54 protein-coding genes and 1 riboswitch (2 of these 55 only partly in view) are annotated in these 57,671 nt (G+C 58.9%); of the genes, 13 read left to right on the plus strand and 41 right to left on the minus strand.

The features are described from left to right. The 4 genes from tgt to DWX58_RS08810 all read right to left on the minus strand — a co-directional run. On the minus strand, positions 1-894 hold the 5' portion of the coding sequence (gene tgt, locus DWX58_RS08795; protein ID WP_118642985.1) for a tRNA guanosine(34) transglycosylase Tgt. 252 nt of this gene lie to the left of the window's left edge; only the first 894 of its 1,146 coding nucleotides appear in the window; it begins with the start codon at positions 892-894; its stop codon lies off the left edge, out of view. Positions 895-951: 57 nt separating this feature from the next. Further along, positions 952-1,692 (minus strand): tRNA threonylcarbamoyladenosine dehydratase, encoded by a 741-nt coding sequence (locus DWX58_RS08800; RefSeq protein ID WP_118642987.1) that lies wholly within the window; start codon positions 1,690-1,692, stop codon positions 952-954. 300 nt (positions 1,693-1,992) lie between these two features. Then, positions 1,993-3,366, minus strand: coding sequence for a DNA repair protein RadA (gene radA, locus DWX58_RS08805; RefSeq protein WP_118642989.1), 1,374 nt, complete (start codon positions 3,364-3,366; stop codon positions 1,993-1,995). 72 nt (positions 3,367-3,438) lie between these two features. Continuing rightward, positions 3,439-4,089 (minus strand): N-acetylmuramoyl-L-alanine amidase, encoded by a 651-nt coding sequence (locus DWX58_RS08810; RefSeq protein WP_243093377.1) that lies wholly within the window; start codon positions 4,087-4,089, stop codon positions 3,439-3,441. 280 nt (positions 4,090-4,369) lie between these two features. Between DWX58_RS08810 and DWX58_RS08815 the strand changes: the two genes are divergently transcribed. Both DWX58_RS08815 and DWX58_RS08820 read left to right on the plus strand, forming a co-directional pair. Further along, positions 4,370-4,834 (plus strand): spore coat protein CotJB, encoded by a 465-nt coding sequence (locus DWX58_RS08815; protein WP_243093378.1) that lies wholly within the window; start codon positions 4,370-4,372, stop codon positions 4,832-4,834. Further along, entirely contained in the window at positions 4,835-5,461 is a 627-nt protein-coding gene (locus DWX58_RS08820; RefSeq protein WP_118642993.1) for a manganese catalase family protein, read from the plus strand. 51 nt (positions 5,462-5,512) lie between these two features. Here the strand turns inward: DWX58_RS08820 and DWX58_RS08825 are convergent, their stop codons facing one another. From DWX58_RS08825 to asd, 4 genes are all read right to left on the minus strand, one after another. Further along, entirely contained in the window at positions 5,513-6,118 is a 606-nt protein-coding gene (locus DWX58_RS08825; protein ID WP_118642995.1) for an amidase domain-containing protein, read from the minus strand. 105 nt (positions 6,119-6,223) lie between these two features. Beyond that, the gene (dapB, locus tag DWX58_RS08830; RefSeq protein WP_118642997.1) at positions 6,224-6,979 is read right to left on the minus strand and encodes a 4-hydroxy-tetrahydrodipicolinate reductase; all 756 of its coding nucleotides are present in this window, start codon (positions 6,977-6,979) and stop codon (positions 6,224-6,226) included. Between the two features lie 11 nt (positions 6,980-6,990). Next, complete coding sequence (gene dapA / locus DWX58_RS08835) at positions 6,991-7,881, minus strand: 4-hydroxy-tetrahydrodipicolinate synthase (protein ID WP_118642999.1); 891 nt, start codon at positions 7,879-7,881, stop codon at positions 6,991-6,993. A 32-nt stretch (positions 7,882-7,913) separates the two neighbouring features. Next, positions 7,914-9,002: an aspartate-semialdehyde dehydrogenase gene (gene asd / locus DWX58_RS08840; protein ID WP_118643001.1), complete on the minus strand. Its 1,089-nt coding sequence runs from the start codon at positions 9,000-9,002 to the stop codon at positions 7,914-7,916. Positions 9,003-9,178: 176 nt separating this feature from the next. After that, a riboswitch (Lysine riboswitch) is annotated at positions 9,179-9,357 on the minus strand. A gap of 78 nt (positions 9,358-9,435) precedes the next feature. Between asd and DWX58_RS08845 the strand changes: the two genes are divergently transcribed. Both DWX58_RS08845 and queA read left to right on the plus strand, forming a co-directional pair. After that, complete coding sequence (locus tag DWX58_RS08845; protein ID WP_118643232.1) at positions 9,436-11,217, plus strand: SpoIID/LytB domain-containing protein; 1,782 nt, start codon at positions 9,436-9,438, stop codon at positions 11,215-11,217. Positions 11,218-11,235: 18 nt separating this feature from the next. Next, complete coding sequence (queA, locus tag DWX58_RS08850; protein ID WP_118643003.1) at positions 11,236-12,258, plus strand: tRNA preQ1(34) S-adenosylmethionine ribosyltransferase-isomerase QueA; 1,023 nt, start codon at positions 11,236-11,238, stop codon at positions 12,256-12,258. A 77-nt stretch (positions 12,259-12,335) separates the two neighbouring features. Here the strand turns inward: queA and recN are convergent, their stop codons facing one another. From recN to DWX58_RS08920, 14 genes are all read right to left on the minus strand, one after another. Next, positions 12,336-14,024, minus strand: a complete 1,689-nt coding sequence (recN, locus tag DWX58_RS08855) for a DNA repair protein RecN (protein ID WP_118643005.1) — start codon at positions 14,022-14,024, stop codon at positions 12,336-12,338. Positions 14,025-14,041: 17 nt separating this feature from the next. Further along, positions 14,042-14,494: an arginine repressor gene (locus DWX58_RS08860; protein ID WP_118643007.1), complete on the minus strand. Its 453-nt coding sequence runs from the start codon at positions 14,492-14,494 to the stop codon at positions 14,042-14,044. After that, positions 14,491-15,363: an NAD(+)/NADH kinase gene (locus DWX58_RS08865; protein ID WP_118643009.1), complete on the minus strand. Its 873-nt coding sequence runs from the start codon at positions 15,361-15,363 to the stop codon at positions 14,491-14,493. The genes DWX58_RS08860 and DWX58_RS08865 overlap by 4 nt, the downstream gene beginning before the upstream one ends. Continuing rightward, positions 15,360-16,169 (minus strand): TlyA family RNA methyltransferase, encoded by an 810-nt coding sequence (locus DWX58_RS08870; protein WP_279229861.1) that lies wholly within the window; start codon positions 16,167-16,169, stop codon positions 15,360-15,362. The genes DWX58_RS08865 and DWX58_RS08870 overlap by 4 nt, the downstream gene beginning before the upstream one ends. Then, entirely contained in the window at positions 16,162-18,018 is a 1,857-nt protein-coding gene (dxs, locus tag DWX58_RS08875; protein ID WP_118643011.1) for a 1-deoxy-D-xylulose-5-phosphate synthase, read from the minus strand. The genes DWX58_RS08870 and dxs overlap by 8 nt, the downstream gene beginning before the upstream one ends. Positions 18,019-18,053: 35 nt before the next feature. Continuing rightward, positions 18,054-18,512 (minus strand): divergent PAP2 family protein, encoded by a 459-nt coding sequence (locus DWX58_RS08880; protein ID WP_118643013.1) that lies wholly within the window; start codon positions 18,510-18,512, stop codon positions 18,054-18,056. A gap of 18 nt (positions 18,513-18,530) precedes the next feature. Next, the gene (locus DWX58_RS08885; RefSeq protein WP_243093379.1) at positions 18,531-19,409 is read right to left on the minus strand and encodes a polyprenyl synthetase family protein; all 879 of its coding nucleotides are present in this window, start codon (positions 19,407-19,409) and stop codon (positions 18,531-18,533) included. Position 19,410: 1 nt separating this feature from the next. Further along, positions 19,411-19,647, minus strand: coding sequence for an exodeoxyribonuclease VII small subunit (locus tag DWX58_RS08890; RefSeq protein WP_118643015.1), 237 nt, complete (start codon positions 19,645-19,647; stop codon positions 19,411-19,413). Positions 19,648-19,665: 18 nt separating this feature from the next. Beyond that, positions 19,666-20,901 (minus strand): exodeoxyribonuclease VII large subunit, encoded by a 1,236-nt coding sequence (xseA, locus tag DWX58_RS08895; RefSeq protein ID WP_118643017.1) that lies wholly within the window; start codon positions 20,899-20,901, stop codon positions 19,666-19,668. Further along, entirely contained in the window at positions 20,898-21,839 is a 942-nt protein-coding gene (locus DWX58_RS08900) for a DNA-binding protein (protein WP_118643019.1), read from the minus strand. The genes xseA and DWX58_RS08900 overlap by 4 nt, the downstream gene beginning before the upstream one ends. Further along, positions 21,839-22,339: a transcription antitermination factor NusB gene (nusB, locus tag DWX58_RS08905; RefSeq protein WP_118643021.1), complete on the minus strand. Its 501-nt coding sequence runs from the start codon at positions 22,337-22,339 to the stop codon at positions 21,839-21,841. The genes DWX58_RS08900 and nusB overlap by 1 nt, the downstream gene beginning before the upstream one ends. A gap of 172 nt (positions 22,340-22,511) precedes the next feature. Further along, positions 22,512-23,927 (minus strand): alanine/glycine:cation symporter family protein, encoded by a 1,416-nt coding sequence (locus tag DWX58_RS08910; protein ID WP_347559167.1) that lies wholly within the window; start codon positions 23,925-23,927, stop codon positions 22,512-22,514. A 147-nt stretch (positions 23,928-24,074) separates the two neighbouring features. Beyond that, positions 24,075-24,776 carry an RNA polymerase sporulation sigma factor SigE gene (gene sigE / locus DWX58_RS08915; RefSeq protein WP_118643023.1) on the minus strand — a complete coding sequence of 234 codons (702 nt, stop codon included), beginning with the start codon at positions 24,774-24,776 and terminating at the stop codon, positions 24,075-24,077. After that, complete coding sequence (locus DWX58_RS08920; RefSeq protein WP_118643025.1) at positions 24,658-25,674, minus strand: sigma-E processing peptidase SpoIIGA; 1,017 nt, start codon at positions 25,672-25,674, stop codon at positions 24,658-24,660. The genes sigE and DWX58_RS08920 overlap by 119 nt, the downstream gene beginning before the upstream one ends. Positions 25,675-25,885: 211 nt before the next feature. On the opposite strand from DWX58_RS08920, the gene DWX58_RS08925 reads away from it, so the two are divergent. The 4 genes from DWX58_RS08925 to DWX58_RS08940 are packed head-to-tail and all read left to right on the plus strand — an operon-like array spanning position 25,886 to position 29,932. Continuing rightward, the gene (locus tag DWX58_RS08925; RefSeq protein ID WP_118643027.1) at positions 25,886-26,197 is read left to right on the plus strand and encodes a PadR family transcriptional regulator; all 312 of its coding nucleotides are present in this window, start codon (positions 25,886-25,888) and stop codon (positions 26,195-26,197) included. Next, complete coding sequence (locus tag DWX58_RS08930; protein WP_118643029.1) at positions 26,194-27,396, plus strand: DUF2812 domain-containing protein; 1,203 nt, start codon at positions 26,194-26,196, stop codon at positions 27,394-27,396. Before DWX58_RS08925 ends, DWX58_RS08930 begins: the two co-directional genes overlap by 4 nt. Before the next feature lie 16 nt (positions 27,397-27,412). After that, positions 27,413-28,708 (plus strand): DUF2812 domain-containing protein, encoded by a 1,296-nt coding sequence (locus tag DWX58_RS08935; RefSeq protein ID WP_118643031.1) that lies wholly within the window; start codon positions 27,413-27,415, stop codon positions 28,706-28,708. Between the two features lie 15 nt (positions 28,709-28,723). Then, the gene (locus DWX58_RS08940; protein ID WP_118643033.1) at positions 28,724-29,932 is read left to right on the plus strand and encodes a DUF2812 domain-containing protein; all 1,209 of its coding nucleotides are present in this window, start codon (positions 28,724-28,726) and stop codon (positions 29,930-29,932) included. A 45-nt stretch (positions 29,933-29,977) separates the two neighbouring features. On the opposite strand, the gene DWX58_RS08945 is transcribed toward DWX58_RS08940, so the two are convergent. Genes DWX58_RS08945 through DWX58_RS08955 form a run of 3 tightly spaced genes read right to left on the minus strand, consistent with a single transcriptional unit; the run spans position 29,978 to position 33,978 of the window. Next, entirely contained in the window at positions 29,978-30,571 is a 594-nt protein-coding gene (locus DWX58_RS08945; protein WP_118643035.1) for a DUF4093 domain-containing protein, read from the minus strand. 19 nt (positions 30,572-30,590) lie between these two features. Further along, positions 30,591-31,631 (minus strand): DNA polymerase III subunit delta, encoded by a 1,041-nt coding sequence (gene holA, locus DWX58_RS08950; protein WP_118643037.1) that lies wholly within the window; start codon positions 31,629-31,631, stop codon positions 30,591-30,593. 28 nt (positions 31,632-31,659) lie between these two features. Further along, complete coding sequence (locus DWX58_RS08955; RefSeq protein WP_118643039.1) at positions 31,660-33,978, minus strand: DNA internalization-related competence protein ComEC/Rec2; 2,319 nt, start codon at positions 33,976-33,978, stop codon at positions 31,660-31,662. A 234-nt stretch (positions 33,979-34,212) separates the two neighbouring features. Here DWX58_RS08955 and DWX58_RS08960 point away from each other — a divergent pair, with 234 nt between their 5' ends. After that, positions 34,213-34,479 (plus strand): DUF6514 family protein, encoded by a 267-nt coding sequence (locus tag DWX58_RS08960; RefSeq protein ID WP_118643041.1) that lies wholly within the window; start codon positions 34,213-34,215, stop codon positions 34,477-34,479. A 93-nt stretch (positions 34,480-34,572) separates the two neighbouring features. On the opposite strand, the gene DWX58_RS15385 is transcribed toward DWX58_RS08960, so the two are convergent. The 5 genes from DWX58_RS15385 to trmD form a co-directional block, all read right to left on the minus strand. Continuing rightward, positions 34,573-34,704, minus strand: a complete 132-nt coding sequence (locus DWX58_RS15385; protein WP_118643043.1) for an OadG-related small transporter subunit — start codon at positions 34,702-34,704, stop codon at positions 34,573-34,575. A gap of 16 nt (positions 34,705-34,720) precedes the next feature. Beyond that, positions 34,721-35,869: a sodium ion-translocating decarboxylase subunit beta gene (locus tag DWX58_RS08970; RefSeq protein WP_118643045.1), complete on the minus strand. Its 1,149-nt coding sequence runs from the start codon at positions 35,867-35,869 to the stop codon at positions 34,721-34,723. Positions 35,870-36,130: 261 nt separating this feature from the next. Next, positions 36,131-36,709 (minus strand): hydrolase, encoded by a 579-nt coding sequence (locus DWX58_RS08975; protein WP_118643047.1) that lies wholly within the window; start codon positions 36,707-36,709, stop codon positions 36,131-36,133. Between the two features lie 27 nt (positions 36,710-36,736). Beyond that, positions 36,737-37,579 carry a DegV family protein gene (locus DWX58_RS08980; RefSeq protein ID WP_118643049.1) on the minus strand — a complete coding sequence of 281 codons (843 nt, stop codon included), beginning with the start codon at positions 37,577-37,579 and terminating at the stop codon, positions 36,737-36,739. 81 nt (positions 37,580-37,660) lie between these two features. Then, positions 37,661-38,425: a tRNA (guanosine(37)-N1)-methyltransferase TrmD gene (gene trmD, locus DWX58_RS08985; protein ID WP_118643051.1), complete on the minus strand. Its 765-nt coding sequence runs from the start codon at positions 38,423-38,425 to the stop codon at positions 37,661-37,663. A gap of 212 nt (positions 38,426-38,637) precedes the next feature. On the opposite strand from trmD, the gene DWX58_RS08990 reads away from it, so the two are divergent. Continuing rightward, positions 38,638-39,987, plus strand: coding sequence for an MBL fold metallo-hydrolase (locus tag DWX58_RS08990; RefSeq protein ID WP_118643053.1), 1,350 nt, complete (start codon positions 38,638-38,640; stop codon positions 39,985-39,987). Between the two features lie 203 nt (positions 39,988-40,190). Here the strand turns inward: DWX58_RS08990 and DWX58_RS09000 are convergent, their stop codons facing one another. Then, positions 40,191-41,438 (minus strand): glycosyltransferase family 2 protein, encoded by a 1,248-nt coding sequence (locus DWX58_RS09000; protein WP_118643057.1) that lies wholly within the window; start codon positions 41,436-41,438, stop codon positions 40,191-40,193. Between the two features lie 348 nt (positions 41,439-41,786). On the opposite strand from DWX58_RS09000, the gene DWX58_RS09005 reads away from it, so the two are divergent. After that, a complete protein-coding gene (locus tag DWX58_RS09005; RefSeq protein WP_118643059.1) occupies positions 41,787-42,056 on the plus strand; it encodes a YlmC/YmxH family sporulation protein in 270 nt (89 codons plus the stop codon). Between the two features lie 5 nt (positions 42,057-42,061). On the opposite strand, the gene addA is transcribed toward DWX58_RS09005, so the two are convergent. The 4 genes from addA to DWX58_RS09025 are packed head-to-tail and all read right to left on the minus strand — an operon-like array spanning position 42,062 to position 50,362. After that, complete coding sequence (addA, locus tag DWX58_RS09010; RefSeq protein WP_118643061.1) at positions 42,062-45,661, minus strand: helicase-exonuclease AddAB subunit AddA; 3,600 nt, start codon at positions 45,659-45,661, stop codon at positions 42,062-42,064. Positions 45,662-45,691: 30 nt separating this feature from the next. Next, positions 45,692-46,105, minus strand: coding sequence for an EamA family transporter (locus tag DWX58_RS09015; protein ID WP_118643239.1), 414 nt, complete (start codon positions 46,103-46,105; stop codon positions 45,692-45,694). Between the two features lie 24 nt (positions 46,106-46,129). Continuing rightward, positions 46,130-46,963 (minus strand): pyridoxamine kinase, encoded by an 834-nt coding sequence (locus DWX58_RS09020; RefSeq protein WP_118643063.1) that lies wholly within the window; start codon positions 46,961-46,963, stop codon positions 46,130-46,132. A gap of 39 nt (positions 46,964-47,002) precedes the next feature. After that, positions 47,003-50,362 (minus strand): PD-(D/E)XK nuclease family protein, encoded by a 3,360-nt coding sequence (locus tag DWX58_RS09025; RefSeq protein WP_118643065.1) that lies wholly within the window; start codon positions 50,360-50,362, stop codon positions 47,003-47,005. A 143-nt stretch (positions 50,363-50,505) separates the two neighbouring features. On the opposite strand from DWX58_RS09025, the gene DWX58_RS09030 reads away from it, so the two are divergent. Together DWX58_RS09030 and DWX58_RS09035 are read left to right on the plus strand one after the other, a co-directional pair. Then, positions 50,506-51,174, plus strand: a complete 669-nt coding sequence (locus DWX58_RS09030; RefSeq protein WP_118643067.1) for a response regulator transcription factor — start codon at positions 50,506-50,508, stop codon at positions 51,172-51,174. Between the two features lie 15 nt (positions 51,175-51,189). Further along, on the plus strand, positions 51,190-52,983 hold the full coding sequence (locus DWX58_RS09035) for a HAMP domain-containing sensor histidine kinase (protein WP_118643069.1): 1,794 nt from the start codon (positions 51,190-51,192) through the stop codon (positions 52,981-52,983). Between the two features lie 107 nt (positions 52,984-53,090). On the opposite strand, the gene guaB is transcribed toward DWX58_RS09035, so the two are convergent. From guaB to DWX58_RS09065, 6 genes are all read right to left on the minus strand, one after another. Continuing rightward, positions 53,091-54,566, minus strand: a complete 1,476-nt coding sequence (guaB, locus tag DWX58_RS09040; protein ID WP_118643072.1) for an IMP dehydrogenase — start codon at positions 54,564-54,566, stop codon at positions 53,091-53,093. Between the two features lie 101 nt (positions 54,567-54,667). Then, entirely contained in the window at positions 54,668-55,411 is a 744-nt protein-coding gene (locus DWX58_RS09045; protein ID WP_118643074.1) for an acyl-ACP thioesterase domain-containing protein, read from the minus strand. 3 nt (positions 55,412-55,414) lie between these two features. Next, a complete protein-coding gene (locus DWX58_RS09050; RefSeq protein ID WP_118643076.1) occupies positions 55,415-56,023 on the minus strand; it encodes a hypothetical protein in 609 nt (202 codons plus the stop codon). A 16-nt stretch (positions 56,024-56,039) separates the two neighbouring features. Further along, positions 56,040-56,522, minus strand: coding sequence for a hypothetical protein (locus DWX58_RS09055; protein WP_118643078.1), 483 nt, complete (start codon positions 56,520-56,522; stop codon positions 56,040-56,042). After that, positions 56,519-57,502: a PhoH family protein gene (locus DWX58_RS09060; protein ID WP_118643080.1), complete on the minus strand. Its 984-nt coding sequence runs from the start codon at positions 57,500-57,502 to the stop codon at positions 56,519-56,521. The genes DWX58_RS09055 and DWX58_RS09060 overlap by 4 nt, the downstream gene beginning before the upstream one ends. A gap of 33 nt (positions 57,503-57,535) precedes the next feature. Beyond that, positions 57,536-57,671, minus strand: partial view of a sporulation protein YqfD gene (locus tag DWX58_RS09065; protein WP_118643082.1) — the final stretch only. The gene runs 1,097 nt beyond the window's last position; only the last 136 of its 1,233 coding nucleotides appear in the window; its start codon lies beyond the right edge, outside the window — the gene reads right to left on this strand; its stop codon occupies positions 57,536-57,538.

Below are 57,671 nucleotides of genomic sequence, written 5' to 3' on the forward strand. Positions count from 1 at the left end.
ATACTTTTCATTTTTGATATTGATGGTCCCGGACCAGGTGTACAACTTGCCGTGTCGGGCATTGCGCGCCGGCATCACGCAGTCAAAAAAGTCCACGCCCCGGGCTACGCCCTCGATAATATTGCTGGGTGTACCCACCCCCATCAGATATCTGGGCTTGTCCTTGGGCATGTAGGGCTCCACCACATCAATGATGTCATACATCACCTGGGTGGGCTCCCCCACCGCCAGTCCGCCGATGGCGTATCCATCACAGTCCAGCTTGGCAATTTCCTGCATGTGCCAAATCCGCACCTCAGGATAGGTACCGCCCTGGTTGATGCCAAAGAGCATCTGCCCAGGATTGACACAGTCGGGCTGCTCCATCAGGCGGCGGTGCTCCGTCACACAGCGCTCCAGCCAGCGGACCGTGCGCTCACAGGACTGCTGCACATAGGGCAGCGGAGCCGGGTTCTCAATGCACTCGTCAAAGGCCATAGCTACATCGCTGCCCAAATTGGCCTGGATACGCATGGACTCCTCCGGTCCCATAAAAATCCGCCGTCCATCAATGTGTGAGGCGAAGGTGACGCCTTCCTCCTTGATCTTCCGCAGGCCGGACAAGGAAAAGACCTGAAACCCACCGCTGTCGGTGAGAATAGGGCCGTCCCAGTCCATAAAGCGGTGCAGCCCGCCCAGTTCCCGCACCGTCTCATCTCCGGGCCGGAGGTGCAGGTGGTAGGTGTTAGACAGTTCAATCTGACAGCCAATCTCCTTCAGGTCGTGGGCAGACACCGCCCCCTTAATGACTCCCTGGGTCCCTACATTCATAAAGACCGGAGTCTGTGCCGTTCCATGAGGGCAGGTAAAAACGCCTCTTCTTGCTTTTCCCTCTTGCTTGATCACTTCAAACACAGGCAGATTCCTCTTCTTTCTTTGTTCTTCTGTTCATTTAAAAACGTGTATTCTTAATCAAAAGCCTCCCAGCTCCCGGATCACCGCCGAGGCCAATACCAGCCCCGCCGCGGCGGGCACAAAGGATACAGAGCCCGGAGTGGAGCGTCGACCGGGCTCGCCCGGCCTCGTCCCCTCTCCCGCCGGTGCCTCTGCCGGAATCTCTCCCAGAAGGGGCATAGGTTCCTCCGTGGAGTATACCACCTTCAAATGGTTGATCCCACGGCGGCGCAGTTCCTTGCGCATCACGCGCGCCAAAGGACATCCCTGGGTTTTACTGATATCCGTCACCACAAAGGCGGTTGGATCAATCTTGTTTCCGGAGCCCATGGCACTGATCAACTTCACCTGCAAGTCCGTACACCGCTGGGCCAAGTCCAGCTTGGCCGCCACCGTGTCGATGGCATCCACCACATAATCATACTGGGTCAGATCCACGGTTCCGCCATTTTCCGGAAGATAGAACATCCGAATGGCTTGCACCTCACATTGGGGGTTAATATCCCGAACTCTCTGGGCCATCACTTCTGCTTTGGGCTGTCCCAAGGTGGAATGAAGCGCGGCAATCTGACGGTTCAGGTTGCTTTCCGATACGGTGTCATCGTCATATAGGTGTAAAGTGCCAACGCCTGCGCGTGCAAGCGCCTCAACGCAAAATCCGCCTACACCCCCCACACCGAACACCGCCACTTTGGCTCTGGCCAGTCGTTCTAGGGGCTCGTCCCCAACCAGAAGTCTGGTCCGTGAAAATTGGTCCATTCCTCGCTCCTTCTCTTACAAATAATTCCAATTCCTTATTGTAAAGTGTTTTTACTTTTCATCAAAATTCCAGGTGCAGCCGCATGCCTCTCTCTGGTATCCGTCACATAGAATTCTATATTCCTGGAAATGCTAACCGGCAAGCAAAACAGAAAGGATACTATCATGAGCTTAATTGCCTGCACAGACCCCTGTGTCTACCAAAAGGATGGCTACTGCTCCCTCTCCCGTGCCGCCTCCGCAGGCTGCCCGGGTAAGAGCGGCTGCGTCCATTTCGTACCTGCCCAGCATTCCCCCGCCTCAAAGCAGAGCAGCCAGAGCCTCCCGAATGTTGGCCACGCGGATTAACTCCAACCCCTCAGGTGCCGCCAGCTTGCCCTGGATCCGTTTGGGGATGAGACATTTGGTAAAGCCCAGGCGCTGCACTTCAGCCAGGCGCTGTCCCAGCGCGTTGACGGTACGCAGTTCCCCGGTGAGGCCCACCTCACCGATGGCGGCCAGGTCATGGGGCACCGGCTTGTCCCGAAAGCTGGAGGCCAGAGCCAGAACCGCCGCCAAGTCGGCAGCCGGCTCGTCCAGATAGAGTCCTCCGATGACATTGAGGTAGGCGTCGCAGTTCCCCACCAAGAGCCCCCCTCGCTTTTCCAGCACAGCCAGCAGCAGCATGGAGCGGCTGTAATCAAAGCCGTTGCTCACTCGTCTGGGGTTGCCCAGACTGCTGGGGACCACCAGGGCCTGAATTTCCGCCAGGACCGGTCGTACCCCCTCCATGACGCAGGTGACACAGGTACCCGGGGCGTCCTGCGGCCGCCCAGCCAAAAGGGCCTCCGAGGGGTTTGGCACCTCAGCCAGCCCCTCGTCCGCCATCTCAAACACACCAATTTCATTGGTGGCACCAAACCGGTTTTTGGCCGCCCGAAGAATCCGGTAGGCCATGTGCCGTTCTCCCTCGAAGTACAGCACACAGTCCACCATGTGCTCCAGCACCTTAGGGCCAGCAATGGAGCCCTCCTTATTCACGTGTCCAATGACGAAGACAGTCACGCCCTCCCCTTTGGCCAGCTGCATCAGGGCCATAGTGCACTCCTTCACCTGGCTGATGCTCCCCGGCGGAGAGGTACTGTCGGGATGATACAGCGTCTGGATAGAGTCCACAATCAGTACATCCGGCTGCTGCTCGTGTACCGCGTCCACCAGGTTCTCCAGGTTGGTCTCCGCCAGAAGATAAAGCCCCTGGCCGCTCACCTTCAGCCGCTCGGCACGCAACTTGATCTGTCGTTCCGACTCCTCGCCGGATACATATAAGACCTTGGCAAACCGGCACAGATTGTCACAGATCTGGAGCATCAAAGTGGATTTTCCGATGCCGGGAGCACCGCCCACCAGCACCAGGGAACCCTTGACCGCGCCGCCGCCCAACACCAGGTCCAGCTCCCCCATACCGGTGGAAAAGCGCAGTTCATCCGTCGTCTCAATTTCCTTCATGGCCTTGGGGCGATTGACCGCCACCCCAAGGGCAGAGCCCCGCCCCGCCGGAGAGGCGCTTTTCTTCACGCTCCTCTCCTGAGGCTGCTCCACAATGGTATTCCAGGCTCCGCACGCCGGGCATTTTCCCTGCCATTTGGGCAGTTCGTTGCCGCACTGCGTACAATAAAACAACGTTTTCGCCTTCATGTTTCCTTCCTCATTGGCAAAAAAGATTGCTGTTATTGTACCAGAGTCCGACGGAAAAGTAAATATCCGCCGTCACGCCTCATAGTTTAGCCATGCAGCCACCAGGACTGCGGCCAGTTTCTTCTGGTAACTGCTGTCCAGCAGCTTTGCCTCCTCCTCTGGATTGGTGAGAAAGCCACACTCCACCAGAACAGCAGGACAGGAGATATGATTCATCAAATAGACACTGTCCGGAATTTGTTTCTCCTTCCGCGTGTTGTCCGGCTGAATAGTCATTTGTATGGCGTTCTGAATGCTGGCCGCCAGCTGCCGTGAGCCCTCTTCCAGGCCATAAAAGGCTTGGGCCCCGTGGTACCGCCCGTCAGAAAAGGTATTCTGGTGGATGCTAAGCAGCACAGCCCGATCCACCGCCTCAATAGCCTTCACCCGATTTTTTAAATCGGACACCTTTTTTTCCCGCAGTGTCACCGCATCGTCATCGTGAAGGGACACATCCTCATCCCGCAGAAGGACCGGCGCAATCCCATATAGGCCAAACAGGTCATCCATCTCTTGCACAATCGCCAAATTGATCTGACTCTCCGGAACTCCGGACAGAGAGACGGCTCCTCCATCCTCTCCGCCATGCCCCGCATCCAGAACCAGCGTCTCCGCCCGACCGACGATTACCGGCTCCACCGCCGGTGTGCTCTGACTGGCGTACCATCTCAGGGTTTGGGCCATTAAAACCACCAATAACACAAACATTGCCAACAATCCAATCCCACGACGCACCTTCCACACCTCCCCCCCATTCTATGGGAGCGGACGGGCCGGCTATGCCCGGAAAAGTTTTTTCTGGATCGCGCTCCACCTTTCCAACTGGATTCTTTCTCTTTTTCTGCTCCAATTCCATTTTTACCACTTTTCCAGCCTCTCCCCTCCGGGTCCCCGCCATGCTCCGTCACATAGTATGGCGTGTGGGACGCTTCGTCCCAAATTTCCGTCAAGGAGGGAATCCCCTTTGAATCAAGAAAACGGCAACAGCTGTCCTCTGCCAAGCTGCCCGGATCACTATGGAACCATGCCGTCCTGCGCGGGACTTTCGGTTCCTTACGTTCCCTTTCAGCAGAATGCACCTAAAAAGTACGATCAGGGCGAAGCACTGAGCAATGGCACCCTGTTTCCCGGTCTGAACCTGCCCTTCCACCTGAAAGCGGAAAGCAGTTCAGTCCCGTCCACGCCTCTTTCCGAGCTCCAGGCCCTGGAATTTGTGGTTCTGGAGCTGGGCATGTATCTGGACACTCACCCCGATGATACCGAAGCCTTCACCCTGTTCAAGCAGTATGCTGCGATGGAAAAGGCCGCCAAGGCTGCCTACGAGAGCAAATTTGGCCCCTTGACCAAGCCCGCAGCCGCCACCGCTGAACGGTACAACTGGCTCCAGGAGCCCTGGCCCTGGAACTATGAGCAGAACGAGGTGAAGTAAATGTTCTTCTATGAAAAAAAGCTGCAGTTCCCGGTTAAAATCGCCACTCCCAATCCCAAACTGGCCGCCTTTATCATCAGCCAGTACGGTGGGCCGGACGGTGAGGTGGGTGCCGCCATGCGTTATCTGTCCCAGCGGTACGCTATGCCCTATGCGGAAGCAAAGGGCGTGCTCACCGATATCGGCACCGAAGAGCTGGGCCACATGGAGATGGTGGCTGCCATCGTCCATCAGCTGACCCGGAACCTGAAGGCCAACGAGATTGAAGGCTCACCCTTTGCCGCGTACTTTGTGGACCACACCACCGGCATCTACCCCACCGCTGCCTCCGGCTTCCCCTGGAGCGCCGGCTCCATGCAGTCCACCGGCGACGTCATTGCCGACCTCACCGAGGATCTGGCTGCGGAACAGAAGGCGCGCCTCACCTACGATAATATTCTCCGGCTGTCCGATGACCCGGATGTCAATAACGCCATTCGTTTCCTACGAGAGCGGGAAATTGTCCATTTCCAGCGCTTTGGCGAATGCCTGCGCCTGTGCAAGGAAAAAATGGATTCGAAGAATGTGTATTTTACCAACCCCGCCTTTGACAAAGCCAGCTCCGCCCGTCCCAAAGCCCAGGGCTGAACGGTTTCATCTGCAAAATAGGGTGCGCCTCTTCGGAGGTGCACCCTGTTTTTATTCTCCCGATTCCCCACCTATCTCTCCCGCAGGCTGTACTCCCTCCTGAAACAGCTCTGACAGGTCATCTTCCTCATTTGACGCCGAACGTTCTCCAGCGTTCTGTGGCCGCGCGCCTAAAATATGAATGAATCGGATTTCCTGATACACATAGGTACTCAAGGCACGATAGTCCGCATCCTGACTGTGGGCCGCCACCAGAATGTTGTCCAAAGACGGAGGGTTCCCCACTTCTATAATGACCGGCGTGTGTCCAAACACCTCATCATAAAACCGGAACTGAGCAAAATCTCCCGGCATCAGCATTCTAAGGTTTGCCCGGATTCCAAAGGGGCCCGGACTCTTCTCCCTCCGCGTCAGAAAGTTATAAAAGTAAGGCACCCCGGTCCAGGCCGGTGCCCGGTCGTTGGCGCTGAGATAGTACCAGCCAAAGGTGGGCTCATAGTTCATGATGCCCGTCCCGGCATACAGGCATTGGGAGGCAAAGTTGGTACAGTCTCCACCCAGCTCGTCAAAGTTATAAAACTGCGGATTTCTCCCGTAGGCCCAACGATGGGCATAACGTACCGCTGCCACCCGGTCGTAGGGAACAATCTCCGGCATTGCCATCACTCCTTTCCCCTCCCATTCTATTCTTCGGGTAAAAAAATATCCCGTCCCTGTCCGAATCGGACAGGAGCGGGATATTTACGTATGTTTTGGAAGAGATTATTTGACCAGCTGACTCATGTCGTAGAGACCGGGCTCTGTTACGCCAGCCATGAACTTGGCCGCCTCGATGGCGCCTTGGGCAAAGATCTCCCGGGACAGGGCGGTGTGCTTGATCTCCATCACCTCATCGTGTCCGGCGAAAATGATCTCATGCTCGCCCACGATGGTTCCGCCCCGGACAGCAGAAATGCCGATTTCCTTCTTATCCCGAGGCTGACGGACCTCATGTCGGGAGTAGACATACTCTGTCTCATGTCCGCAGCTGGAAGCGGCGGCATCCGCAATCATCAGCGCCGTTCCGCTGGGAGCGTCCACCTTGCGGCGGTGGTGCCGCTCTACGATTTCAATATCGTAGCTGTCCCCCAGAACGGAGGCAGCCTTCTTCACCAGCTCCAGCAGGACATTGATGCCCAGGGACATGTTGGCCGAACGGAAAACAGGCACCTCACAGGCCGCCGCGCCGATCTGGGCCACCTGCTCCGGAGTATAACCGGTGGTGGCCAGCACCAGGGCGGTCTTGGTAGCCTTGGCAAAGTCCAGAAGGCCGTCCAGAGCAGCGGGCGAAGAAAAATCAATCACCGCATCCGCCTCACCGGTAAACTGAGCCGGCGAAGTGAACACCGGAAACTCCCGATCATTGCTGCCCAGCACATCGAAGCCGGCTACCACCTCTACCTTGGGGTCGGCGGCGCACAGATCGGCCACCACCCGGCCCATATGGCCGTTGCAGCCGGAAATGATTATCTTCAGCATACGGCTCCCCCTTACTTCAGCAGGCCCATACGCTCCATGGAAGCACGCAGAGTGGCCAGATTCTTCTCGGACATCTCGCACAGGGGCAGACGCAGAGGACCGGCCTCCATGCCCATCAGATTCATAGCGGTCTTGACGGGGATGGGGTTCACTTCGCAGAAGAGGGCGTCAATGAGGTCCATATACTGAATCTGCAGCGCAGAGGCCTCCTGGAAGTTACCCTCCAGACACAGATGACTCATCTTCACCATCACCTCAGGGGCAATGTTGGACACCACGGAGATGACACCCTTGGCGCCCAGGCTCATCATAGGCACTACCTGGTCGTCGTTGCCCGACCAGATGTAAAAGTCATCGGGGCACAGATAACGGGTGTGGGCCAGAAGAGAGAAGTTGCCGCTGGCCTCCTTGACACCGTTGATCTTGGGGTTCTCAGAGAGCACCTTATAGGTCTCGGCGGTAAAGGAGACACCGGTGCGGCCGGGCACATTGTAGAGAATGATGGGCAGATCCACCCGGTCGGCAATGTACTCATAGTGCTTGATAAGGCCCTTCTGGCTGGCCTTATTATAATAAGGAGTCACATGGAGCAGCGCGTCGGCTCCGGAGTCCTGGGCATGCTGGGACAGATAAACGGCAGCAGAGGTGTCGTTGGAGCCCGCGCCGGCAATAACCTTGACCCGGTGGTCCACCCGCTTGACGCAGAATTCCACCGCCGCAATGTGTTCCCGGATGGACATGGTAGCGGACTCGCCAGTGGTGCCGCAGACACACACAGCATCCACACCCGCCGCGATCTGGGCATCAATCAATCTTCCGAAGGCATCAAAATTGATGTTTCCGTTCTGATCAAAGGGGGTAGCCAGCGCCGGACAGGCACCGGTAAAGACCGGAGTTCTCATACATTCACAACCCTTTCCTCAATGAAACTGAATTACTTGTGGTCAATGTAGCCCTCGGCGCACAGCAGCTCGGCCAGCAGAACAGCACCGCCGGCGGCACCACGCAGAGTGTTGTGGCTCAGGCCCACAAACTTATAGTCATACTGGGTATCCTCACGCAGGCGGCCCAGAGAGATGGCCATGCCGCCCTCCAGCTCCCGGTCCAGCTTGGCCTGGGGACGGTCGGGCTCCTCAAAGTAGTGCAGGAACTGCTTGGGCGCAGAAGGAAGGTTCAGCTCCTGGGCGCGGCCGCTGAAGCTGGCCCAATCGGCCTTGATCTGCTCGATAGAGGGCTTCTCACCCTTGAAGGAAACAAACACAGCGGCAGTGTGGCCGTCGGACACGGGCACGCGCAGACACTGGGCGGTGATGGCAGGGCCCTCGGCCTTGACGATCTTGCCGCCTTCCACCTTGCCCCAAACCTTCAGGGGCTCCTGCTCGCTCTTCTCTTCCTCGCCGCCAATGTAGGGGATGAGGTTATCCACCATCTCGGGCCAGCGCTCAAAGGTCTTGCCCGCGCCGGAAATGGCTTGGTAAGTGCACACCAGCACCTTGTCAATGCCGTACTTCAGCAGGGGGTGCAGGGCGGGAGCATAGGACTGGATGGAACAGTTGGACTTGACCGCGATAAAGCCCCGCTTGGTGCCCAGGCGCTGACGCTGGGAGGCAATAACCTCCAGGTGCTGAGCATTCAGCTCCGGCACCACCATAGGCACATCGTCGGTCCAGCGGTGGGCGGAGTTATTGGAGACCACAGGGCACTCGGCCTTGGCATACTGCTCCTCAAGAGCCCGGATCTCCTCCTTCTTCATATCCACCGCGCAGAAGACAAAGTCCACCAGGCCGGCAATCTTCTCCACATCAGCCTGGGCGTTCATGACTACAAGGTTCTTAGCCTCCTCAGGAATGGGAGTCTTCATGGCCCAGCGGCCGGACACAGCCTCTTCATAGGTCTTTCCCGCAGAGCGGGGGCTGGCCGCAATGACAGTCAGCTGGAACCAGGGGTGGTTCTCCATCAGGGTGACAAACCGCTGGCCCACCATGCCCGTTCCGCCGATAATTCCTACCTTATACTTTTCCATCTTAATTACCTCCGCATCAACTTTATAATATGCTATGATTTGGCTGGAAATAAGTTATTTCCGCTTCTTCGTCCTGCAAAAGAGAAAAAATAAATCAGCGGCTTTTCAAGCGGCTGATTTTGTACTATAATGTCGACTGTGATACTTCTTCGCAGACAGTCGGCAAAATATTCACAAAAGCAGACAGCGCTCCATCAGCTCGTCCTGATGACAGTCGTAAGGCTCTTAACCAGACGACCAGGGCTTCTCCCTCCGGAAAAAGAAACCCTTCGGCGGCGTTCCCTTTCGGTGTGGCTTCAGCGGGAACCGGATCCCTTACCACGCTTACTAATGTAGCCGCGCCTCTATCTTGCAGAATTTGTGTTTATCCTACCATGTTTGTAAGTGAGTGTCAATAGCACGCATCATGAGAAACGGAGAAATGGAGCCCACTATGACCAAAAGATTTATGCAACTTGCCGCCATCCTGCTTGCACTGATTTTATGCATCCCAGCCAGCTGGGCGGCCACCGTCAATAACGACGGAAAGATCATGCTCCGCATTGGACTCGCCTCCTCTTCCAGTTACAGCAAGGTAGGTGAGCTGATTGGCGCCAATTTGTGGAACAATACCGGCTACGGCGCCGGATACCGCTTTGGGTACTTTGATAAGAATCTGAACTTTGTGGAGCTGGCCCGCACCGACGCCAGCATAGAACAGGTCAGTATCATCAAAACACAGAACACCTGGTTTGACTCCAGCGGAAGCCGCAGCTCCTACTCCAATTCCGACAACGGGAGCAGCGTGGTGGTGGGCTGCTTCCACATTCAGCTGCCCGGCAGCTATTCCAGCTATCAGGAGGCCGCTGCGGTGGCCAAGGAGAAAAATGGCTTTGTGGCCTGGATCAACGGCACCTATCAGGTGCGCGTGGGTGCCTACACCACTAAAGAGGAAGCAGAAAGTGCCCTGGCATCTCTGGGCTCCGGAGAGGTCAAGGGAACCAGTTCTTACGGCGTCAACGTGGTCATCACCGGCACCAACAAGATCCTGTTCCAGTTTGACGGCGGGGCCTCCCAGTGTCTCGGTATTATGCCCGACGTGACCGGCGCCTCCGATGTGCGCACCTGGTTCTGGGACATCAAATATCGGGGCGGCTTTACTTATCAGCGCATTGACGGCGGCAACATTACCGTAGCCAACATCATTGATTTGGAAAATTATGTAAAAGGTGTTGCCCCCTATGAAATGGGCCGGACCTGGCCCCTGGAAGCACTGAAGACCCAGGCCACCTGTGCCCGTACCTATGCACTGCGCCGGCTGAACAGTCATAACAGCCTGGGGTTTGATCTGTGCAACACCGACCACTGCCAGGTTTATTACGGCGTAGGCAGCCAAAGCACAACCTGGGGTCCCTCCCCTGTCAGCGATCAGGCCGTGGAGGAGACCGCCGGCCAGGTAGTGTGGTACAAAAATTCTCTGGCTGAAACCGTCTATTCCTCCAGCTTCGGCGGCGCCAGTGAGAACGCCAAATACATCTGGGGCACCGACACAGAAAAATCCTATCCTTATCTGTGCGGCGTGGTGGACCCCTATGAAGAAAAGGCGGACAGCATCAATTCCCGTTCCAATTGGACGGTCTCCTATACCGCCGCAGAGCTGGAAGACCGGCTTCACAGCAAATACTACGGCACCGGCCACTCCATCGATCACCTGGAGCTTCTCTACTCGGAGCTGGGCAATGTCATCAAGCTCACCGTACACTGGGACAACAACCAGACCAGCGAGTTCAAGCCCTCCAACATCCGCAGCGTATTTGGCGTGAATTCCATCCGCTTCACCATCAACGGTAAGACGGTCTCCCCCGGCTCGGGCAGCACCTCGGGCACAGGCGGCAGCTATGCGGTCAACGGCTCTGGTTCCCTTTCCTCCCTGGACGGACTCTATGCCATCTCCGGAGCCGGATCCACCTCGGGTTTGGGTGATGATCTCTATGTCATCTCCGGCGGCAGCACCACCTCCGTTCTGGAGCCCGGAAATGGTTCCGGCGGCTCCAACCAGGGCGGCGGTACCGTCACAGTATCCGGGAACTCTTACGTCTTTAACGGCGGAGGCTGGGGCCACCAGGTTGGCATGAGCCAGTTTGGCGCCTATGCCATGTCCCAGTTGGGCTTCACCTACGACGAAATCTGTGAATTCTACTATCCGGGTACCACTGTGGGCCCCTATCAAAAATAAGTTAGGACGGCGTGATTCTTGAAAACCTCTGATTTTAACTTCTATCTTCCCGAGGAGCTGATTGCTCAGACTCCGCTGGAGCGCCGGGATGCTTCCCGGCTTCTCACTCTGGATAAACAGTCCGGTCAGACCGGCCACTACCACTTCTATGACCTGCCCAAATTTCTCCGTCCGGGAGACTGTCTGGTGTTGAATAACTCCCGCGTCCTCCCCGCTCGCCTCATCGGCCACCGCCCCACCGGCGGTGTCTGCGAGGTTCTGCTGCTCACTGACAAGGGCGACAACCAGTGGGAGTGCCTGGTTCGCCCCGGGCGCAAGCTTCGTCCGGGCGCCCAAGTCATCTTCGGCGACGGACAGCTGACCGCCACCATTGAGGAGGAACTGGACGACGGAAAGCGGCTGGTGCGTTTTTATTACCAGGGCATCTTTTTGGAAATCCTGGAGGCACTGGGCAAAATGCCCCTTCCTCCCTATATCAAGGCGGAGCTGCAGGACAACGAGCGGTATCAGACCGTCTATTCCAAGGTGATGGGCTCGGCTGCCGCCCCCACCGCCGGTCTCCACTTTACCCCCGAGCTTTTGGAACAGGTACAGGCCATGGGTGTAAAGGTCTGCTACGTTACTCTTCATGTGGGGCTTGGTACCTTCCGTCCGGTGAAGGCGGAGGATATTCAGGACCACGAGATGCACTCAGAATTCTGTATGATCTCCCAGGAGACCGCAGACATCATCAACGAGACCAAGGCCTCCGGTGGACGGGTCATCTGTGTGGGCACCACCTCCTGCCGCACCATCGAGAGCTTCGCCGCTGAGGACGGTACCATGACGGAACGCTCCGGCTGGACCAATATCTTCATTTACCCCGGCTATCGCTTCAAGGTACTGGACGCCCTGATTACCAATTTCCACCTCCCCCAGTCCACGCTCATCATGCTGGTGTCCGCCCTGGCTGGGCGGGAGCACGTTCTGGCCGCTTATGAAGAGGCCGTTCGGGAGCGCTACCGCTTCTTCTCCTTCGGTGACGCCATGTTTATCTCCTGAGCCATCATATGAACGATAAAATCCCGCCGCGGTACTGAAATCAGCGCCGCGGCGGGATTTTTCTCATTTTTAAGGAATTATTTTCGGGACTCCCGGTACTCCTGGGCGTGGGTCAACAGTTCAGCGGCGCTGCGGCGCAGTGCTTCACTTACCTGCGCCCCGCCAATCAGCCGGGACAGTTCCTCCTCCCGGCCTTCCTGGCTGAGCCGTTCCACTCTTGTGTAGGTGCGGCCATCCCGTTCCCCCTTCTCCACCGAGAAGTGGGCATCCGCCATGGCAGCAATCTGGGGCAGATGAGTGACGCACAGCACCTGCTTGTGCCGAGCCACATCCGCCATCTTTTCCGCCACTTTCTGAGCCGCCCGGCCAGACACACCGGTGTCAACCTCATCAAAGACCAGGCTGCCGATGCCGTCGTCCTCCGCCAGCACATTCTTCAAAGCCAGCATAATCCGGGCCAACTCGCCGCCGGAGGCCACCTTCTGAATGGGCTTGAGAGCCTCGCCTACATTGGCCGACATGAGAAACTGCACCTTATCCATGCCGGAGGCATCCATCCCGTCCTCCCCCTCGCTGGGCAAAAACTCCGTCTCAAAGCGCACCTTGGGCATGTCCAGCTGGCGCAATTCCTCCTGCACCCGCTTCTGCAGCTTTCCCGCCGCCTTCTTCCGGGCGGCCGTCAGCGCCTCGCCCTTCTCCCGAGCGTTGGCAAGCTCCTTCTCCAGTTCAGCAGTGAGCCGGACAATGGTATCGTCCGCATCCTGAATCTGCTCCAACTCCTGGCGGCTGCGCTCCAGATAGTCCAGCATCTCCGCCACCGTAGAGCCATATTTCTTCTTCAGACGATAAATCAGATCCAACCGTCCCTCAATCTGGTCCAGCTCACCGGGAGAAAAGTCCAGCTCCCGGCTCATGTCCCGCAGACACTCCGCCGCGTCATCTGCCGCACAGCAAAGGGCGGACAGCTTCTCCCCCAGTTCCGCCAGCGGATCCGTCAGTCGGGACACCCGTCCAATGGCACCCTCCGCCTGGGCGATGAGATCGCAGGCCCCCTGGCTGTCCTCGCTGCCGGTAAGGGCGTACTCCGCCTCCTGTACCGCATCCATCAGCTTGCCGGCACTGCGCAGCAGCTTACGCCGCTCATCCAGTTCCTCGTCCTCTCCCGCCTTCAAATCCGCCCGTTCCAACTCGCCAATCTGATAGGTCAGGGTGTCCACCCGGCGGGAGCGCTCTGCCTCATCCATCTCCAGAGCGGCAATCTGCTTTTTCCGAGCCTGCACAGTCTCATAGGCCTTGCGATAAATCTCCAGCAGCTTCCCCGTGCGACCGAAGCTGTCCAGATAGCTCAGGTGGCAGGCTGGGTCCAGCAGCTGCTGTCCATCATGCTGGCCGTGGATGTCCAACAGCTGCCGCCCCAGCTCCCGAAGCTGGGCTACGGTCAGCGGACGCCCGTCCAGGCGGCACACGTTTCGACCATCCCCGGAAATCTCCCGCTGAAGCAGCAGCTCCTCGCCCTGAGGAAAGCCCGCCTCCTCCAGCCAGCGAAGCTTGGGCAGTCCGGTAAACACCGCCGTCACCAGAGCAGACTTGGCCCCGGTGCGGATGAGCTCCCGGCTGGTGCGCTGGCCTAATACCGCGCTGATGGCGTCGATCACAATGGACTTGCCCGCGCCCGTTTCACCGGTGAGCACATTGAAACCGGGCTCAAAGGCGATGTCTGCCGACTCAATGATGGCAATATTCTCAATGTGGAGCAGTGAGAGCATAGCCCCCTCCCTCCTTTTTATTTCAGCAAAGTATGCACCTCGGCCTCAAAGAGCTGGGCCGAAGCATTGTCCCGCATAATGAGAATGCCCGTGTCATCCCCCGCCAGACTGCCTACCATATTGGGGATCTGCATATTGTCCAACGCGGAGCAGGCGGCCGAAGCCAAACCGGGCATCGTACGCACCACCACAATATTTTGGGCGACCTCCACCGATGTAACGCCCTCCTTAAAGATATTGCGCAGGCGCAGATCCACTCCGGTGGAATTTTTCCGATCGGACAGTGTGTAGCGGTATCCCCCCCGCCCCGACAGCTCCTTGACCAGGCGCAGCTCCTTAATGTCCCGGGAAATGGTGGCCTGGGTGGCATTATAGCCCCGAATGCGCAGCTGCTCCAGAAGCTGCTCCTGAGTTTCTACCTCTACATCCTGAATGATGTTAAGAATCTCGGACTGGCGGGCATTTTTCATGGGGCAAATCCTCCTAACTTTTGGTTGATCACCTGATAAAAGCTGCGGTTAGAAAGCATAACAAGCTCTGTGCAGTACCGTGACTGCTGAATCTCTACTCGATCTCCCCCTGTCAGCCGCACTGCCTTGCCGCCATCAACTGACAAGTATAAATGCTTGCGGCCTCCTTTTGGCAAGCGCACGGTCACTACTCGTTCATGGGAGAGCACCATAGCCCGTGCCGCAAGCTGATGAGCACATACAGGAGTAACAATGATGCACTTGGAGGTGGGTTCCACAATGGGGCCGCCCGCCGACATGGAGTAAGCAGTAGAGCCGGTAGGGGTAGCTACAATGACGCCATCGCCCATGATGGAGGCCGCCTGTACATTGTCGGCCAACACCTCCATCTCCGCCACCCGTGCCATGGAACCTTTGGAAATCACAGCATCGTTTAGTGCCAGGTCCTCGCAAATGACTTTTTCGCCTCTCAGCACCCGCACATCCAGCATCATCCGCTTTTCCGTGGTGTACTGACCCTTAGGCAGAACGGCCAGCTGCGATAACTCTCCCCGTTCCAGCTCCGCCATAAAGCCCATGCTCCCCATATTCACGCCCATAACCGGAACACCGTGGAGCGTAGCATCCCTGGCAGCATGGAGAATGGTTCCGTCGCCCCCGAAGCAGACCAGCAGATCGGCCTTGGGCAGCTCTTTCTCCAAAGAGCTCAGCGCCACCTGGCCGGGCAGCTCCAGCCGCTCTCCCTTTTTGGGGGTAAAAGGCAGACAGATCACCACTTGAGCGCCCGCCTTATTCAAAATTTTCTGTGCCTCAAGGGTAGCGCGCAGGCCGCGGTCCCGGTAGGGATTTGCACTGAGGATGATCTTCATCCCTGCTCCTCCTTCCACGCTCCGTGGGACTGCTCCACCAGCGCCTTCAAATCTCCCTCATAAGCAGGACCCGGGCCTGCAAACAGATAACCTAAATACTCAATGTTGCCCTCCGGGCCCTTGATGGGCGAAAAGGTGAGGTCCCGTACCGAAAAGCCGGCGTTCACCGCGTGGACCAGAAATTGTTCCAACACCTCCAGGTGAACCTGTGGGTCCCGGACCACGCCCTTCTTCCCCACCTTTTCCCGGCCCGCCTCGAATTGGGGCTTGACCAGGCAGACGCCGCTTCCTCCATCCTTCATCAGCGGGCGAATGGCCGGCAAAATCAGATTGAGAGAAATAAAAGATACATCTACGGAGAAAAAGTCCAAGGGATCGGGAATCTGCTCCCGAGTCAGATACCGGGCATTGGTGCGCTCCATACACACCACCTGAGGGTGAGTCCGCAGCTTCCAGTCCAGCTGGTTATAGCCCACATCCACGGCATATACCTTGGCCGCTCCATTTTGCAGCATGCAATCGGTGAAGCCCCCCGTGGAGGCCCCAATATCGGCACAGGTCGTCCCATTCAGGCAGATGGGCCAGCAGTTCATGGCCTTTTCCAGCTTCAGGCCGCCCCGGCTGACATAGCGCAAGGTTTTACCACGCACCTCGATCTGGCTTTCCGGTGTCACCGGAGCCCCCGCCTTATCCACCTTCTGACCGTCCATATAGACCTGTCCCGCCATAATAATGGCCTGGGCCTTCTGTCGGCTCTCCGCCAGGCCCAACTCCGTCATCGCCACATCCAAACGCTTCTTAGCCACGGCCCAGCACCTCCAGCGCCTTACGCGCAATTCCTTCTCCGTCCAGATTCAAATCCCGCTTGAGGAAGTTCAGCGCACCATGGGGAACAAATTCCGTCCCGCAGTTGAGCAGACAAACCCTAGCGGATATCTGTTTCTCTTCCAACGCTGCAGCCAGCCGCTGACCCACACAGCCCTCGGCCATGCAGTCCTCTGCAACCAACAGTGCCCCGGTCTTTCGGACCGATTTTGCAGCCACTCCCGGTTCAAGCGGTGTAAGGACATTCAGCTTTACAATCTCTGCCTCAACACCATGTTCGCTTAAAATTCGGGCTGCTTCCAGCACATCGTTCACTTCAATTCCATAGCTGACCAGGGTAATGTCCTTCCCATCGCGCAGCACTACAGCAGCCTGCGTTCCACTGTCCTCTTTGTAGGCTCCTTCCGTCCCTCTGGGATAACGAATGGCAACCGGACCCTCCATATGCAGTACCGCCTCTTCCAGCATCCGCTCCAACTCCACATAGCTGGAAGGTGCTAGGACTGTCATACCTGGCACGCTGTCCAGATAGGCAACATCAAATACGCCGTGATGGGTCTCACCGTCTTCTCCTACCAGTCCGGCCCGGTCCACACCCAGCACCAAATGCAGATGATCAATGGCCGCGTCATGAAGCAGCATGTCATAGGACCGCTGCAAAAAGGTGGAATAGACTGCAAAAACGGGAATTGCCCCCTCCTTGGCCATACCGGCGGCCATGGAAACGGCACATCCCTCCGCGATTCCCACGTCAAAAAAACGCTCCGGACAGGCAGCCTGAAAATGCTCCAACCCCGTACCACTCATCATGGCAGCAGTCATAGCGCAAATTCGTCTGTCGCTCTTCCCAAGGCGGGCCAGGGTACGGCCAAACACGGCGGAAAAATTCTCTCCCGAGGGCTTCTTGGCCTTCCCGGTCAGAGGATCGAAGGGAGATACACCATGAAATGCATCCGGGTTCTCCTCGGCAGGTAAATATCCCTTTCCCTTCTTCGTCTTGACATGGAGCAGCACCGGCTCGTTGACCTCCCGAGCGTAGCGGAGAATCTGGGTCAGATGATGCAAATCATGCCCATCCACCGGCCCCATATAGTTAAAGCCCATGTTCTCAAACATGCTGCAGGGAAGCAAGCTCTGTTTCAGCGCCTGCTTCATCCTATGTGTAAAGGAATAAACCTTTCGGCTAAGCCAGGTAGCATTCATAATGCGGCGGTAGTGGCGTTTAAAGGTGAGGTACTGTGGCTTGAGGCGCTGCTTAGCCAGATGATCGGCCACCGCGCCCACATTCGGCGTTATGGACATCCCGTTGTCGTTGAGAATGACAAGGAGCTGCTGACCGCAGTCCCCAGCGTTGGACAATCCCTCATAAGCTAGTCCACCCGTGAGAGCGCCGTCTCCGATGAGGGCAAGGACCTTATAATCCTCCCCCATCATCGTTCGGGCCCGGGCCATGCCCAGAGCCACAGCCACCGAGTTGGAGGCGTGCCCCGCAATAAATGCATCGTGAACGCTCTCCTTGGGCTTGGGAAATCCGGCGATTCCGCCGTATTGCCGCAGAGTATCCATCTGCTCCCGCCGTCCGGTGAGCATTTTATGGGGATAGCACTGGTGTCCCACATCAAAGACCAGACGGTCCCGACTGGTATCAAACACCCGATGGATGGCCACCGTCAGCTCGACTGCCCCAAGATTGGAAGCCAGATGTCCTCCCGTCTGGGCAACATCCTCCACCAGCTCCCGGCGCAGCTCCCCGCACAGCTGGATACATTCCCGATCACTGTATCCTGCCAGCAGCGGCCCGCTTGTATGCTCTTGCGTCTTGCTATCCAAAATTTACCGACTCCTTCTTGTAAGACCCGTACCAGTCAGCGCAGCACCAGCGCCAGGCAGCCCACCGCAATGCCCAGAAGTGCTCCCATCAGCACCTGAAAGGGCGTGTGGCCCAGGGCCTCCTTCAGTCGCCGGCCCCGAAGCCCTTCAGGCAGCTCTTTCATGCTGGAAAGCAGTTCATTCAGGGCTTTCGCCTGCTCGCCCGTGGACCAGCGCACGTTGCAGGCATCATACATCACTACCACCGCCATACCGGCAGCCAGCGCAAACAGGGGCCCGGACCAACCGTACAAAATCCCCACGGACACTGCCAACGCACAGACAAAGGCAGAGTGGGAACTGGGCATTCCTCCGCTTTTCAGCATCAGACTGAAGTCAGACTTTCCCTGAAATGCATAGTGGAGCAACACCTTTAACACCTGGGCTGCCAGCCAAGCCAGCAGCGCCAAATCCAGCATCAGGTTTCCAGTTACATAGCCGCGGTAAAATTCCATATGACGCTCCTTGTCCGACTACTTGTTTCGTACAGACATCTCCCAGGCCAGCCAAGACAAAAATCCGGCCTTTTCAAACCTTTCCAGCGCATCCACCGCTTCCCGGGTCAGCTGCTCCATCAGCTTCTCGCAGCCCGAAAGCCCCATGGCGGTGACAAAGGTGCTTTTTTCATTGACACGGTCAGAACCAACCGGCTTTCCCAGTTCCTCGTCAGAGCTGGTTACGTCCAACATATCGTCCCGCACCTGGAACGCACGTCCAAGAGCTTGGGCGTAGCATGTGACATTCCGCAGCTGCTCCTCACTTCCACCCGCGGCAATACAGCCCAGCTGGACGGCAGCAGCAATAAGTGCCCCGGTTTTCAGGCTCTGGAGCTGTTCCAGCTCGCTCCGGGTCAGGGCACGCCCCTCCCCGGCCATGTCCAGAGCCTGTCCGCCCACCATGCCCTCCGGGCCGGCGGCCCTGGCAAGGCAGCGCACACCGTCCACAACGCGCTGCGCCGGCAATTCTGCGGCAGCCAGCTGCTCAAAGGCCGCCGTCAAGAGGCCATCCCCGGCCAGAATGGCCGTGGCTTCTCCATATACCACGTGGTTCGTAGGCCGGCCCCGACGCAGCTTGTCGTCATCCATGGCCGGCAAATCATCGTGAATAAGGGAGTAGGTATGCACCATCTCCACCGCTGCCGCAAAGGGCAGCGCCTTCTCCGGATCTCCCCCGCACATGCGGCAGGTCTCCAATACCAGCACCGGACGAATGCGCTTCCCGCCCGCCATCAGAGAATATTCCATGGCTTCCTGCAAATCGGCATAGCGCTCACCGGCTCTGCACAGGTCTCCCAGATAGTGTTCGATCTGCTCCAAATCCTGAGCCATGCGCTCGGAGTAATGTTGTTCCATCTTACTCATCTCCCTGGAAGGGGCACTCTTCCGGCTCCCCGGTTTCCCCGGCGGTCAGAAGCATGACCTTCTGCTCCGCCTGATCCAGCTGGGCCGTACACTCCCGCAGCAGCTTGGCCCCTTCCTCAAAGAGGGCCATGGCCTGCTCCAGCGGAGCGTCCCCACGCTCCAACAGTGACACAATTTCTTCCAGCCGTGTCATGGACCCTTCAAAGTCCAGCTTTTTCTTCGCTGCCATTCAGCGCACGTTCCTTTCTTATGGTTGGGACCCGGTTGTCTCCATTTCCGGTTCCTTTTCTTCCATCCTGCAGTGCAGTCTTCCGTCCCGCAGACGTAGGGTGAAGCTCTCCCCGGGCTCCGCATGCTCCACCGAGGCAATCACTGTTCCGTCCTTCTTCTGGGCAATGGCGTATCCCCGTCCCAGAACCTTCAGGGGGCTCATGGCATCCAGTGCGGCTGACAGGCGGGCCAAACGTTCCTTTTGTCCGGCCACACTTTTATCCAGTCCATGGGTCAGGCGGCGGCTTTGGTAGTCCAGCAGCAGACGCTTGTCCCGGACATAGGAGCCCGGGTCAGTCATGGAGCGGCTCTTTCCCAAGCGGCTCAGCTGCTCACGCCGCAGCGTCAGCAGCCGCTGAATCCCCTGTTCCAGCCGGCGCTCCGATTGCCCCAGCAAGACGCGAAGTTCATTCTGGTCCGGAACCGCCAGTTCAGCGGCATTGGAGGGGGTGGCCGCCCGCAGGTCGGCCACAAAATCTGCAATGGTCACATCGGGCTCATGGCCCACAGCGGAAATCACCGGGATGTCCGCCTCATAAATGGCCCTGGCCACAACCTCTTCGTTGAAAGCCCACAGGTCCTCCATGGAGCCTCCGCCCCGGCCGGTGATGATGAGATCGGCGGACTTGGTCATGCAGCACCACCGTATGGCACCGGCAATCTCCTCCGCAGCCCCCTCTCCCTGCACCCGGACTGGAAGGACAGCCACCCGAGCCATGGGCCAGCGTGCTTTTAAAATCCGCAGCATATCCCGCACTGCGGCCCCCGCAGGGGAGGTCACCAGTGCAATACGCTGGGGATACCGGGGAATGGGCTTTTTCCGGCTCCGGTCAAAGAGCCCCTCCCGCAGCAGCTTTTCCTTCAGCTGCTCAAAGGCCACATGGAGATCACCAGCCCCCTCAGGGGTCAGCCGCACGCAATAGAGCTGATACTGGCCATCCCGTGGAAATACTGTCACCCGCCCGGCAGCAATGACCTGCATGCCGTTTTGAGGCCGAAAGCGAAGGGAACTGGCATCTCCCCGGAACATAACGCACCGAAGCGCTCCCTCCCCATCCTTCAGGGTAAAGTAATGGTGCCCGGAGGGATAGAGCTTATAATTGGAGATTTCGCCCCGCACCAGCAGACCGGACAGAACCCGGTCCCGGTCCATAAAGCCCTTGATATACTGACCTACCTGGCTGGGAGTGAGAATGGAGGGAGTCTCTCTCATGGACGTGTCCCCCGTTCCATGGCCCGCCAGGTCAAAAGCGCGATCCCCAGCGCATTGTCCGTGGAGTACTGCGGCTGAGCAAACCAAGCGCCGCAGGCCTGCGTCAGCACACTGCGCAGGCGGCGATTGGATGCTACGCCTCCGGAACACAGCACCGGCAGGCCCGGGAATCTCCGCCGGGCCTCTTCCGTTGCCCGAAGCACCACATCGGACACGGTGTCCAGCGTAAACTGGGCGATCCGTCCCGGAGCTTCTCCTCGCTGGGCCATGGCTTTCACCTGATTCTCCATGCCAGACAGAGAAAAGGTCATCTCCTGCAGCTTGACCCGGAAGGGCCGCACCTTCTCTTCCCCATCGTACAGTTCGTCCAGCCCTTTTCCAGCCGGAAAGGACAGCCCCAGTAAGACGCCCGTTCGGTCAATGAGCTGTCCAGCGGAAATATCGCTGGTTCCGCCCAAGATCTCACACCGCCAGGCCTCCCCTTCGGGCTCCACGTGGAGAAGCTCCGTGGTCCCGCCGGACAGATGCCAGGCCAAAAAAGGCCGCTCCAGCAATTCCAGGTGCCCGGCGGACCAGGCGGCAGCGGCCAGATGCCCCTCCTGGTGAGAAAAGGCATAAAAAGGCACCCCCAGGGCGGCCGACAGACTCTGGCCCTGAGAGGAGCCTACCAAAAAGCAGGGCATATAGGAGCCCTCCACCCGCCTGGGCGCCGTGCTGGCCCCCACTGCGGACAGTTCCTTCAAACATCCCTGTTCCGACAGCTGCTTCAGCATCTGAGGCAGCCGCTTTGTGTGCTGGAACAGAGCGTCGCTCTGTCGAAGTCCCAGCTCACCCGGGCGCACGTCCAGCAGGCGGCCCGCATTGCTGCCGCCCGCGCCGTCAAACACTGCGGCGGAGGTGGTGTAGTTGCTGGTATCCAGCCCCAACGCCGCCCCCATCACGCCTGGGTCTCCTCCCCGTCCTCAGCTGCCTTCTCCGGCTTGGGCGGGGTGTCGGAAAACTCGGCCCGCACAAAGGAACCCAGAATGCCGTTGACAAAGGAGACGACCTCTGCAGGCTCATAGCTCTTGGCAATTTCCACCGCCTCATTGATGGCCGCGGCATTGGGGATGTCCGGCATATACAGCACCTCATACATGGCGGTGCGCATGATGGCAGCGGCCATCCGGGGAATGCGGGCAAAATTCCATCCCACCGCATACCGGCCAATGTAGTCATCCAGCTCCGGTCCGTGGGAAAAGACTCCCTGAACCAGCTCTCTTATGTACCGCTCCTGCTTTTCATTGGGGAATTGGGCATAAAGAGACAGTTCTTCCGCGAGCTCATGAAAGCGCTCCGGTGTCAACTGGCTGTCCAACATCTCCTGGGCAGATTCATTTCCAAAGCTGAGCTCATAAATGTAATGCACCGCGATTTCTCTGGCGTTGCTTCTTGTCATTGCTCTGTTTCCTCCCACAGGCCATAGATGACCATAATACAATGATTTTATTATATACATGAATATGCAAAAAGAAAACCCCTAATTTGCTCTGGCGTAAAAAATTAAACCTTCTTTCACAAAGAGCAGGAAAGACCGGGAGCCCAGTCAGGCTCCCGGTCCCATTCATTGTTTAATTCCAGAAATCCGTTTTCTGCTTCAAGCCAATGGAGGCAGCGCGGAACACCGGATTGTGTCCCTCCCGCTTTTGTCTGGTGTAGTCGCCCAGACAGTCCAGAGCTGTTTTGCCCAGCCGCACGATCACCGGCAGATTGATCAGAGCCATCAAGCCCATCAGTACCTCTGCAATGTTCCAGACCAGACTCAGCTCCATCTGGGCGCCCAAAAACACCACCGCGGCCGCCGCAATACGGAATACCGTCAACGGCAGCTTGTTCAAGGAGTGTCCTGCGATGTAATTCAGGCAGCCCTCACAGTAGAAGAGATTGCCCAGCAGAGTGGTAAAGGCAAACAGCAGCATGGCCACCGTAATAAAGTAGGGACCTACCGGGCCAAATACCGTGCTCAGGGCGACCTGGACATAGGAGGCGCCATCGGACATGGAAGGATCGGGGGCCACGCCGGAACACAGGCACATCATGGCGGTGGCGGTACACACCAGGATGGTGTCAATGAACACCGAGAGCATCTGCACCAGTCCCTGCTTCACCGGGTGGGACACATCGGCAGCTGCGGCGGCGTTGGGGGCGGAGCCTACACCGGCTTCATTGGAGAAGAGGCCCCGCTTGATGCCCTGCATCACTGCGGAACCAGCAAAGCCGCCGAAAATAGCCTCAAAATCAAAGGCACCCACAAAAATGGCCTTGAACACCTGGGGCAGCAGCTCCAGATTGATGACCATAACCACCAGGGCCATGAGGATATACAAAACGCCCATCACCGGAACCAGCACGCCGGTAACCTTCACCAGCTTCTTTCCACCGCCCAGGATGCAGATGGCTACCAGGACAGCCAGAATGGCTCCGCCAATGAGAGGTACATTGACTTGCTGGTAGAAGTCATATCCCTTCATGGTAGCAATCAGATTGAAGGAGGCCAGCATGTTAAAGCCGCCGGCGTAGGTGAAAATCAAAACAACGGCAAAAATGACACCCAGCAAGCGGCTGTTCAGGGCCGCCTGGATATAGTAGGACGGACCGCCGTAGCTGCCCCCTTGCTTGTCCCGCACCTTATAGATCTGGGCCAGAGTGCTCTCCACGAAGGCGGAGGCGCCGCCGATGATGGCAATGAGCCACATCCAGAACACCGCTCCATAGCCGCCGATACAAATGGCTCCCGCCACGCCCACAATGTTGCCGGTACCCACCCGGCTTGCGGTGGATACCATCAGAGCCTCAAAGGCCGAGATGGAATTTTTTCCACCGGACTTCTCCCCCACCACTCGAATGGATTCAGGCAGCATCCGCAACTGAACCAGCCGAGTGCGCAGGGTAAAGTAAAAGCCCACTCCCAGCAGCAGAATGATCAGCACAAAACTATACATCAGATTGTTGATCTCACCGATCAGGTTCGCAAAGGCCTCGTACACCAAACATCACTTCTCTTTCCTCGTTCTCTTTTGCAAGACGGGAGAGGATGCTCTCAGCTCCCTCTCCCGCCAACGTTAAGCACCGGCAGATTAGTTTACCATACTCCGGCCAGTTTGACCAGTTTTTTCTTAAAAAGAACGAAGAAGCTACATCATACGGATGATTTCCTTTTTCAGTCGGGCGATAATACGCTTTTCCAACCGGGATATGTAAGACTGAGAAATGCCCAGCTGATCGGCAACTTCCTTCTGGGTGCACTCTCTTCGGCCATCCAGGCCGAAACGCAGGGTGATGATGGTACGCTCCCGGGCCGAAAGCCGCTCCATGGCCTTCTGCAGCAGCTGCCGGTCCACATCCGCCTCAATGGGCCGCATCACCAGATCCCCCTCGGTACCCAAAACGTCGGAGAGAAGCAGCTCGTTGCCGTCCCAATCGGTATTCAACGGCTCGTCAAAGGACAGCTCCGTTTTCTGATTGGAGGTTTTTCTGAGATGCATGAGAATTTCATTTTCAATGCAGCGGCTGGCGTAGGTAGCCAGCTTGATGCTCTTGGCGGGCTGATAGGTGCCCACCGCTTTGATCAGTCCGATGGTTCCAATGGAAATGAGATCCTCGATGTTGATTCCGGTATTTTCAAAGCGTCGGGCGATGTAGGCTACCAGACGCAGGTTGTGCTCAATGAGACGGCTGCGTGCCTCTCGGTCCCCCTGCTCCAGGCGAGAGATCAGTTCACTCTCCTCCTCCCGGCTCAGCGGAAGCGGCAGGGTATCGCTGCCGCCAATGTACATGACCTTTCCGGGCAGAAGCAATCCCAACGCCTGCAGCAGCGCCTCCACCCGTTCTCTCATTGGAACACAAATTCCCTTCACGTCGCTCATTCCTCCTGTTCATCGGTCCAATCAACGCCCCATAGCCTCCGCCATCCGACACCGGCGTGGGGGAAAGGGCTACCAGCATGGATCCCTGCCGGAAGCCGCCGCAAATCACCTCGTCCACCCGTACGGCCAGCAGCAGCCCGCGGTCCGTACCCACACTTCGATAGGGCAGCAGGCGAAACCTCCCCTGCCACTCCCCTTTCCCCAGCCGTGCCATTCCCCCCGCCGGGTCCAGAAGGTCCGCTACCCCAGGCCGGTGTCCGCTGGGGAACAGCGCCCCCAGCCGCTCCCCTTCCGCCACCATCACCGGCTGGCCGGATACCGGGTCGGTGAGGGTGTTGCCCGTGTCCACTAGGGCAGTAAGTTCCAGCTTTCGTCCCGCCAAATATAAATTGACTCCCACCAGCTCCCCGGACAGAGCAGTATGGGCAGCAAGGCGGCGAAACACCAGGCTCAGCACCCCGTAGCATACCGCGGCGGACAGCAACACAGTCTTCAAATCCAGGCTGGAGTAAAAGACCCCGTTGCCCAGGGTCAGTCCTCCCTGCCCCAGCAGACCAATGGCCACCACTCCGCCTCCCAATGCGCAGGTGAGCAGGAGAAACAACAGCCCCTGGCGCAGCAAACGGCGGCTTCCCCCGTAGGCGATGAGCAGCATGAGGAGGGCCGAGGCCAGCCGACACAGAGGTTTTGTGAGAAAGCCCAGTCCCGGCAGGAAGAGGGCCACAGCATACAGCCCGCCCAGCGCCGCACCCAGGGCAAAGCGCAGCCGCCGCAGGGGCTCCCCCGCCAGCCGGGCGGCGGACAGCAGCAGCAGGTAGTCGATGATGGCGTTGAGCAGAAACAGAGTGTCCACATAGATAACGGTCACGCTGTCGCCTCCCCTCACCCAGCCTGCCAAAGGCCGTCCCAAATCAACCGTTCCCATTATAAAAGCTTGGCCTGGAAAAAGTGGTCACAATCGGGAGGTGCAAAGGCTGTCGATTCTCCCCCTCCCGTTTCTATTGACAATTTTTTAATCTCGGATTATAATATCGTTAGACGATATTGGATAGCGATTTTACGGAAAGGAGGGCTTTTCTATGGGCGGCAAGGAGCGCGGCGCGCTGACGGAACCCATGTTTTATGTCCTGATGTCCTTCCTGCGCCGGGATATGTGCGGCATTGATATCACAGAATTTGTAGAACAAAAGACCCACGGCCGGGTGCGTCTGGGCCCCGGCACCCTCTATACCCTGCTGGGCAAGTTTTTGGACGGAGGGCTCATTGAAGAGACCGAGGTGGATGGACGCAAGCGCACCTACCGCATCACCCAGAAGGGCCGTGAGGCCTATCAGGAGGAGCTGGAGCGGCTGCGCGCCTGTGTCCGGGACGGAGAGGAGGAGCTGTTATGAGCAAAACCACGATCCGCATTTCCCCCTTTGGAGGCTTTGATATTCCAGGTCTGGAGGGCTGGCTGGCAGCTATGGCCGCAAAGGGATTTCGCTTTACGATGACTACGGGCCCGTTGTGTTTCTTTGACCGGGACGAGATCCAGACAGTGCAGGTCCACCTGGAGCCCATCCAAGGCAGCACCGACGAGAACCCGGAACTGAACGCAATCTATGAAGAAGCGGGCTGGCAGTACTGGGGCATGTTCCGGGGCAGCTTCTACGTCTACGCCTCCCCCGACCTGGAAGCCCGGGCCCACACCGACCCCGACACTCTGGACTACGCCCTGAAGAAGTTTTTCCGCCAGAAGCTGGTGGGCGGCGTGCTGCTCCTACTGGCTAATGTCCTGCTGCTGGGGTTCTACTGGCAGGGTTCGCCCTGGGAGATTGACCTGCTTTGGCTTCGGTACTATCCCGTGGAAACGCTGTCCAATGGAAAGACCATCCCCTTCCTGCTGGCCGCGCTTGGCTTTCTGCTCATAGACCTGTCCTATTTGCTGGGATTGTTCCACCTGATGCGCTACCGTCGGACAGTACACAGCGGCGGCAAGACCCGTGGGCACCGGGGCGTGGGCTGGCTGCTGGCGGCGGGATTACTGGTGCTGCTGCCGGTGCTCATCAACACCGTCCAGCTCTTTTCCGGCACAAGCTACCGTCCCTACGACCTGGAAGGCTCCGGCTTTGTCACCCTCACCGATATCGAGGGGGAAGACTTCCCCATCAGCCAAAGACAATTTTACTATATGGACTACATCTCCCACGGGGGCACTCTGCTGGATCCGGAACATTGGTATTTCCACCAGTATGGTGCTTTCGGGCAGAATCAAAGTTCCAATGACGTCCCCCACCTGGAAATCTCCATCGTCCGCTATCCTCTGGAACTACTGGCGGAAATGCGGGCCGAGGAGTGGAGCCGCCAGGAAATTAACAACTCCGGAGACTATGAGGCGCGCCCTTCCGATTACGGTCTGGACGAAATTTACTACGCACCCCGGGAAGGCTGGACTCACGTCAGTGAAATTACCGGCGAAAAACGGGTCTTTCTGCCCGGTGGAATCTTCATTCTCCGCCGTGGCAATACCGTTCTCTTTGCCGACTATTACGGCGAGCAGGACCTGACCGACCATCTGAAACACTTTGCCGCCATGCTGGAGGGCCTTTAAAAAGGAGGGCTTTGGGATGAAACGGGATAGCACATTGGTGAAAAAATTTGTTCCCTGCCCACTGTGGGATTTTGCCGGACTGCAAAACTGGCTCAATGAGCAGGCCCAGAAGGAATACGCGCTGGAGCGCTGGCCGTTACGCTTCTTCATCGGCAGAGCTTTCTTCCGGAAGGACCCAGCAGCTGCCCAAAGCCGCTACTGCCTGGACCCCATCGGCGAGCGGATTGGAGAGCTGGAGCTTCGGGAGCGGGCGGCCAACTACCGTGAATTTGGCTGGCACTATGTAGACCGTATTGGGAAGCTCTATGCCGTCTACCGCTGCGACGACCCAGAAGCACAGGACCTTTATACCGACCCGGAGAGCCTGGCCTGGGCCATGAAAAAGCAGCTTCGCTGGACTTTGGCAAGCATGATATTCTGGGTGGTGTGGTTTGTTTTCCTCTTCCGAAATGAGTGGCCTTTGTTATTCCGCTGGCCGGAGGAGTTTTTGATGAATCTGATTTTCCGGGCGGAAATTCTCATTCCGCTCTACGGAATTCTCCTGATTCTGGCGCTGCAGGCCGTTTTCAACGGCATTGGTACCTTTCTTGGAATTCGAAGAACTCGGGCTTGCCTGCGCCAAGGCGAGTGGCCCACATCCAAAACCCGACGCTACCCGGAGTTTGTGGGATTTCTGCTGTCTGCCATTACAGTAAGCGTGTTGGTTCTATTTTTGGTGTACCTCGGCACATCCGGCGTACTTCACAGCAAGACACTGTCCGGCCCAGAAGAGTGGAATTTCCCCCATGTGACGTTGGAGGAGACGCTGCCCCCCGATACGAACCTGCGAATCTACAGCAACCAGGAACTGCTTCACATTGACTCCTTTGACCATTCCCTCCTGGCCCCAGAGCAGTACGATGTGGCTCAGGGCGGAATGGTGACTCTGGAAGACGGGACACGGATGGACTCCAGGCTCTATCAGGAATCGGTCCGGGCCACCTCTCCCTCTCTGGCACAGGCTGTATATCGCGGACGGGTGACAGCACACCGCCACTCTCTGGAGGAGCGCCGCATCAACTGGGAGGAAAATGCCTCCATTTTTCACACCAATTCCCCAAATGCCTACGATTTTACCCGGGAAGAGGAGCTCGCCTACCCCGGTCTGGACGCTCTGACCCGCTTTGTCTACCAGTTCTCTGACGAGACGCACCCCAACGTGGTCTACATCGGACTGGCGGGTGACCGGGTATTTGTCCTCAACTGCGACGGAGCAGTGAACGGCGACACCGCCCTGTCCCTTCTGGTCCAGCGGCTGACGGAACAAGCATAAGAAAGGAGCCCATTCATGAAACGCGTCTATAAACTGACCCCGGTGCGGGAATACGACGTCGCCGGAGTGGAGAGCTGGCTGGAGGACATGGCCCGGCGGGGGCTGTACTTAAAGAAATTCCGCCCCCTGTTCTGTACCTTTGAGCGGGGCGATTCGGGTGAGGTGCGCTACCGCCTGGAGCCCCACCGCCGTGTTCTGGACGACGAGCTGCCCCAGTCCATGCTGGAGCTCTATGAGCAGTTTGGCTGGGACTGCGTGGACGAGGTCAACCGCTCCATGCTCATCTTCTCCACCCGGAATCCCGACGCTCCGGAGCTCCACACCGACCCGGAGCTGCAGGAAACTCAGTGGCGGAAACTCTACCAGTCGGCCCGGAACGGGTTTGTAGCAAATCTGCTGCTGGCCCTGGCTCTCCTTGCTTTCACCGGTTACCTCCTGCTGGGAGAGGGCACACCGGTCCTCAGCCTGGTGGAGGACTCCATTTTCCCTCTGGTTCTGCTGGAGCTCTGGGTTATCGCCCAGCTCATGGCCTCTATCCCCGACTTGAGCCTGCTCTCCGCTGCAGTGCGCCGGCTGAAGGAGGGCGTCCCCCTGGAGCACCGGGCGGTCTATCCCCGCCGGCGGCCCTGGGCTGTCCCCGCCTTTCTGGTCTCCCTCATTGTTCTGCTGGTTCTGATTGTGGGGAACTACATTCTCCCCTTCACCGGGGGCGGCCTACGTCCTCTGGACGAGGTGCAGGACTTCCTCCCCTTGTCCCTAGCCAGTCTGGAGGGACCAGACTATCAGCCCGACGCCTATGTGTCCGACGGCACAGACTACGCCAACTTCAGTCGGCAGGAGCACTATCTGCTGTGCTGGCGCCAATGGGAGGTAGTGGAGACCGGGAAGTGGAGCGCAGACGGCCAGTGGACCCGAATGGAAATCCAGTGGTACGACCTGGCTCTCCCCTTCCTGGCCCGGCCTCTGGCTCAGGAACAACTCCAGGCCGCCACCCAGCTGGAGGACGACATCTGGTGGATTGCGCCGGAGGACGAGGAACGCACCTGGTCCATCACCCAGTACCCCGGCCAGGGTCTTGATTATCTGGCGGTGGCCCGCGAGGAGAGCGGCCGGTTCCAGATTGCTGCCGTTGCTCTGGACGGCCGGACGGCGGTGGTCCGCTACACCGGCCAGGGCAATTTAAATGACCATCTGGAGGAGATTGCCGCCATGGTAACCGGCTGACCCATTTTAAAGCATAAAAAAGCTGCGGCCAATGGCCGCAGCTTTTTATGTTAACTTCAGTATGTTCCTGGCTTCTTCCCGGCTGTAACAGCCGTTGAGGACAGCCAGCAGGGCGTTAGCACTCATATGCTCGGGCAGCTCCAGTTCTTTTAAGAGGGCCTGCCGCCGCCCCGCGCTGTCCACCCCGCCGGTGAGCCCTGCGGCCATCAGGTCCGCCTTGGTGAGGGACGGCTCCTCCTGCTTTTTCTCAGCGTCTTCCCCCAGGAAGGTGGCCCCGGCCCGGCGCAGCACCTCCTCCAGCACCTGGGGCGGCATGCCCTCCACCCCCAGTTTGCCCTCCTTCCCTGGGCAGCGCTTGCGCCGCTCCTTGCCGTACACGTCAGGGATGTAGGCGTGCTTCACCTGGGCGGTGGGGATGGCTCCCCGGATGCGGTTGCGGATGACGAAGCCCGCCCCGTCCGAATCGGTGAGGACGATGAGCCCTCGGCGCTGGGCCGCCCGGCGCAGGAGCGCCATCTGCTCCGGATTTTTGAAAATACCGAAGCCCGCCGTCTCCAGAATCAGGGTGTCCACCACCTGGGACAGGGTATTTTTGTCGTAGCGGCCCTCCACCACAATGGCCTCTTTGATGCGCAGCATGTTCTCTCCTCTCCCCCGGTCATACGGCCGGGCCGGCCAGCTTCAGAAGCAGGGTAGTGAGCAGCTCCTGGCCGTCCTGGCCGGTGGATTTCATGGCCAGGTCGGTCTGTCCGCACAGCACCACCGCCCGGCGGCACCAGGGCAATGTAAAGCGCCGTGCGCTCTGCATCAGCTTGTCCGCCGGATAGGGCTTGAGCCCCCACATGGAGGCCATCCACTCCCTGCCCCGCCCCTTTTCCAGGGCCAGCCGGGCGGAGTACAGCTGCCGCATCTGTCGCCCCAGGGACCACATGATCTTGATGGGCGGCTCCTGCATCTGGTAGAGTTCCCCCAGGACGGACATGCCCTTGTCGAAGTTGCCCTCGCCGATGGCGTCGGTCATGCGGAAGACCACCGCATCCAGCTGAGGGGTAGCCACTGCCTCGATATCCGCCCGCGTGATGTGGGGCTGCTTGGCGTAGGCCCCGATCTTCTCAATTTCACCAATCAGATTGTTCATCAAATCTCCACACAGAAAAATCAGCTCCAGGGCCAGCCGGGAGTCAATGTCCTTGCCCAAGGCCCGGAAGCGTCTGCGCACCCAGTCCACCAGGTCGCCCTGGTCCTGGCGCACAAAGTTGACCACCGCCCCGTACTGCTTCAGCGCACCCGCCAGCTTGGTCCGGGCATCCCCCTTGTAGTCGATGAGGTCATAGAGGAAGACCACGCACACATACTCGGGCAGCTGGCTGAAGATGCGGATATATTCTTCCCTGTCCTTCTCCCCCGCCTTGAAGAGGTCATAGTCGGTGACCATAACCAAGGTGCGGTCCGCCATCATGGGCAGGCAGTCTACTGCCTCCTCCAGAGCGTGGGGGGACATGTCCTTGGCTCCAATCTCATGGAGGTTGAACTCTCCCATTCCCCCGGACAGGAGAAGCTCCCGCAGCTTGCCCAAGTAATAGTCCCGGAGGTAAGTCTCCTCCCCGTGGAGCACGTAAAGCCGACCGGGCTTTCCACCGGCCAGGTCCTTTTTCAATGTCTGGTAGCCAGAAATGTCCGGCTTGGTCTTTGGGGGCATAGCCCTCTCCTCCTTTTGGGATCCGTTGTTACGCCGCGTCTTGGGGCACGTTAGCCCGGATTGTGACGGTCCCCTGTAAATCGGTGCGGTAGATCTCCGCCCCTATGGCGGCCAGCCGCTCCAGAGTTTCCTGGGCGGGGTGGCCGTAGCGGTTGTTCTCTCCCGCGGAAATGACGGCAATCTCCGGCCGGATGGCATCCAGAAGCACCTGGGTAGTGGAGGTCCCGGAGCCGTGGTGGCCTGCCACCAACAGTTCCACCTCCGGGAGATTTCCGTGCTCCAGCAAAAGGGGCTCCACCTCGCCGCTCATATCGCCGGTAATCAGTGTGTCGAAGCTGCCAGCCGTGGCCAGCATGGTGAGGCCCAGCTCGTTGGTGTCGGTTCCCTCCCCCAGAGGCGGGAACAGGGTGATGGAGGCGCCGTCCTCCAAGTGATAGGTTGTGTCCTCCCGCACGAAGTGCACCGGGATGTTCTCCTCCTGAGCCAGGGCCAGAATCTCCCGGCGAAGGGGATCCTCCGGTTCTACATCAGGAAGGGCGATGGCGGCCACCTCCACACGCCGGAGCAGCTGGGGTATGCCGTTGGCGTGGTCGGAGTGGTAGTGGGAGATCACCAGCAAATCAAGCTTTGTTTCACCCAGAGCCTGAAGATAGTCTGCCGCCACATCTCCCGCGTCATCCGCTCCGTCTCCGCCGCAGTCCATCAGGGCCAGAAAGCTGCCGGACCGGACAAGGACACTCTGTCCTTGTCCTACATCCAGCGCCACCACCGTCATATCTCCGGCGTAAAAACCGGCGGAGGTGAGCAGCAGGGATAGGCAAAAGGTAGTGACGCAGGCGCAGCCAGGAAGAATCACTCGCTTTGGCCCCTTCATCAGCCATCTAATGCCCAGTAGCAAATAGACAAAAACAAGCCAGGCCCGGTAATAGAAGCTGTCTAGCGGCAAGCTGGCCATGGTGAAGCGCCCCAGGGCGTCAATCACCCAGCACACATACCGGCCAAGCCAGGTAAAGGGGACGGCCACGATCACTCCCACACCGGGCAGCATCCAGCCCAGCAGTCCTCCAGCCACGCCGCCCAGCAAAAGCAAACTCACCGCCCACAGGGTGAGCAAGTTGGAGATGGGCGCAATGACGGAGAACATGCCGAAATGCACTGCCACCAGCGGCACGGTCAGCAGCATGGCACCCAGAGTTGCGGAGAGCGTGGTGATACAGAACCGGGGTGCCCAGGTACACACCCGGACCCAGCGCCGACGATCATAGCGGTCCAGATGGACCAGGGCCAGCAGCCGTTCCTGAATGGACTGGGAGACCAGCTGAATGCCCGCCACAGAAGCAAAGGACAGCTGAAGACCGATATGAGCGGCGGAAAAGGGATTCCACAGCAGGAGCAGCATCAGGGCAAAGCCCAATGACGTGGGTGGGTCGTTCTCTCGTCCGAACAGCGGGGCAGCCTGGAGCAGCAGAATCATCACCGCTGCCCGGACCACAGAGGGCGTATTGCCCACCACGCCGCAGAACACAATGACCCACACGCCGGTGAGGACCGCGGTGCTCCGCTTCCCCTTCCCCAACAGAACCGACACAATTTCCGCCAGCACCGACAGGTGCATACCGGAAACCACCACCATGTGGGACAGACCGGTGCGCTGAAGTGAGGTGGTAAACTGGTCGCTGAGCCCTTCCCGGTTCCCGGTCACCAGCGCCTGCATCAGAGGCGCCACATCGTCAGGAAAGCTGCGTGCGATGCCCTCCTTCAGCCAGTTGGCCAGCAGCGCCGGCCAGAAAAACAGCGACGGAATTTCAGGCCGGTCTACTTCCAACGCCCCGTAGGTCTCGCCCAGAAGAAAGATGCCCTTGGCAGTATAATAGGTGATCTCCTTTCCGGACAGAGAATGATCCGCTAGAGTGCAGTGAGTAATGACAGAAATCCGGTCTCCCGGCCGAAGCCCAGCCCCCTGTTCATCCACATAGAGCAAGGTGAGCGGTTGCCGGAGACCTCCCAGGTCGCTGCGGACCACCACGGAATAGCCGTAGTCCGTCTGCTGGGGATACTCCTCCACCACCGCCTCCAGGCGTACCGTGCGGCTGTCCAGGGCTCGGGCCGACTCCATCACCAGATGATGGAAGGCCGCAGTCCACAGAAGTCCCACCGACACCCCTGACAGCACCAATGCGCTCATGAGTCGGGCTCGCCTCCGCTTCGGCCCTATCCCCCACCAGAGGACAGGAGCAAGAAGGGCCAGCCCCACCCCCAGCGGGACCAGCAGCGATATAGGCAGAAGGCCATTGGCCGCAAATACGGCAGCGGAACAGGAAAAGCTGAAGATGGCTAACTTTCGCACACCGCCGCCCCCTGTTCCTCATTTACTCCAGAGACAGTTTACCTTGTTTGCCCTTAAATTGCAAGAGCGGTCCAAATCCTACCGTCTTCGACTGACCCAGGCGCACTTCCCTTCCCTTTTTCCCGAATATAGACGAGAGGGCGGGAAACTTGCGATCGATTTTTCTTTTCTCCCGGAATTCCTCACTATATAATGTGGCTATGGAAATTTCTTTCGAGGGAGGAACACAAGATAATGGAGCTCATGATTGCCACCCGGAGTTGTGTGGATCCGGAGGGGCACCCCCGCAGCTTTCACTATTTTCTGACTGTGGATCAGGTCGAGACCCCCGGTTTCTGCTGTGAAAACTATGGGGTCCGTATTGAAGAGGAAGGCGGTGACAGCACCCGCATTCCGGCCATCACCACCAGCGCACTCCGCATTGACGAGTTGCTGACCCTTCTCACGGACCATCTGGTCGGACCGGCTGGACTGGCCGATATGGTGGCCGACTGGCTGTAACTGCTCCCGTCCATCCAATCAGTTTTATTTTACTTACATAAAAGAGGCGTCCCTCCGCTTGGGAGGGGCGCCTCTTTCTATTTTTATGGTACGTTATTTTTTATTGCGGTTGTCAATTTTCTGCATGATAGCCACCAGAAGAGCGATGACACCCAGCACCACAAAGATGCCCAGCATCCCCTGCCCCATCATTTCCAGAGCCTGCTCGATATTTTGCATATTCATCGTCTCTACTCCTTTCTCAGCCGCCAATCATATGGGTCGCGCAGTACTGCAGCACAACGCCGCCCGCCACCACAGAGGCAATCTGGCCGGATACGTTGGCTGCCACAGCGTGCATCAGCAGGTGGTTCTGGGGATCAGCCTCCTGGCCCAGCTTCTCAATAACACGGGAAGACATGGGGAAGGCAGAGATACCGGCGGCACCCACCATGGGGTTAATCTTGTTCTTGGGAGTAAACAGGTTCAACACTTTAACAAACAGCACACCCACCACGGAGTCCAGCACAAAGGCCACCAGACCCAGGCCCATAATGAGCAGCGTCTCAGGCTTGACGAACTGGTCCGCCTTCATGGAGAAGGAAATGGTGATGCCCAGCAGCAGGGTAATGAGGTTTGCAAGCTCGTTCTGAGCGGTCTGGGACAGGGTGGACAGCACGCCGCACTCCCGGATCAGGTTGCCGAACATCAGGAAGCCCACCAGAGCCACGGAAGAGGGAGCTACCAAACCGGCAATCACCGACACGATAATGGGGAACATAATGCGCAGACGGCGGGAGACGCCCTGGGCCCGGTAGGGCATGCGCATGGCACGATCCTTCTTGGTGGTCACCAACTTGATGGCAAAGGGCTGAATGATGGGCACCAGCGCCATATAGGAGTAGGCGGCCACAGCAATAGCGCCCATATAGTTGGACTTGAGCACCTGAGAGACCAGCAGCGAGGTGGGGCCGTCGGCCGCACCGATGATGCCGATGGAGGCGGCGTCCTTCATATCAAAGCCTGCTGCGGCGGCAATCAGGATAGTGAGGAAGATGCCAGCCTGGGCAGCTGCGCCGCACAAAAACAGCTTGGGATTGGCCAGCAGGGGGCCAAAGTCGATCATGGCGCCGATGCCGATGAAGAGCAGAATAGGCATAGCCTCACTGGCCTCAATACCCACCTCAAAAAGCCATTGGATGATGCCGTGGGTCTCCCCCACGCCTTGGGTAATCTGATTGATGACGCCGGAGGTGGGGAGGTTGACCAGGATGGCGCCAAAGCCCATGGGCATCAGCAGAGCCGGTTCAAAACCCTTTTCAATAGCCAGCCAGATGAGCAGGCCTCCCACTGCATACATAACCAGCTGCTGCCAGGTAATGGACAGCAAGCCCTCCCATAAAAATTCCATCGTCTGCATCTCCTTTTTCATTTTGCTTCCAGCTGTTTGATGTTTGTAAACAAAGTGTGCCCGCCTTACTATGAAAAAAGACCTGCGTTCCCCTTCAGGAACGCAGGTCTCGTCATTTCAGGCACAGCCAGGAGGTACCCCTCCATGATTGTTGGCGCATGCCGCGTGGAATTACCCACGCTGACTACTCCCCTTTGTTGTGAAAGGAATCATATCACGCGGGTTTCCCTTTGTCAAGGAAAAATCTGACACGTTTTTCTGTTATGCGGACAGGGCACCTGCCTGGGCTTCGATGGCCTCTTCCTCGCTCTGCATAGCCTTCAGCGTCCGCTCCAGCAGCGTATCCAGATCCCAGCCCAGCAATTCAGCGCCCGAGGCGATGACATCCCGGGAGCAGCCGGCAGCAAACTTCTTATCCTTGAATTTCTTCTTTAAGGATTTCAGCTCCATATCGGACACGCTCTTGGAGGGGCGCATCAGGGCAGCCGCACCGATGATGCCGGTAAGCTCGTCCGTGGCGTAGAGCACCTTTTCCATTTCGTGCTCCGGCTTGATGTCCACGCACAGTCCCCAGCCGTGGCTGGCCGTGGCCCGGATGATCCGCTCATCCACCCCCGCCTGCCGCATCAGCTCCTGAGACTTTTGGCAATGCTCCTCCGGCCAGCCCTCAAAATCCAGATCGTGAAGCAGACCTACAATGGACCAATAGTCCGCCTCGTCCCCATAACCCAGTTCCCGGGCAAACCATCCCATCACGCGCTCCACAGTAATAGCGTGGCGCAGATGGAAGGGCTCCTTGTTATAGGTGGTCAACAGCTGCCAGGCTTCTTCCCTTGTCATATCCTGATACACCTTACTTTCTACGGTTTATCCGTATGCCAATACCACGCCGCCGTCGTTGGCGTAGACCGTGGTAATACCCCCCGCCTCCAGCAGGAGAATGTGGGCAAACTTACACTTCTGCTCCGCCATGGCCTTGACCAAAAAGGCCCGTTCCAGACAGTTACAGTGGCAAATGGCCAATGTCCGTCCCTCGTGATTGGGGTCCGCCGCCATCCGGTCCACCAGCTTGGTCAGGGCCTGCTTCATGGACATGGCCTGTCCCAGCTTGCAGATCTCCCCTTCCGGCGTAGCAGACATCATCAGCTTGATGCGCAGTGCTCCGGTTACCACCGCCTGCAGTTTGGTAAGGCGGCCATTTTTCCGCAGGTTCTCCAGGGACTCCAGTACAAACAGGGTCTGCATCTGATAGATAAACTGTTCCACTTCCCGCACCACGTGCTTGAAGGGCATGCCGCTTTCCGCCAGCTCCCGGATTTTCAGGGCCACCAGCACCTCGCCCGAGGCCGCGGAGCAGGAGTTGAACACATGGACATTCACCTGGGGACGGTCCTCCTCCAGCATGAGCTTGGCCTGCTCCGCACTGTTGTGCGAGCCGCTGAGCAATGCGGACAGGGTGACCACATACACGTCGTCCGGATCCCCCTCACAGTAGGCATCCAGATACACCTGAGGCGAAGGGCAGGCGGTGGAAGGTGCCTGCTCGCTCTGCTTCATGGACCAGAGCAGATCGGCCTGGTCAAAATTCTCATCATCCACAAAGGTACTTCCGTTGGACTGGATGGTCAGAGGCGCCTTGACAAAACAGGGGTCCTTCAGCATTTGAGGGGTGAGATCGCAGCAGCTGTCCACAACAATTTTGAAGCTCATGTTGTTCATCTCCAAATGTGATTTTAAAAATCAGATCATGTTAAATCAGTCTAACATAATTGTGGCTGAGATGCAAGCCTTTTACCGGCTCTTTTCCCCTTCTGCCAGCTCCTGTTCCAGCTCCGCCAGCAGCTTTCGGTCCTCCTTGGAGGAGAGGTCCAGCTTTTCATAGAGATCGGGGCGGCGCTGACGGGTGCGGAGGATGGACTGCTTGCGCCGCCACTGGTCCACCTTGGCATGGTTGCCCGAAAGGAGGATGGAAGGCACCGCCCGGTCGTGCCACACCTCCGGGCGGGAATACTGCGGAGCCTCCAGCATGCCGTTCCAGTGGCTCTCATTCTCATAGCAGGAGGGATCAGACAACACCCCGGGCACCAGCCGACAAACCGCATCGGCCACCGCCATGGCAGGAATCTCTCCCCCGGTCATAACAAAGTCGCCCAGTGAAATTTCTTCGTCCACGCACTCCTCAATAAAGCGCTCGTCAATGCCCTCGTAATGGCCACATACCAGAATCAAACGCTCATAGTCCGCCTTCAGACGCCGGGCATCCGTCTGGCAGAAGGTTTTGCCAGCGGGCGACATGTAAATGGTGTGAATCCGCTCCCCCGCCTCATCACAGATGTGCTTCCAGCAGCGATAAAGGGGATCAGCCTGCATCACCGCGCCCCGGCCTCCCCCATAGGGGTAATCATCCACCTGCTTCTGCTTGTTTACCGTATAATCCCGGATCTGATGGCACTCGATTCGGATATAGCCCCGTTCCTGTCCGCGCCCCAGCACAGACTCGCACAGCATATCCCCCACCACGTCCGGGAATAATGTCATAATATCAATGCGATACATGTGTTCTTCGCTCCCATGCACCAGGGTTTCATCCCTGTCTTTTCTTCAGCAGACATCATTATACGAAATTTTCCCGTTCTTTTCAATGTACTTTTTGTATTCCACGTCTAATTTTCAGAAAAACGCGGGTTTCCACTACCTTTTTTTCTCCGTTTGTGCTATGATAACCTCGCTTGAACTTCACTTCTTTATCAAAGAGAGGCGTTTATAATATGTACTGTATTCGAAATGTAACCGAGGACCTTCTGTGGATCGGTGCCAATGACCGTCAGCACCCCACCTTTGAGGCCACCTACCCGGTACCCCGGGGCATGTCCTTCAACTCCTACCTCCTGCTGGATGAAAAGACGGTGCTTTTTGACACGGTGGACCGTTCGGTCCAGGCCCAGTTCTTTGAAAATCTGGAAAAGGGCCTAAATGGCCGGAAGCTGGACTACGTGTTTGTCCACCACATGGAGCCCGACCACGCCGCCACCCTGGGCGATCTGATGATCCGCTACCCCGAGGCCACCATCGTCTGCAACGGCAAGGTGATCAACCTCATCCGCCAGTTCCACTGCACGGATCCCAAGGGCGCCATTCTGGTCAATGAGGGCGACACTCTGGACACCGGCCGTCACCACTTCACCTTTGTCAGCGCCCCCATGGTCCACTGGCCCGAGGTGATGGTGAGCTACGACTCCACCGATAAGATTCTGTTTTCTGCCGACGCCTTCGGCACATTCGGCGCCCTCAACGGCATCCTGTTCGCCGATGAGGTGGACTTTGACCGGGACTGGCTGGACGACGCCCGACGCTACTACACCAACATTGTGGGCAAGTACGGCGCTCAGGTAACCGCCCTGTTGGGCAAGGCTTCCAAGCTGGACATTCAGACCATCTGCCCCCTCCACGGCCCCGTGTGGCGCAAGGATCTGGGCTACATTCTGGACAAGTACGCCAAGTGGGCCGCCTATGAGCCTGAGGTTCAGGGCGTGGTTATCCCCTTCGCTTCGGTGTACGGCGGTACGGAGAATGCAGCCAACATTCTGGCCTGCCGTCTGGCGGAGCAGGGCATTCCCGTGAAAATGTACGACGTGTCGGTGACCGATGTGTCCTATGTCCTGTCCGAGTGCTTCAAGTATAGCCACATCGTCTTTGCCTCCACCACCTACAACAACGGCATCTTTGTCACCATGGAGAACCTCCTCCATGACCTGGCCCATCACGCCCTGAAGAACCGCACCGTGGCGCTCATCCAGAACGGCTCTTGGGCCCCCACCAGCGGCAAGCTCATGGCCCAGATTCTGGAGGGCATGAAGGATATGAAGCTGCTGGAGGCTCCCTTCACCCTGAAGTCCACCCTGGCTCCCGGCCAGGAGTCCGACCTGGATGCCTTGGCCCAGGCTCTGGCTGCCTCCGTCCGTGGCGAGGAACCCTCTGTCTCTGCCGAGCAGGAGGACAAGCCCCACGGCTTCGTGTGCAAGATCTGCGGCTTCATCTATGAGGGTGACGCGCTGCCCGCCGACTTTGTCTGCCCCATCTGCCGCCGTCCCGCCAGCGACTTTGCGCCCCTGACCTAAAGCAGCGCCATGTGCTATCTGTGTCGGCTCTGCGGTTTTCTCTATGATGAGGATGTCCGGGGTCCTATGCCGCCGGACTACGTCTGCCCCATATGCGGGGCAAGTGCGGACCAATTTGAAGAAGATTCTTAAAAAAATCAGCCTGCCGCACATGTGCGGCAGGCTGATTTTTATGGAAATCGATTTGGGTGAGGTGAATGGATTCAGCCCCGGGAGAGGGATTCCGGAGCCACGTTTCGGGTGTGCCGAATTTCCTCCCAAACCGTAGTTTTTTTCACAAAGCTCTCCAAGGTAATGGGCAGCCAGGAGAGCAGAAACAGCCAGTAGAAGGCCACGCTCTTCAGCATCCGGCGGTCCCACTTCCCTTCCACCGTCAGCACCAGGCAGGCGGCAAGGGTAGAGCCCAAGGCAGTGAGGGCCAGATTCAATCCCACCGCCAGCAGGAATGTTCCGGGCACTTGGGAAAACTTATAGCAGTCCAGGCAGGCGGAGAGCGAAATCAGAATCAGATTGAACAGCGCAGCTGCCTGGTAGGCGGGGATAATCAGAGTGGCCGCCAAATCCACCGCCGGCATGCCTCCCCGGTTTCCCACAGACTGGAGGGTCCGTCCCATATAGAGCTTGGCCACCTGCACCGTTCCGCTGGTCCAGCGGCGGCGCTGCTTGACCGACAGGGCATAGTCCAGAGGCTGCTCATCATAGGTAATGGCCTTAGGCACCCAACGGACCTTCTCCCCCGCCAGGATGCACTGGGCGGTGATCTCCAAATCTTCGCTGATCGTCTGGGTGTGCCAGCCTCCCAGCCGCTCCAGAGTCTGAGCAGAGATCATAAAGCCGGTCCCATTGACCAGAGCGGACAGACCGAGGCCGGTTTTTCCGCCGTTGTGGAAACGATCCATCATCCAATAATAGATGGAATAGCTGCCGGAAATCACGGTGTCAAAGGGGTTCTTGCTGTCCCGGTAGCCCTGAGCCACTCTGGCTCCAGCCATGTAGGCGTTGTTCATCTCACTTAAAAATCGATGGTCCACCAGGTTGTCCGCATCAAAGACACAGTAGGCGTCGTACTGCCGGCCATGGAGACGCTGATACGCAAAGCGAAGCACCTCGCCCTTGCTCCGTACCGGCACCGTGCACTCCAGCACCTTCGCCCCAAAATTCCGGGCTGCCAGGGCCGTGTTATCCGTACAGTTATTGGGAATCACCCAGACGTCATAGAGTTCCGAGGGATAGTCCTGCGCCAGCAGGCTGTTAATCAGCGGACCGATCACCAGCTCCTCGTTCCGGGCTGCAATCAAAATAGCGAATCGGGTGCGGGCAGGGTGCCAGCCGTAATCCATGGGCTGTTTCCAGGACATCAGTCCGGTGAGCAGGTAATAGCCGCCCCAAAGGGTGATAACGAGCCAGATCAAACTGGATACTACCATCAGCACGGGAAGAATATGTTCCATTGTCCCTACCTCCTTTTTCCGTTGTACCTATCCTAACAGAGGATTGTTAAGGACAGAGGAGGAGAAAAATTAAGATTTCATAAAGACTTCCTTAATACACCTCTTTTTCCGCATTTTCCCTTCCTATATGATGTATTTGACAACGCCTCACTTCTCTCCCCGCCCATGCTTTCTATGGATTTCTTCCTTTTACTGATGATCCCCCTGGGTACCGTTTTTCAAACAAAAGGCGGCCCGGTCCCGAATTTTATTCGGGTCCGGACCGCTTTTCATTTGGACATAGGACATGCCGGCAGTGGCATAGGCTCTCCCATAGAACAAAATTACGCTCCATGGGAGGGATTATATATGGAGACAAGAATTGCGGAGCTGCGGTATAAAGAGGTCATCAGCGTGGCGGACGGCAGCCGCTTTGGCTACGTGGGCGATATGGAAGTAGATCTGGAAAGTGGCCAGGTACGTGCGCTGGTGGTCCCCGGCCGCCGTCGCTTCTTCGGACTGCTGGGCCGGGAGGAGGACCGGTATATTCCCTGGTCCTGTGTCCGCCGCTTTGGAGAAGACATTATCCTGGTGGAAGATCCGCCCCGGCGCCGCACACCCAGACGCCATAATGGGTAACTCTTTTACAGCTCCTTCGCGGTGTCCGTGGCAAAAAACCACAGCACCTTTCGCTTCACCGGGCGCGTTAAAATGCGCTCCAGCGCCTGGCTATACGCCTCAATCTGGACCCGGTGCCGCTCTGCCGCGGTATCTTCGCCCCCGGGCCGGATACGGTCACTCTTGAAGTCTACCACCGTAACCCCCGTCCCGTCGTCAAACCAGGCGTCTATGACGCCCTGGAGTAAAATCTCCTCCTCCCCCGCGTCCGGAAAATAGGTCTTGGCCGGAACCAGAAGGGAAAATTTAAATTCACGTCCCACCTCCTGGGCAGAGAGCAGCTCCTGCCCCAGCTTGCTTGCAAAGAAGGCAGCCAGCCGCTCCGGTTGGACAGCCTCCCGCTGCAGGGCGGTGAGATACCCCTCCTCCATCAACTGGTCCAGCTGCTGCCGGATACTGTCCACGCTGTGGTCTCCCTCCAGGGAGACGTACTGCATGGCCAGGTGGAGGGCTGTCCCTCTCTGGGCGGGCGTCAGCCCTTTGGACTGGGCCATAAAGTCGGGGCGGTAGGGCTCCCAGCTTTTCTGGGCAGGTTCGGCGGAAGGCGGGGCGTCCTCCGCCGCCTCCTGGTCCACCGTCCGTCCCTTGATCTGAGTAGCGGTCAGCTTGGACGGGACGGGCACCGCTCCGGCATAGGGGTAGTGCCAGGTCAGACGCTCATAGAGGTCCTGTACCTCCTCCCCCTTCTCCGGCAAATCAGCCAGACGGCCCTGGGGCCGGGCGGGCTCGGACAGGGGTGCTCCCTGAATCCACCGGATGTCCCAGGCAGGGCCTAAGTCAGGTGCTGCTCCCTGTTCCGGCAACCCGGCTAGTTCCCGCAGGGGGGCGGCCTCCGGCCGAGACATGGCGTGGAGCAGGATCCAGGCCCCCACGCTCTGTTGGTTTTCCAGGGCCATGGGAGACACTGGTGCGGACACGTCCTCCCCCAGCCGCTCCAGGCTCCGGATTCCCTCGGGCAGGGCCAGAGTCAAAATAAGCTTCTCCTTGGCCCGGGTCATAGCCACATAGAGAAGGCGCAGTTCCTCGGACATCATCTCGCGCTCCAGCTGCCGGGCCACCGCCCGGCGGGCCAGGGTGGGATACTCCACCATCCGTTCCCGATCCAGCCCCTTGGGGCCCACTCCCAAAGTGGGATGGAACAGCACCGGACGCATCAAATCGTCCCGATTGAGCCGCCGGGTGAGGCCGCACACCAGCACCACCGGTTTCTCCAAACCCTTGGAGCGGTGGATGGACAAAATGGACACGCCCTCCTCCTGGCCATTCCCTCCACTGGATGCAATCCGGGCCCCTGTCTCCTGCAGTCGCTGAAGGCGAAGCAGGAACTGGAACAGAGAACGGCAGCCCGCCTCCTCCAGCTGTCCGGCCAGGGCGTAGAAGGACAGCAGGTTGTCCTGCCGCTCCCGGCCCCGGTCCATGGCACCGAACAGCCCCAACAGATTCGTTGTCTCATAGATATGCCAGATGAGCTGCCGGCAGGTCTTGTCCCCCGCCCCAAAGCGCAGCCGCTCCAGCTCCGCCAAAAACTCAGCGCAGGCCCGGTCGCCCTCCCGGGCGGCCTTCACTACAGCGGAATAGAAGTCTCCCTTGGCCTGAGCCCGCAGCAGAGCCAACTGGTCCCCGGTAAAGCCATACACCGGAGAGCGCAGGGCGGAAATGAGGGGTACATCCTGGTGGGGATTGTCCACGATCTGCAGAATGGACAGAGCTACGCTCACCTCAGTGGTGGCAAGAAAGTCCTCTCCGCCGTCCGCAGTCCAGGGAACCCCCTCCTCACTGAGGGCCCGCAGGTAGTGGCGCAGGACAGAGCCGGGGCTCCGGAGCAGAATCATGATGTCCGAGGGGCGAATCGGGCGGAGCCCATCCCCCTGTGTGATGAGCAGCGGCTTTTCCAGCAGCTCCCGGATGCGCTGGGCGGCAAAGCGTGCCTCCATCAGGTCCTTGCTCTCCCGTTCACCCTCCTGCTCCCCCAAAAAGGACAGGTCCAGTCCGTCTACCTCCAGGGCGTAGTCCTCCCCCTCTGGGAAGGAGGCCCCGGGGACCAGGGCCTGGTCGTCGGTGTAGTCCAGCTCGCCGAATTCCGTGGACATAATGTTCCGGAACAGGTCGTTGCACCCCAGAAGCACCTGGGGCCGGGAGCGGAAATTCCGGGAGAGCACCCGCTTTCGGGGCTCCCCCTCCCCGGCTGCGTCCCCGATGGAAAAGCGGCGGTACTTGTCCAGAAAGATGGTGGGGTCAGCCAGACGGAAGCGGTAAATGGACTGCTTCACGTCGCCCACCTCAAAGAGCTTGCGGCCGCTCTGGGAGATGGCGGAGAAAATGGCGTTCTGCACCTGGTTGGTGTCCTGGTACTCGTCCACCAGCACCTCGTCAAACCGGACCGACCAACTCTCCGCCAGCGGAGTGGGACGCCCCTCCCCGTCCAGCAGAAGCTTGACCGCAAAGTGCTCCAAGTCGGAAAAGTCCATCACGCTCCGGCGGCGCTTCTCCCTTCCATAGGCCTTCTGAAAGTCCATCACCAGGTCCATCAGTGCCTGCACAGCGGGACGAGACAGGCGCAGTTCCTCCAGCAGGGCGGCGCTGTCCCCCTCCAGCTGAGCGGCCACTTTCTCCATCTGCTTTTTGCTCCGGGTACGGATAGCCTTCACCCGCTGGGCGGCCTGGGCCGCCCGGAGTTCCTCCATGGGGCTCAGCTCCTGGGTACGCTTTTTCTTCCGGCCCACGGCAGGAAAGGGTATGGGCAGGCAGGCCTGGGCCTGGTCCCAGCTTTGGGCAGCCAGCAGACCGTCCAGTCCTTCCAAGGTGGCGGAGATGGAAGGGGCGTAGTTCATCTCCAGCAGCTCATCTGCCCCGGTGAGGGCCAGGGCCTGCTCCATCCGGTCCCGGCACCACCGCCCCTGGCGGCGGGCCTCCTCCAACAGCAGAGCGCCCCAGGGGGTCTGGGCAGCATCCATCACTCCATCCAACTCCCAGGCCTGCCGCTGCTCCTGAAGCCACTGCTCCGGGTCCGGGTGGCTCTGCACCCGCTGGGCGATGTCCAGCACAATCTGCACCAGTCGGCTGTCATCCCGGCCCGCCCCCAGGGTGTCCGCCAGCTGGGCGAAGGGACTGTTTTCCTCCAGCCCCTCATACCTCCGGTCCAGCAGTTCCTCCAGAGTGCGCACCATGAGCACCTGCCCCTCCCCCTCGTCGCACAGCCTGGTGTCCGGGTCCAGGTCCAGCAGGTGGCCGCTCTCCCGCAGAAGGGCGGCACAGAAGGCGTGGATGGTGGAGATCTGCGCCTTATAGACCAGGGTAGTCTGCCGGCGCAGATGGCGGTCCCCCGGCCGCTCCGCCAGCCGGGCGGCAAGCTCCTGAGCAATTCGGGTGCGCAGCTCTGCCGCCGCCGCTTTGGTATAAGTAATCACCAGGAAGCGGTCAATGTCCTCGCCGTCCCTGGTCACCCGGTCCAGCAACCGCTCCACCAGCACCCGGGTCTTGCCCGAACCGGCCGCGGCGGATACCAATAATTCTCCGCCCCGGTCATCCACGATGCTTCGCTGCTCCTCCGTCAGCGGGAATGCCATAAAACCGCCTCCTCTCCCACAAAGTTTGCCTCAGAGAATCAGAATAAAGGTACCCAGTGTAATGAGCGCCCCGCCCACCACCTTGGTCAGAGTAACCTTCTCCCCCAGCACCACAAAGGCCAGCACAATGGACAGCACCACACTGAACTTATCAATGGGAATGACCTTGCTGGCTTCCCCGATCTGGAGGGCGTGGAAGTAGCACAGCCAGGACAGGCCCGTGGCCAAGCCGGACAGGATGAGGAACACCCAGCCCCGTGTAGTAATACTCCCGATTTCCGTCTGTTTCCCGGAAGCCAGCACGATGGCCCAGGCCATGACCAGCACCACCGTAGTACGGATGGCGGTGGCCAGATTGGAATTGATGTTCGCCATCCCAAGCTTGGCCAGAATTCCTGTCAGTGCGGCAAATACCGCCGACAAAAGCGCGTATACAGCCCACATCATAGGTTCTCTCTCCTCTTTTCTTTACTCTTTCAGCAGACTGAGAAACTTCTCAATCCGAATGCCCTTGTTCTTTTCAATCTCGTCCTGCTCCAGAAAAATAAGCCGCTCCAGAATGTCCATGGCCTGCTGTACCGCCTCCTGCATGGGCGTTCCCGCCAACAGCTTGCCCACCAGCACAGCGGAAAAGAGGTCTCCAGTCCCAGGAAAATGGACCTTTATGAAGCGGTAGGGCAGAGTGAAGTAAGTCCTGGAAGCATGGTCGAAGCCCCAGACCACATGACGGCCGGTCTCCTGCTCCACGCCGCTGGTTATCACCACCGAGCGGGGCCCGAAGGCCAGCAGGCCGTCCACCAGTTCCCTGGCCTCCTTCTGATTTAGTCCCTCCTTGCCCACATGAAGGCCAGTGAGGAACTGGGCCTCCGTGACGTTCGGAACAATCACGTCAGCTACACCGATGAGGCGGCGCATGTTCTCCACCGTCTCCTCCGTCACGCCGTTGTAGAGCTTGCCGTCGTCCCCCATAATGGGGTCGGTCATCACCAGCAGGCCCTCCTTCTTCTGCCCGGCAATAAAGTCCCGGATGATGCCCACCTGGGCCGCCGAGGCCAGAAAGCCGGTGGTGATGCAGTCAAACTGAAAGCCCAGCTCCTTCCACGCCGCGATGGCTTTCACCATGTAATCGGTAGTGTCCAGGATGGTGAAGGTTCCGTAGTCCAGGGTGTTGGACACGAGAGCGGTGGGCAGGTTGTAGACACTGTGGCCCAGATTGGACAAAACCGGCAGCATAGCCGCCAGGGCCACCTTTCCGTAACCGCACATGTCGTTGATGATCAAAATGTTCTTGCTTTTCTCCATAAAGGGTATTCTCCTTCTTTTCCTGTGGGGTATGGGTTTTTATTCCTCCTGCTCCCGGTCAATCTGTTCCCAGAACTCCCCGGCGTCCACGGCGGGCAGCCACCGGCGGCAGTCGCCACCCCGACCCTCTTCGAAGTGGCAGGCGGCAGCATAGTCGCAGTAGCGGCAGGCGTTCTTCTCCGGCCCCCGCCAGAAGGGGTCGGCGGCGATGTTGCCCCGGGCCAGCTCACCGCAGATGTCCTCCAGTACCTTCTGAATGTGCCGGCCCAGCTTCCCCAGGTGCTCCGCGCTGGCCAGAGCCTCGCCGGTGATGGCGCCGGTGCTCCGTGACACCTTCAGGGGCAGGAAGCGGTAGCCCTCCTCCCCCGGCACCTCCATGGCGTCCAGCACCTTCTGGTCATCCAGCACCAGGCCGCTGCGCCGCAGCTCCTTGTCCATCAGCTTCTGCCAGGCCTCCTGGCTCATGGTCCGGCTGCCACGAACCACCGCGTCCCGGGCGGGCAGGTACAGTACGCCTGCCCCCTCCACGGGAAGGCCGTAGATAGACTCTCCCTTTTCCTCCAAGGTGAAAAGGTATAACAGCATCTGCAGGCCTAGGCCGTTCCAAACCTCTGTCAAGTCAAATGACTTGCGACCTGTTTTATAGTCTACCACCCGCAGATAAATCCGACCGTCGTGGACCCAGCCGTCCACCCGGTCCACAAAACCGGACACGCTGAGGGTAACCCCCTCCGAGGTAAACTCCACCGGCGGCAGCGCTCCATCCCGGCCAAAGCCCAGCTCAAAGGAGATGGGCTTGAACTGGGAGGACAGCAGCTCCTCCGCCACGTTGTCCACCACTGCCTGGACCGAGCGCAGAAGGCGGCGGAACAAATACTGAAAGCGCTCGTTCTGTCCCTCTAGGCCCCCCAGCTCCTCCGCCACATACTGCTCCACCGCAGCCCGAGTGAGCTGGCGCAGGCGGCTCCGCTTTTCCTCCGTCAGGCCGCGCTCCATCCCCGGAATTTCCGTCTGGCGGAACAGCTCATCCTGTAGGACATGCTCCAGCACATAGTGGACAAAGGTGCCATATTCAGGCGCTGTAAAGCCGGCAGGCTTGCGTGGCTCGGCCCGCAGGCCATAGCGCATAAAATAGGAGAAATGGCAGGATTTGTACTTGTCCATCCGGGAGGCAGACATGGGCACCTTTCGGCCGTACAGCCGCTCCACCGCCCGCTGGGACAGACTGCCCCGTTCCAAGGCAACTGCCCGATGGAGCCGCTCCACCTGCTCCCGGTACTCCGGCAGCTTCTCCAGTGCCCGACAGGCAGCTTCGCTCCGACCCGCCTGCTCCAGAGCGGGCAGCGGGGCCTCCAAGCGGAAGAAACCATGCAAGTCCTCCTCCTGCAGGACAGACAGGCTGGGAAAGAGGCGCTGAATACGCTGGACCAGGAAGCTGGGCCGCCGCTCCTCACCGCCCGGACCCTGGATTGGCCAGGACACCACCAACTTGCGGCTTGGTTGGGCACAGGTGAGATAGACGGTGGTCATCTCCCGGTACAGCAGCTCCTGCTGGGACTGGTTGAGCTCCAGCCCGTAGCCGGAGAGCAGGGACCGGTCCTCGTCCGACAGCAACCCCGGTGCCGTGGACACCTGGGGGATGCTCCCGTCGTCCGCCCCCAGAAGAAACAACACCTTCACCCGGTGGCCGGTCTGGCGGGTGGTCTCCCCCGCCGTCACCCGGTCCAGGGAGACGGGAATGGTACCCACATCGTACTGGGAGAGGACCAACCGGAAGAGCTGGGCAAATTCCTCCAGCTCCATGGGGGTATCTCCCAAAAGAGCAGCGCACTGCTCCAGCCCGCCGCAGAGGATCTCCCACAGCTGGCGGTACTCGTCGGCCAGGGCGGGCTGCCCCGTCCGGCGCAGACGTTCTACCCGCTCTTTCAGCTGCTCCGGCAGGCCAATTTCCTCCAAAAAGTCGTAAAGGGTTTCTGCTTGTCCCATTCCGGTTTTCTTGGGATTTTTCCGCAGCTTCTCCAAGGGCGCGACCACCTGCCGGCGGATGCCGTCCAACTGCTCCACCAGCGCCCGGTCCCCCTCCTCCCAAGGAATACCGTAGCCCCGGGGATGCCAGGACCATACCTTGCTCTGGGTCCAGCGGCTGCCCCGGATGTCCCACTTGAGCACGTAGTTCTCCAGCAGGTCCCGGCCCTCCTCCTTCAAATCGGTGAGCCCGGTTTTCAGATAGCGGAACACGTCCTCGTAGGCATAGCCCCCCGCCACTGTCTCCAGAGCCGCCGTCACCAGAGCCAGCACCGGCTTGTCCAGGATATCACTCATGGCGGAGGAAAACACCGGCACATTGTATCGGGGAAAGACGGACTCCACCAGGTCCCGGTAGGCCCCGTAATTCCGGGCCACCACACCGATGTCCCGAAAGCGGAGCCCCTCCTCCCGCACCAGTCGGAGAATCCGGGCAGCGGTCCACTCTACCTCGGAGCGCAGGCTCCCGGCCTGGAAGAGCTCCACTGCCTCCCCTGCCTCCAAGGGCTCCTCCGGCTCGTGACCAAACCGGCACACTTCCAAGTCCTTAAGTGCTGATTCCTTTTCAGTGCAATCATTTACAAGGTGTTCTACTTCACAGGAAATTCGTTCCTTCTTTGCCAGCCGCAGCAGGGCCGCGGCGGTCTTTCGGGCGGGAGAAAAGATCCCCTCGCCCCCCTCCTCCTCCTCCAGGTGGTCACAGGTGAGGGTGATGGTTATGTGTTCCGCCTGGGTCATCAGCTGCCGAAGCACCTCGCCCTGCTGCGGGGTGAAGTCCGTGAAGCCATCCAGCCACAGGTCCTTGCCCTTGGCCCAGGCGCACTTGGACAGCTTGTCCGCCACCCTGGTCAGCCGGTCCCTGGGGTCCAGGGCTACCTGGGCAGACAGGGCGTCGTAGGTGCCGCAAATGAGCCCCAGGTCCCGCAACTTCTCCCCCTCCGGGCCTCCGGCATCCTGGCCGGCAGTAATGAGGAGGGTGGGCGGCACACAGCAGCTTTTCAGCTCGTCCACGGTGGCCAGCAGGGACTGGAGAAAGGCAGGCCGTCGGGAAGGCCGTCCATAAACCGTCAGCTGCCCGGACAGAGACTTGACCGCGTTATACATCAGCAGCAGCCGTCCGCCGCCGTCCAACTCCTGTTCCCCCAGTCCACCGGCAGCCTGAAACACCCGGTTAGCCAGCCGGCTGAAGGAGAGCACCTCGGCATACCGGGACACCCCGTCGCCCCCCATGCGGCACAGGGCACGCTCGGCCTCGTGGGACTGCTGCTCGGGCACAATGAGCACCTGTGGCCGCTCTGCCCCGGCCTCACACAGACGGCGCAGTACCGCCGTGGTCTTTCCGGTACCTGCCCGGCCCAGAATCAGCTTCAGCATGACAATCCCTCCCCCTTCTTTTATCACGTGGGGCCATTTTACCATATTTCCTGTCTGAAAAAAAGCCCCGCACTTTCTCAGGGGCCGTGGATGATTTTCAGATAATCTTCTGGTAAGATAGGTTCAGAGAGAGGAGGATACACGTGAAGACGCAGATTTTGCTTGCGGAGGATGACCGGGCCCTGTCGGCGCTGATTCTGGACTTTTTTCACGCCGCCGGGTTGGAGGTTCACCCGGTCTATGATGGAGCGGAGGCCCTGGCCGCCGCGGCAGAACACTCCTTTGATTTGATCATTCTGGACGTGATGATGCCCCACTATGACGGTCTGGAGGTTTGCCGGAGAATCCGGCGGGAGAGCTCAGTACCTGTTCTCTTTCTCACCGCCCTGGGGCAGGAAGAAAATGCCCTGGAGGGCTACCGGGCAGGGGCAGATGACTACCTTACCAAGCCCTTCTCCTTCCCCGTTCTGGTGGCCAAGGCCCAGGCCATTCTCCGGCGCAGCCGGGGCGAATGTCTGGGCGAGCACCAGCTGGGCTACGGCAGCATTGTGCTGGACACCGCTTTGCGAGACGCCTTTGTGGATGGACAGCCCGTCCACTTACGGCCCAAGGAGCTGAATATTCTGGAGCTTCTCCTCCGGGAACAGGGGCGGACGGTGAGCCGGGACCGTCTTATCCAGAACGTGTGGGGCGTGGACTTTGAGGGAGATGAGCGGATGGTGGACCGCCACGTGGCCGCTCTCCGGCAGAAGCTGGGCACCGCCGCCCAGCATATCAGGGCTGTGTACGGCGTGGGCTACCGTCTGGGCTGAAAGGAGGAAAAGCCGATGCGTAAACAGGTTCGTTTTGTTCACTCGCTGTCCTTTAAGCTGGTCCTGACCACCGTCGGTATGCTTTTGGTTCTATGGCTGACCGTGGGAAGTGTGTTGGTTCTGTCCACGGCCCAGGAGATTATAGACAACGGGCCGTCGCTGGCCGACAGTCGGCTCAATCTCTATCGTTCAGACTCCTATCTCCAGACTTTCGATCCCCAAACCCTGGACGATTCCTGGGTTCTGGAAGCTCAGAAGGCATCCTCCGGTTCCTCTCTGTTTCTTTTCTATGACATGTACGATGCTCCCCGTTACCTCCAGTACGCCTTTACCTGGACGGAGGATGCTTCCGGAACACCGGAGCTGCTGCCCGTGCGTATGCTCTCCGCGGTTCTCTACGTAAACCCCAGCCAGGCGGAACCAGATGTGTTGTTTCTTGACCTGCAGGGACTGTCCGCTGCCGAGCTCTCACAGCTCAGCGGAATATTCACAGGCGGTCCGGATTCTCCCGCTTTCTCCGCCGTGGGCACGCGAAGTGGCCCGTTTTTCTATGTGGATACGTTGACCGTGAACGGACACACGTACTCCACTGGCCGAACCGGAGGAGCGGACACCTTGTCTTTGAGCAGCACCCAGGAAGAGCAGAACGCTCCCGTCCCCTGCCGTATGCTGCCCAACGGTGTCCACACGCAAGAGGAATGGGAGTTGATGCTAGGTGCCACGGACTGGATGTTGGATAGAGCGCCCCAATTCTCTTCCGTCTGGCAGAACTACCGCTCCTGCTATTTCTCAGCTCTAACTCGCATCCAGCATCAAAGTGAGACAGGTGCTGACGTTTGGCTGGGCGTAGTGTTAGCCTCCACTCCCCTGAAAACAGCCCTCCAGGAGCAGGCCCCCGTGCTGATTCGCTTGTTAGTGCTCATTCCCATTCTGGGTATCCTGTTCTTCGGGCTCATCCGGCGTATGGTAGTCCTGCCCCTGCGAAAAACTCAAACTGCATTTCAAACGGTAGCAGCCCTTGACTTTTCTGAGGTCCAGGGGGATGTGAAGCGCCAGGATGAAATCGGTGAGCTAAATCGCAGTCTCCAAACCATGTCCGGAGAGCTCCAGCGGCGCTGGGACGACGAGCGGGCACTGGAACGCAGGCGGCAGGAGTTTGTGGCTGCCGCCTCTCACGAGCTGAAAACCCCTCTTGCCCTGATGCGTGGCTACACCGAGGGCTTGGAGCAGGACATCGGTGACCGGGAGCAATATCTGGCCGGGATGGAACGGGAAATTGACCGGATGAATGCACTTGTACTGGATATGCTGGAGGAAACCCGGCTGGAGCGGATCGAGCAGCTCCAGCAGTTGGAGACGGTAAATCTGTCCTGCCTGGTAAAGGACCTGCTGGACGAGATGGCGCCCCTCTTTCAGGGTCTTAACCTCTCCACACAGCTGGAAGAGAACGTGACCTGCCCAGGGAACCAGCCTCTTCTGGAGAGAGGTATCGGTAATCTGCTGTCCAACGCGGCCCGGTACTGCACCCCCGGCGGGCAGGTGCGGATAACCTTGACGTCGGGTCCGGTACTGACCGTGGAAAATGACGCCGACCCCATCCCTGAGGAGGAACTGCCCCGGCTGTTTGAACTGTTCTACCGGGGGGACAAGGCCCGGGACCGCTCCGGCAGCGGTATGGGGTTGGCCATCGCACAGCGCATTTTCTCCCTGCACCACCTCAGCTGCACGGCAGAAAACATTCCGGGCGGCGTACAGTTCCGGCTACAGAAAGAGGTATCTCCCAGTGTTTCACCTTCCCCGGAAACCTGAACGAAAAGAGCGGGTTTGCTATACAGCGAACCCGCTCTTTTTGTTTCTTTGTACGTTCACGTACAAAGAGGGCCGCGCCAGACGGCGCGGCCCTCCAATGAATGCCATTAGGTGGGGTTGACGGTGTAGTTGGGAGCTTCCTTGGTGATATAGATGTCGTGGGGGTGAGACTCCCGCAGACCGGCAGCGGTAATCTGCATAAACTGAGCCTTGGACTGCAGCTCCTCGATGGTGGCACAGCCGGTGTAGCCCATGCCGGCCCGCAGGCCGCCCATCAGCTGATAGATGGTCTCGCCGGCCAGTCCCTTGTAAGGCACACGGCCCTCGACGCCTTCGGGAACCAGCTTCTTGTTGGACTCCTGGAAGTAGCGGTCCTTGGAGCCCTTGTTCATAGCAGCCAGGGAACCCATGCCGCGGTAGACCTTGAACTGACGGCCCTGGAACACCTCGGTATCGCCAGGAGACTCCTCACAGCCGGCCAGCAGGGAGCCCAGCATGACCACGCTGGCACCGGCGGCAATGGCCTTGGCAATATCGCCGGAGAACTTCACGCCGCCGTCGGCGATGATGGGAATGTCGTACTGAGCAGCCACGCAGGCGGCATCATACACGGCGGTAATCTGGGGCACGCCGATACCGGCCACCACACGGGTCGTACAAATAGAACCGGGGCCAATACCGATTTTCACGCAGTCGGCGCCGGCCTCAATGAGGGCGCGGGTGCCTTCAGCGGTGGCCACGTTACCGGCAATCAGCTGAACGTCGGGATAGAGAGCCTTGACCCGCTTAACAGCCTCCAGCACGTGGTGCTCATGGCCGTGGGCGCTGTCCAGCACCAGCACGTCGGCACCGGCCTCGGTGAGGGCGGCCACACGGTCCAGCACGTCGGAGGTAGCACCGATAGCGGCGCCCACCAGCAGACGGCCCTTCTCATCACGGGCAGAGTTGGGATAGACCTCAGCCTTCTCAATGTCCTTGATGGTGATAAGGCCCTTCAGGTGGAAGTCCTTGTCCACCAGAGGCAGCTTCTCGATCTTGTGCTTGCGCAGGATCTCCTTGGCCTCCTCCAGGGTGATGCCCTCGGGAGCAGTGACCAGGTTCTCCTTGGTCATCACGTTGTCGATGAGCTGGCTCATATCGGTCTCGAACTTCATATCACGGTTGGTGATGATGCCGATAAGCTTGCCGTTGTCACAGATGGGCACGCCGGAGATGCGGTACTTGGCCATCAGCTCGTCCGCCTCGGCCAGAGTATGGCCGGGAGCCAGCCAGAAGGGATTGGTGATAACGCCGTTCTCACTGCGCTTGACCATATCCACCTGCTCAGCCTGCTGGCTGATGGACATATTCTTATGGATGACGCCGATGCCGCCCTCACGGGCGATGGCGATGGCCATGCGGTACTCGGTCACCGTGTCCATGGCGGCACTAATCAGGGGGATATTCAGATGAACCTTACGGGTCAGACGGGTACGCAGATCCACATCGGCGGGGCGAACATTGCTCGCCGCGGGAATCAGCAGCACGTCGTCGAAGGTAAGGCCTTGCTTGGTAAACTTCTGGGTGACATCCTGATTGACCATACACTACAACTCCTTTTTCCTTGTCTCTTCCGTGTTCAGGGCTTCTCTATCTGGCAGATATGTCGATATTAGGTCTATTTTACCCCCCGCAAAAAAGCTTGTCAAGGAAGGGTTTCGCCAAAAAACAGCTCCGCCTCGAAGCGGGATTTGCCCTCTCTGTCCAAGCCGCAGACATAGTGGCCGCCCTCCTGCTCCCCGGTCTGGATGCTCAGAACATCCCCGGGACGGCACTCGGCCAGGTAGCCAATCTGCATGGTGGAAAGAAAATGGCCCTGTTCCAGCCGATCCATATCCAACGCATCACAGGCAAAGTCGGCATAGCGGGTGTTATTCACATGTCCGTTGATATCGGTGTCGCTGTACCGCATGGGCCGCCGTTCCACTTCCCGCAGTTCCGCGGGGCCCCGGAGCTTGTTCAGCGTCATTTTCTTGCACAACTCGCCACCGTCTGTATTGTTCAATTCCTTGATGGAAGACAGCCGTATCATCTTATGTCCCTCCATACTGGCCAGCACCCAGCCGGACACGGACTCGCCCACCAGCTCGTCCCCCACGTAAATATCATAGTCCCGGTACATGAGCGCGCCCTTTCCGCCCCGGTGCCAGGTACGGATGGTGATTTCATCCTCCCAGCCCAGAGGCCGCTTCAAATGAAACCAGGACCGGGCCAGCATCCAGAAGGCCCCGTACCGCTCCACCAGCATCTCCCGGCTGAAGCCCCCGTCCTCCGCCGCTAGGGCGGCGGCCACCTGGAGGTGGTTCAGCAAGGCGGACGCTTTGCAAATACCCCGCCCATCGGCGTCCATACCGGACAGACGGATGGTGTGTTCATAGTATAAACTCATGGCTCAGCGCTTCCCTCGAATCACCAGATTTGTCTTGCAGCAGATATCGTCAATGTCATCGGCCGTGGCGGCAGGAATCCGCATCTCCGCCCCGCACTTCTTACAGATGAGATCCACCGAGCTGAAGTTCACCCGGAAGGTCCACTCCTTACTGCCGCAGGCACAGGAAATCCCGCCCCGCTGGGCGATGTCCTTGATCTCTGAGAGTACCTCCTGCATCACTAGTTCGTCCAGGAAAGCTCCCTGCTGGGCGGACTCTGTCTCCAGCTTGTCCACCGCCTGCTCCAATCGGGCAGTAGCGGCGTACACCGGGCCCTCCTCCCCCACGTAGCAACAGTCCAGACCGGAGGCCGCACAGGAGAAGGCCAGGGCCGTCTGATAGAGGAACGCCTTGGAGGAGCAGCTCACCCGGTGCTCATGCCCGCAGAACAGGCAGGGCACCTCCAGCTCCACCCGGTCCCCCAGCATCTCCGCCCGCAGTTCCGACTTGCCGCAGGGGCACTTGATGTGCACCGGCGAGGCAGCAATGGAAAACACGCTGCGCTCCACAATCACCGACTGCCGGCAGTGGGGACAGATATAGGAAATAAATCGCTTTGTATCTTGTACCATGGAATTGTCTCCTTTGTTAACCCGCGTTGGGCCCGTCCACGGGCTCGTCCAGTACCCAGGGAAGGTACATGGTGCATATGAGGTCAAAGTTGGGCGTTGGAAGATTTTCGGCCTCGCTGCACGGGTCACCCTCATGGCCCAGAGCGATATCCCCCCAGGGAAACTTCACTGCAGGACCCCAGTTCGGGCCGCAGTCCTCCCCGGCTGGCTTGTCCAGAATTTCTCCCGGCAGGCGCCAGCAAAGCTCATAGAGAAGCCCCTTCTCCCGCCAGCTCTCATCGTGGTAGAGCTCACACACATAAGTGGCTTTCTCCGGCGGAATGGACAGGCTGTCCAGAATAGACAGCAGTTTCTCAGGCAGCTTCCGCTCCCGGGCCAGGGCCAGGAAATTCCGGCAGTGGCCGCAGGTGCAGCCCCACTCATCCGCCTGGGCATACCAGCTCCGGACGGTTTGCTCATCCACCTCGGCCTCGTATCCGAACCAGGAAAAACGGGTCATTTCCGGTTCTCCTTCTTCTGATTGCGCCGCTCCTCATCCGCCTCATAGGCCTTGATGATCTTCTGGACCAGAGCGTGGCGGACCACGTCGGCCTCATTGAGACGAATGATGGCGATGTCCTCCACACCCTTCAGAACCCGCATAGCCTCCCTCAGGCCGGACACCTTGTCGGCGGGCAGGTCAATCTGGGTGATGTCGCCGGTGATAACAATTTTGGATCCGAAGCCAAGGCGGGTGAGGAACATCTTCATCTGCTCCCGGGAAGTATTCTGGGCCTCGTCCAGGATGATAAAGGAGTCGTCCAGCGTTCGGCCGCGCATATAGGCCAGAGGGGCCACCTCAATGTTGCCCCGCTCCAGATATTTATTATAGGTCTCCGCCCCCAGCATGTCAAAGAGGGCGTCGTACAGGGGCCGCAGGTAGGGGTCCACCTTGGACTGGAGGTCGCCGGGCAGGAAGCCCAGCCGCTCCCCTGCCTCCACTGCGGGCCGGGTGAGGATGATGCGGTTCACTTCCTTGGCCCGGAAAGCGGCCACTGCCGCCGCCACCGCCAGATAGGTCTTTCCGGTGCCCGCCGGGCCGATGCCCAGGGTGACCACGTTGTCCCGGATGGCCTCCACATACCGCTTCTGGCCGATGGTCTTGGCCTTGATGGGCTTGCCCTTGGCAGTGACGCACAGCACATCCCCCGCCAGCTGGTGGATTTCGCCTTCCTTGCCGTCCCGCACCAACTGGATGATATAACGCACGTTCTGCTCGTTAATAACCTCGCCCTTGGAGGACAGGGTCATCAGGCTCTCAATGGCCCGGACGGCGTACATTACCTGCTCCGGGTCCTCCCCTGCCACCTTGAGCATGGAGTCACGGCTGACTACCGTGACTCCCATTTCATGCTCAATAAGGCGGATATTCTCGTCGAAGGAGCCAAACACATTGATGGTCTCCTCCAACCGCTCCAAACTGATGGTCTGTTCTGTCATTGGTATCTTGTCTCCTGCCTTTCGCGGGGCGGTTTACGTCCCGGAATCTCCTTGCTGAGGCATGGGGGTCTGGCTGGGCACCTCCCGGCCAATCTCCTCCAAGCATTCGCTTTCCAGCGTCACCTTAAAAAGTGTACCGTCCACCCAGGCGCGGGTGCTGGTTGCACGC

It is taken from the genome of Pseudoflavonifractor sp. AF19-9AC, assembly GCF_003478995.1.
Taxonomy (GTDB): domain Bacteria; phylum Bacillota; class Clostridia; order Oscillospirales; family Oscillospiraceae; genus Lawsonibacter.

Coding starts and splice junctions, on each gene's coding strand:
- DWX58_RS08800 (WP_118642987.1), bottom strand. CDS start 1,692: ATGGACCAATTTTCACGGACCAGACTTCTGGTTGGGGACGAGCCCCTA.
- radA (WP_118642989.1), bottom strand. CDS start 3,366: ATGAAGGCGAAAACGTTGTTTTATTGTACGCAGTGCGGCAACGAACTG.
- DWX58_RS08810 (WP_243093377.1), bottom strand. CDS start 4,089: ATGGCCCAAACCCTGAGATGGTACGCCAGTCAGAGCACACCGGCGGTG.
- DWX58_RS08820 (WP_118642993.1), top strand. CDS start 4,835: ATGTTCTTCTATGAAAAAAAGCTGCAGTTCCCGGTTAAAATCGCCACT.
- DWX58_RS08825 (WP_118642995.1), bottom strand. CDS start 6,118: ATGCCGGAGATTGTTCCCTACGACCGGGTGGCAGCGGTACGTTATGCC.
- dapB (WP_118642997.1), bottom strand. CDS start 6,979: ATGCTGAAGATAATCATTTCCGGCTGCAACGGCCATATGGGCCGGGTG.
- dapA (WP_118642999.1), bottom strand. CDS start 7,881: ATGAGAACTCCGGTCTTTACCGGTGCCTGTCCGGCGCTGGCTACCCCC.
- asd (WP_118643001.1), bottom strand. CDS start 9,002: ATGGAAAAGTATAAGGTAGGAATTATCGGCGGAACGGGCATGGTGGGC.
- DWX58_RS08845 (WP_118643232.1), top strand. CDS start 9,436: ATGACCAAAAGATTTATGCAACTTGCCGCCATCCTGCTTGCACTGATT.
- recN (WP_118643005.1), bottom strand. CDS start 14,024: ATGCTCTCACTGCTCCACATTGAGAATATTGCCATCATTGAGTCGGCA.
- DWX58_RS08860 (WP_118643007.1), bottom strand. CDS start 14,494: ATGAAAAATGCCCGCCAGTCCGAGATTCTTAACATCATTCAGGATGTA.
- DWX58_RS08865 (WP_118643009.1), bottom strand. CDS start 15,363: ATGAAGATCATCCTCAGTGCAAATCCCTACCGGGACCGCGGCCTGCGC.
- DWX58_RS08880 (WP_118643013.1), bottom strand. CDS start 18,512: ATGGAATTTTACCGCGGCTATGTAACTGGAAACCTGATGCTGGATTTG.
- DWX58_RS08885 (WP_243093379.1), bottom strand. CDS start 19,409: ATGGAACAACATTACTCCGAGCGCATGGCTCAGGATTTGGAGCAGATC.
- DWX58_RS08890 (WP_118643015.1), bottom strand. CDS start 19,647: ATGGCAGCGAAGAAAAAGCTGGACTTTGAAGGGTCCATGACACGGCTG.
- xseA (WP_118643017.1), bottom strand. CDS start 20,901: ATGAGAGAGACTCCCTCCATTCTCACTCCCAGCCAGGTAGGTCAGTAT.
- DWX58_RS08900 (WP_118643019.1), bottom strand. CDS start 21,839: ATGGGGGCGGCGTTGGGGCTGGATACCAGCAACTACACCACCTCCGCC.
- nusB (WP_118643021.1), bottom strand. CDS start 22,339: ATGACAAGAAGCAACGCCAGAGAAATCGCGGTGCATTACATTTATGAG.
- sigE (WP_118643023.1), bottom strand. CDS start 24,776: ATGAGAGAACGGGTGGAGGCGCTGCTGCAGGCGTTGGGATTGCTTCTG.
- DWX58_RS08925 (WP_118643027.1), top strand. CDS start 25,886: ATGGGCGGCAAGGAGCGCGGCGCGCTGACGGAACCCATGTTTTATGTC.
- DWX58_RS08930 (WP_118643029.1), top strand. CDS start 26,194: ATGAGCAAAACCACGATCCGCATTTCCCCCTTTGGAGGCTTTGATATT.
- DWX58_RS08935 (WP_118643031.1), top strand. CDS start 27,413: ATGAAACGGGATAGCACATTGGTGAAAAAATTTGTTCCCTGCCCACTG.
- DWX58_RS08940 (WP_118643033.1), top strand. CDS start 28,724: ATGAAACGCGTCTATAAACTGACCCCGGTGCGGGAATACGACGTCGCC.
- DWX58_RS08945 (WP_118643035.1), bottom strand. CDS start 30,571: ATGCTGCGCATCAAAGAGGCCATTGTGGTGGAGGGCCGCTACGACAAA.
- holA (WP_118643037.1), bottom strand. CDS start 31,631: ATGCCCCCAAAGACCAAGCCGGACATTTCTGGCTACCAGACATTGAAA.
- DWX58_RS08960 (WP_118643041.1), top strand. CDS start 34,213: ATGGAGCTCATGATTGCCACCCGGAGTTGTGTGGATCCGGAGGGGCAC.
- DWX58_RS15385 (WP_118643043.1), bottom strand. CDS start 34,704: ATGAATATGCAAAATATCGAGCAGGCTCTGGAAATGATGGGGCAGGGG.
- DWX58_RS08970 (WP_118643045.1), bottom strand. CDS start 35,869: ATGGAATTTTTATGGGAGGGCTTGCTGTCCATTACCTGGCAGCAGCTG.
- DWX58_RS08975 (WP_118643047.1), bottom strand. CDS start 36,709: ATGACAAGGGAAGAAGCCTGGCAGCTGTTGACCACCTATAACAAGGAG.
- DWX58_RS08980 (WP_118643049.1), bottom strand. CDS start 37,579: ATGAGCTTCAAAATTGTTGTGGACAGCTGCTGCGATCTCACCCCTCAA.
- trmD (WP_118643051.1), bottom strand. CDS start 38,425: ATGTATCGCATTGATATTATGACATTATTCCCGGACGTGGTGGGGGAT.
- DWX58_RS08990 (WP_118643053.1), top strand. CDS start 38,638: ATGTACTGTATTCGAAATGTAACCGAGGACCTTCTGTGGATCGGTGCC.
- DWX58_RS09000 (WP_118643057.1), bottom strand. CDS start 41,438: ATGGAACATATTCTTCCCGTGCTGATGGTAGTATCCAGTTTGATCTGG.
- DWX58_RS09005 (WP_118643059.1), top strand. CDS start 41,787: ATGGAGACAAGAATTGCGGAGCTGCGGTATAAAGAGGTCATCAGCGTG.
- addA (WP_118643061.1), bottom strand. CDS start 45,661: ATGGCATTCCCGCTGACGGAGGAGCAGCGAAGCATCGTGGATGACCGG.
- DWX58_RS09015 (WP_118643239.1), bottom strand. CDS start 46,105: ATGTGGGCTGTATACGCGCTTTTGTCGGCGGTATTTGCCGCACTGACA.
- DWX58_RS09020 (WP_118643063.1), bottom strand. CDS start 46,963: ATGGAGAAAAGCAAGAACATTTTGATCATCAACGACATGTGCGGTTAC.
- DWX58_RS09025 (WP_118643065.1), bottom strand. CDS start 50,362: ATGCTGAAGCTGATTCTGGGCCGGGCAGGTACCGGAAAGACCACGGCG.
- DWX58_RS09035 (WP_118643069.1), top strand. CDS start 51,190: ATGCGTAAACAGGTTCGTTTTGTTCACTCGCTGTCCTTTAAGCTGGTC.
- guaB (WP_118643072.1), bottom strand. CDS start 54,566: ATGGTCAATCAGGATGTCACCCAGAAGTTTACCAAGCAAGGCCTTACC.
- DWX58_RS09045 (WP_118643074.1), bottom strand. CDS start 55,411: ATGAGTTTATACTATGAACACACCATCCGTCTGTCCGGTATGGACGCC.
- DWX58_RS09050 (WP_118643076.1), bottom strand. CDS start 56,023: ATGGTACAAGATACAAAGCGATTTATTTCCTATATCTGTCCCCACTGC.
- DWX58_RS09055 (WP_118643078.1), bottom strand. CDS start 56,522: ATGACCCGTTTTTCCTGGTTCGGATACGAGGCCGAGGTGGATGAGCAA.
- DWX58_RS09060 (WP_118643080.1), bottom strand. CDS start 57,502: ATGACAGAACAGACCATCAGTTTGGAGCGGTTGGAGGAGACCATCAAT.